Annotated in this window: 57 protein-coding genes, 2 tRNA genes, 1 pseudogene and 1 riboswitch; of the genes and pseudogenes, 39 read left to right on the top strand and 21 right to left on the bottom strand. The window is 71.1% G+C overall.

The features are described from left to right. Positions 1-352: 352 nt before the first annotated feature. The gene (locus I3F58_RS13255) at positions 353-1,642 is read right to left on the bottom strand and encodes a nicotinate phosphoribosyltransferase (RefSeq protein WP_308355005.1); all 1,290 of its coding nucleotides are present in this window, start codon (positions 1,640-1,642) and stop codon (positions 353-355) included. Positions 1,643-1,851: 209 nt separating this feature from the next. Between I3F58_RS13255 and clpS the strand changes: the two genes are divergently transcribed. The 11 genes from clpS (at position 1,852) to I3F58_RS13200 (ending at position 11,317) form a co-directional block, all read left to right on the top strand. Next, a complete protein-coding gene (gene clpS / locus I3F58_RS13250) occupies positions 1,852-2,157 on the top strand; it encodes an ATP-dependent Clp protease adapter ClpS (protein WP_240108557.1) in 306 nt (101 codons plus the stop codon). After that, complete coding sequence (locus I3F58_RS13245) at positions 2,157-2,768, top strand: DUF2017 domain-containing protein (RefSeq protein ID WP_240108556.1); 612 nt, start codon at positions 2,157-2,159, stop codon at positions 2,766-2,768. The genes clpS and I3F58_RS13245 overlap by 1 nt, the downstream gene beginning before the upstream one ends. A gap of 462 nt (positions 2,769-3,230) precedes the next feature. Beyond that, a complete protein-coding gene (locus I3F58_RS13240) occupies positions 3,231-4,748 on the top strand; it encodes a sodium:alanine symporter family protein (protein WP_240108555.1) in 1,518 nt (505 codons plus the stop codon). A 339-nt stretch (positions 4,749-5,087) separates the two neighbouring features. Beyond that, complete coding sequence (locus I3F58_RS13235) at positions 5,088-6,506, top strand: amino acid permease (RefSeq protein WP_240108554.1); 1,419 nt, start codon at positions 5,088-5,090, stop codon at positions 6,504-6,506. 112 nt (positions 6,507-6,618) lie between these two features. Next, entirely contained in the window at positions 6,619-7,041 is a 423-nt protein-coding gene (locus tag I3F58_RS13230; protein ID WP_240108553.1) for a Mov34/MPN/PAD-1 family protein, read from the top strand. Between the two features lie 100 nt (positions 7,042-7,141). Continuing rightward, positions 7,142-7,258 carry a putative leader peptide gene (locus I3F58_RS29800; RefSeq protein ID WP_374207964.1) on the top strand — a complete coding sequence of 39 codons (117 nt, stop codon included), beginning with the start codon at positions 7,142-7,144 and terminating at the stop codon, positions 7,256-7,258. 154 nt (positions 7,259-7,412) lie between these two features. Further along, positions 7,413-7,700: a MoaD/ThiS family protein gene (locus I3F58_RS13220; RefSeq protein ID WP_240108551.1), complete on the top strand. Its 288-nt coding sequence runs from the start codon at positions 7,413-7,415 to the stop codon at positions 7,698-7,700. 5 nt (positions 7,701-7,705) lie between these two features. Next, positions 7,706-8,656 (top strand): PLP-dependent cysteine synthase family protein, encoded by a 951-nt coding sequence (locus I3F58_RS13215; protein WP_240108550.1) that lies wholly within the window; start codon positions 7,706-7,708, stop codon positions 8,654-8,656. Between the two features lie 297 nt (positions 8,657-8,953). Then, positions 8,954-9,586, top strand: coding sequence for a DUF4142 domain-containing protein (locus I3F58_RS13210; RefSeq protein WP_240108549.1), 633 nt, complete (start codon positions 8,954-8,956; stop codon positions 9,584-9,586). Positions 9,587-10,331: 745 nt separating this feature from the next. Then, entirely contained in the window at positions 10,332-10,799 is a 468-nt protein-coding gene (locus I3F58_RS13205; protein WP_240108548.1) for a hypothetical protein, read from the top strand. Positions 10,800-11,233: 434 nt separating this feature from the next. Next, positions 11,234-11,317: transfer RNA gene (locus I3F58_RS13200), tRNA-Leu, on the top strand. Positions 11,318-11,372: 55 nt separating this feature from the next. On the opposite strand, the gene rdgB is transcribed toward I3F58_RS13200, so the two are convergent. The 5 genes from rdgB to I3F58_RS13175 form a co-directional block, all read right to left on the bottom strand. After that, positions 11,373-11,975 (bottom strand): RdgB/HAM1 family non-canonical purine NTP pyrophosphatase, encoded by a 603-nt coding sequence (gene rdgB / locus I3F58_RS13195; protein WP_240108547.1) that lies wholly within the window; start codon positions 11,973-11,975, stop codon positions 11,373-11,375. A gap of 22 nt (positions 11,976-11,997) precedes the next feature. Further along, the gene (locus I3F58_RS13190; protein WP_240108546.1) at positions 11,998-12,381 is read right to left on the bottom strand and encodes a hypothetical protein; all 384 of its coding nucleotides are present in this window, start codon (positions 12,379-12,381) and stop codon (positions 11,998-12,000) included. A gap of 125 nt (positions 12,382-12,506) precedes the next feature. Then, positions 12,507-13,241 (bottom strand): ribonuclease PH, encoded by a 735-nt coding sequence (gene rph, locus I3F58_RS13185; RefSeq protein WP_240108545.1) that lies wholly within the window; start codon positions 13,239-13,241, stop codon positions 12,507-12,509. A 17-nt stretch (positions 13,242-13,258) separates the two neighbouring features. Beyond that, positions 13,259-13,495, bottom strand: a complete 237-nt coding sequence (locus tag I3F58_RS13180) for a hypothetical protein (RefSeq protein ID WP_240108544.1) — start codon at positions 13,493-13,495, stop codon at positions 13,259-13,261. Positions 13,496-13,689: 194 nt separating this feature from the next. Continuing rightward, positions 13,690-13,944: a PTS glucose/sucrose transporter subunit IIB gene (locus tag I3F58_RS13175; RefSeq protein WP_275678473.1), complete on the bottom strand. Its 255-nt coding sequence runs from the start codon at positions 13,942-13,944 to the stop codon at positions 13,690-13,692. Positions 13,945-14,135: 191 nt separating this feature from the next. Here I3F58_RS13175 and I3F58_RS13170 point away from each other — a divergent pair, with 191 nt between their 5' ends. Next, positions 14,136-15,365, top strand: a complete 1,230-nt coding sequence (locus tag I3F58_RS13170) for a PTS transporter subunit EIIC (protein WP_240108542.1) — start codon at positions 14,136-14,138, stop codon at positions 15,363-15,365. 232 nt (positions 15,366-15,597) lie between these two features. Next, positions 15,598-16,866, top strand: a complete 1,269-nt coding sequence (locus I3F58_RS13165) for a PTS transporter subunit EIIC (protein ID WP_240108541.1) — start codon at positions 15,598-15,600, stop codon at positions 16,864-16,866. Positions 16,867-16,943: 77 nt separating this feature from the next. Here I3F58_RS13165 and I3F58_RS13160 read toward each other — a convergent pair whose 3' ends face one another. After that, complete coding sequence (locus I3F58_RS13160; protein ID WP_240108540.1) at positions 16,944-17,696, bottom strand: MBL fold metallo-hydrolase; 753 nt, start codon at positions 17,694-17,696, stop codon at positions 16,944-16,946. Between the two features lie 227 nt (positions 17,697-17,923). On the opposite strand from I3F58_RS13160, the gene I3F58_RS13155 reads away from it, so the two are divergent. Next, entirely contained in the window at positions 17,924-18,481 is a 558-nt protein-coding gene (locus tag I3F58_RS13155; RefSeq protein WP_240108539.1) for a type II toxin-antitoxin system PemK/MazF family toxin, read from the top strand. 92 nt (positions 18,482-18,573) lie between these two features. On the opposite strand, the gene bcp is transcribed toward I3F58_RS13155, so the two are convergent. Next, complete coding sequence (gene bcp, locus I3F58_RS13150; RefSeq protein WP_240108538.1) at positions 18,574-19,041, bottom strand: thioredoxin-dependent thiol peroxidase; 468 nt, start codon at positions 19,039-19,041, stop codon at positions 18,574-18,576. 130 nt (positions 19,042-19,171) lie between these two features. Between bcp and I3F58_RS13145 the strand changes: the two genes are divergently transcribed. From I3F58_RS13145 to I3F58_RS13135, 3 genes are all read left to right on the top strand, one after another. Then, positions 19,172-19,492 carry a DUF3618 domain-containing protein gene (locus I3F58_RS13145; RefSeq protein WP_240108537.1) on the top strand — a complete coding sequence of 107 codons (321 nt, stop codon included), beginning with the start codon at positions 19,172-19,174 and terminating at the stop codon, positions 19,490-19,492. Positions 19,493-19,553: 61 nt separating this feature from the next. Continuing rightward, positions 19,554-19,892 carry a co-chaperone GroES gene (locus I3F58_RS13140; protein WP_240108536.1) on the top strand — a complete coding sequence of 113 codons (339 nt, stop codon included), beginning with the start codon at positions 19,554-19,556 and terminating at the stop codon, positions 19,890-19,892. Then, positions 19,891-19,965, top strand: a riboswitch (guanidine-III (ykkC-III) riboswitch). (Overlaps the previous gene by 2 nt.) Before the next feature lie 33 nt (positions 19,966-19,998). Continuing rightward, on the top strand, positions 19,999-20,319 hold the full coding sequence (locus tag I3F58_RS13135; protein WP_240108535.1) for a multidrug efflux SMR transporter: 321 nt from the start codon (positions 19,999-20,001) through the stop codon (positions 20,317-20,319). Between the two features lie 24 nt (positions 20,320-20,343). Here I3F58_RS13135 and I3F58_RS13130 read toward each other — a convergent pair whose 3' ends face one another. Then, on the bottom strand, positions 20,344-22,575 hold the full coding sequence (locus I3F58_RS13130; protein WP_240108534.1) for a transglycosylase domain-containing protein: 2,232 nt from the start codon (positions 22,573-22,575) through the stop codon (positions 20,344-20,346). 235 nt (positions 22,576-22,810) lie between these two features. Here I3F58_RS13130 and I3F58_RS13125 point away from each other — a divergent pair, with 235 nt between their 5' ends. From I3F58_RS13125 to I3F58_RS13105, 5 genes are read left to right on the top strand one after another with little or no spacing between them, the layout of a single operon-like run. Beyond that, complete coding sequence (locus I3F58_RS13125) at positions 22,811-23,629, top strand: ABC-2 family transporter protein (protein WP_240108533.1); 819 nt, start codon at positions 22,811-22,813, stop codon at positions 23,627-23,629. Further along, positions 23,622-24,488 (top strand): ABC transporter permease, encoded by an 867-nt coding sequence (locus tag I3F58_RS13120; RefSeq protein WP_374207963.1) that lies wholly within the window; start codon positions 23,622-23,624, stop codon positions 24,486-24,488. The genes I3F58_RS13125 and I3F58_RS13120 overlap by 8 nt, the downstream gene beginning before the upstream one ends. 12 nt (positions 24,489-24,500) lie before the next feature. Continuing rightward, positions 24,501-25,466: an ATP-binding cassette domain-containing protein gene (locus tag I3F58_RS13115; protein ID WP_240108532.1), complete on the top strand. Its 966-nt coding sequence runs from the start codon at positions 24,501-24,503 to the stop codon at positions 25,464-25,466. A gap of 9 nt (positions 25,467-25,475) precedes the next feature. Continuing rightward, on the top strand, positions 25,476-26,123 hold the full coding sequence (locus tag I3F58_RS13110; RefSeq protein WP_240108531.1) for a DUF1707 domain-containing protein: 648 nt from the start codon (positions 25,476-25,478) through the stop codon (positions 26,121-26,123). Between the two features lie 10 nt (positions 26,124-26,133). After that, positions 26,134-27,429, top strand: coding sequence for a DUF445 domain-containing protein (locus tag I3F58_RS13105; protein ID WP_240108530.1), 1,296 nt, complete (start codon positions 26,134-26,136; stop codon positions 27,427-27,429). Positions 27,430-27,506: 77 nt separating this feature from the next. On the opposite strand, the gene I3F58_RS13100 is transcribed toward I3F58_RS13105, so the two are convergent. The 3 genes from I3F58_RS13100 to I3F58_RS13090 are packed head-to-tail and all read right to left on the bottom strand — an operon-like array spanning position 27,507 to position 28,578. Continuing rightward, the gene (locus I3F58_RS13100; protein ID WP_240108597.1) at positions 27,507-27,809 is read right to left on the bottom strand and encodes a hypothetical protein; all 303 of its coding nucleotides are present in this window, start codon (positions 27,807-27,809) and stop codon (positions 27,507-27,509) included. A gap of 46 nt (positions 27,810-27,855) precedes the next feature. Beyond that, positions 27,856-28,095, bottom strand: a complete 240-nt coding sequence (locus I3F58_RS13095) for a hypothetical protein (protein ID WP_240108529.1) — start codon at positions 28,093-28,095, stop codon at positions 27,856-27,858. Positions 28,096-28,110: 15 nt separating this feature from the next. After that, positions 28,111-28,578 (bottom strand): hypothetical protein, encoded by a 468-nt coding sequence (locus tag I3F58_RS13090; RefSeq protein WP_240108528.1) that lies wholly within the window; start codon positions 28,576-28,578, stop codon positions 28,111-28,113. A 188-nt stretch (positions 28,579-28,766) separates the two neighbouring features. On the opposite strand from I3F58_RS13090, the gene I3F58_RS13085 reads away from it, so the two are divergent. The 3 genes from I3F58_RS13085 (at position 28,767) to I3F58_RS13075 (ending at position 34,131) form a co-directional block, all read left to right on the top strand. After that, positions 28,767-29,210 (top strand): hypothetical protein, encoded by a 444-nt coding sequence (locus I3F58_RS13085; RefSeq protein WP_240108527.1) that lies wholly within the window; start codon positions 28,767-28,769, stop codon positions 29,208-29,210. 358 nt (positions 29,211-29,568) lie between these two features. Continuing rightward, positions 29,569-31,113: an ATP-binding protein gene (locus tag I3F58_RS13080; RefSeq protein ID WP_240108526.1), complete on the top strand. Its 1,545-nt coding sequence runs from the start codon at positions 29,569-29,571 to the stop codon at positions 31,111-31,113. Between the two features lie 30 nt (positions 31,114-31,143). Beyond that, positions 31,144-34,131 (top strand): Z1 domain-containing protein, encoded by a 2,988-nt coding sequence (locus I3F58_RS13075; protein ID WP_240108525.1) that lies wholly within the window; start codon positions 31,144-31,146, stop codon positions 34,129-34,131. 53 nt (positions 34,132-34,184) lie between these two features. Here I3F58_RS13075 and I3F58_RS13070 read toward each other — a convergent pair whose 3' ends face one another. Together I3F58_RS13070 and I3F58_RS13065 are read right to left on the bottom strand one after the other, a co-directional pair. Then, entirely contained in the window at positions 34,185-34,412 is a 228-nt protein-coding gene (locus I3F58_RS13070; RefSeq protein ID WP_240108524.1) for a DUF397 domain-containing protein, read from the bottom strand. After that, positions 34,412-35,257, bottom strand: a complete 846-nt coding sequence (locus I3F58_RS13065; protein WP_240108523.1) for a helix-turn-helix transcriptional regulator — start codon at positions 35,255-35,257, stop codon at positions 34,412-34,414. Before I3F58_RS13065 ends, I3F58_RS13070 begins: the two co-directional genes overlap by 1 nt. 216 nt (positions 35,258-35,473) lie before the next feature. Between I3F58_RS13065 and I3F58_RS13060 the strand changes: the two genes are divergently transcribed. Continuing rightward, a complete protein-coding gene (locus I3F58_RS13060) occupies positions 35,474-36,106 on the top strand; it encodes an ATP-binding protein (RefSeq protein ID WP_240108522.1) in 633 nt (210 codons plus the stop codon). Here the strand turns inward: I3F58_RS13060 and I3F58_RS13055 are convergent. Then, a complete protein-coding gene (locus I3F58_RS13055; protein ID WP_240108521.1) occupies positions 36,073-36,840 on the bottom strand; it encodes an HNH endonuclease in 768 nt (255 codons plus the stop codon). The two genes, I3F58_RS13060 and I3F58_RS13055, sit on opposite strands and share 34 nt — an antisense overlap. Before the next feature lie 154 nt (positions 36,841-36,994). On the opposite strand from I3F58_RS13055, the gene I3F58_RS13050 reads away from it, so the two are divergent. Beyond that, the gene (locus tag I3F58_RS13050; RefSeq protein WP_240108520.1) at positions 36,995-38,182 is read left to right on the top strand and encodes a DNA cytosine methyltransferase; all 1,188 of its coding nucleotides are present in this window, start codon (positions 36,995-36,997) and stop codon (positions 38,180-38,182) included. Here I3F58_RS13050 and I3F58_RS13045 read toward each other — a convergent pair whose 3' ends face one another. The 3 genes from I3F58_RS13045 to I3F58_RS13035 form a co-directional block, all read right to left on the bottom strand. Continuing rightward, the gene (locus I3F58_RS13045) at positions 38,183-38,683 is read right to left on the bottom strand and encodes a very short patch repair endonuclease (protein ID WP_275678472.1); all 501 of its coding nucleotides are present in this window, start codon (positions 38,681-38,683) and stop codon (positions 38,183-38,185) included. It abuts the gene before it with no gap. Positions 38,684-38,760: 77 nt separating this feature from the next. Beyond that, positions 38,761-39,753: a NaeI family type II restriction endonuclease gene (locus I3F58_RS13040; RefSeq protein ID WP_308355000.1), complete on the bottom strand. Its 993-nt coding sequence runs from the start codon at positions 39,751-39,753 to the stop codon at positions 38,761-38,763. 111 nt (positions 39,754-39,864) lie between these two features. Continuing rightward, complete coding sequence (locus I3F58_RS13035) at positions 39,865-40,884, bottom strand: SEC-C domain-containing protein (protein ID WP_240108519.1); 1,020 nt, start codon at positions 40,882-40,884, stop codon at positions 39,865-39,867. A gap of 103 nt (positions 40,885-40,987) precedes the next feature. Here I3F58_RS13035 and I3F58_RS13030 point away from each other — a divergent pair, with 103 nt between their 5' ends. The 3 genes from I3F58_RS13030 to I3F58_RS13020 all read left to right on the top strand — a co-directional run bounded on the left by I3F58_RS13030 (position 40,988) and on the right by I3F58_RS13020 (position 43,043). Next, entirely contained in the window at positions 40,988-41,326 is a 339-nt protein-coding gene (locus I3F58_RS13030) for a DUF6412 domain-containing protein (RefSeq protein WP_374207962.1), read from the top strand. Positions 41,327-41,414: 88 nt separating this feature from the next. Beyond that, on the top strand, positions 41,415-42,083 hold the full coding sequence (locus tag I3F58_RS13025) for a YidC/Oxa1 family membrane protein insertase (protein ID WP_240108518.1): 669 nt from the start codon (positions 41,415-41,417) through the stop codon (positions 42,081-42,083). A gap of 102 nt (positions 42,084-42,185) precedes the next feature. Continuing rightward, positions 42,186-43,043 carry a fumarylacetoacetate hydrolase family protein gene (locus I3F58_RS13020; RefSeq protein WP_240108517.1) on the top strand — a complete coding sequence of 286 codons (858 nt, stop codon included), beginning with the start codon at positions 42,186-42,188 and terminating at the stop codon, positions 43,041-43,043. 15 nt (positions 43,044-43,058) lie between these two features. Here I3F58_RS13020 and I3F58_RS13015 read toward each other — a convergent pair whose 3' ends face one another. Next, positions 43,059-44,153, bottom strand: a complete 1,095-nt coding sequence (locus I3F58_RS13015; protein ID WP_240108516.1) for a Gfo/Idh/MocA family oxidoreductase — start codon at positions 44,151-44,153, stop codon at positions 43,059-43,061. A gap of 139 nt (positions 44,154-44,292) precedes the next feature. Between I3F58_RS13015 and I3F58_RS13010 the strand changes: the two genes are divergently transcribed. The 5 genes from I3F58_RS13010 to I3F58_RS12990 all read left to right on the top strand — a co-directional run bounded on the left by I3F58_RS13010 (position 44,293) and on the right by I3F58_RS12990 (position 49,692). Then, positions 44,293-45,048 carry a hypothetical protein gene (locus I3F58_RS13010; RefSeq protein ID WP_240108515.1) on the top strand — a complete coding sequence of 252 codons (756 nt, stop codon included), beginning with the start codon at positions 44,293-44,295 and terminating at the stop codon, positions 45,046-45,048. Between the two features lie 76 nt (positions 45,049-45,124). Beyond that, positions 45,125-45,895: a GntR family transcriptional regulator gene (locus I3F58_RS13005; protein WP_240108514.1), complete on the top strand. Its 771-nt coding sequence runs from the start codon at positions 45,125-45,127 to the stop codon at positions 45,893-45,895. Positions 45,896-46,026: 131 nt separating this feature from the next. Beyond that, a complete protein-coding gene (locus I3F58_RS13000; RefSeq protein ID WP_240108513.1) occupies positions 46,027-47,148 on the top strand; it encodes a TIGR03364 family FAD-dependent oxidoreductase in 1,122 nt (373 codons plus the stop codon). A gap of 4 nt (positions 47,149-47,152) precedes the next feature. After that, positions 47,153-47,833, top strand: coding sequence for a phosphonatase-like hydrolase (locus I3F58_RS12995; protein WP_308354999.1), 681 nt, complete (start codon positions 47,153-47,155; stop codon positions 47,831-47,833). Between the two features lie 302 nt (positions 47,834-48,135). After that, positions 48,136-49,692, top strand: a complete 1,557-nt coding sequence (locus I3F58_RS12990; RefSeq protein WP_240108512.1) for an alkaline phosphatase family protein — start codon at positions 48,136-48,138, stop codon at positions 49,690-49,692. Positions 49,693-49,694: 2 nt separating this feature from the next. On the opposite strand, the gene I3F58_RS12985 is transcribed toward I3F58_RS12990, so the two are convergent. Continuing rightward, positions 49,695-50,474, bottom strand: a complete 780-nt coding sequence (locus I3F58_RS12985) for an HAD-IIA family hydrolase (RefSeq protein WP_240108511.1) — start codon at positions 50,472-50,474, stop codon at positions 49,695-49,697. Between the two features lie 243 nt (positions 50,475-50,717). Between I3F58_RS12985 and I3F58_RS12980 the strand changes: the two genes are divergently transcribed. Both I3F58_RS12980 and I3F58_RS12975 read left to right on the top strand, forming a co-directional pair. Further along, positions 50,718-51,365 carry a hypothetical protein gene (locus I3F58_RS12980; RefSeq protein ID WP_240108510.1) on the top strand — a complete coding sequence of 216 codons (648 nt, stop codon included), beginning with the start codon at positions 50,718-50,720 and terminating at the stop codon, positions 51,363-51,365. A 275-nt stretch (positions 51,366-51,640) separates the two neighbouring features. Further along, a complete protein-coding gene (locus tag I3F58_RS12975) occupies positions 51,641-51,841 on the top strand; it encodes a hypothetical protein (RefSeq protein WP_240108509.1) in 201 nt (66 codons plus the stop codon). Positions 51,842-51,900: 59 nt separating this feature from the next. Here I3F58_RS12975 and I3F58_RS12970 read toward each other — a convergent pair. Further along, a tRNA-Lys gene (locus I3F58_RS12970) sits at positions 51,901-51,977 on the bottom strand. Positions 51,978-52,233: 256 nt separating this feature from the next. Between I3F58_RS12970 and I3F58_RS12965 the strand changes: the two genes are divergently transcribed. Together I3F58_RS12965 and I3F58_RS12960 are read left to right on the top strand one after the other, a co-directional pair. After that, entirely contained in the window at positions 52,234-53,550 is a 1,317-nt protein-coding gene (locus tag I3F58_RS12965; protein ID WP_240108589.1) for a peptidoglycan-binding protein, read from the top strand. 941 nt (positions 53,551-54,491) lie between these two features. Then, positions 54,492-54,913, top strand: a pseudogene (locus I3F58_RS12960) (hypothetical protein); the annotation flags it as partial.

Here is a 54,913-nt window from a genome sequence, read left to right as displayed (position 1 = left end):
CCTCGTCTCCCCCGGGCGCTCCGCGCAGAGGGAAGGGAGGGGAGCCGCCCTGACGGGGACCGCCGGGGGCCCCGCGGGACCATCGCGAGCAGGTGAGCCCCCCCCGGCCCACACCCCCTGACGGGGAGGCCGGGCCCCGGCCCGGCACGGCGCGTGTGCCGCGTACCGCGGGAGGGGACGCGGAGGGGGTTGCCCCGGCGGTGACGGGAGCCGTCAGCAGCGTGGCCCCACGGCAGCCGTCGCGCGGGGGTGAGCCCCCCGCGGCGGCCCCGGCCCGCACGGCGGGGAGGCAGGCCCCGCGGCACGGAGGCGCACCCCGCCCGCCCGGCGGCCGGGGCCCACGGGCCCGGCGTCACGACGTCACGTACTCCGTCGGGAGGACCGGCTCGCCGCGGGACAGCTGGACGGCCGACAGCGGCAGCGCCGCACGGGCCGCCGCATGGCGGGACCTCGCCGCCTCCAGGGGCTCGCGCGCCACGACCTCGCCCGCTTTCACCAGCGGGACCAGGAGCTGCCGGTCAGCCAGTGACGGCGGCACCGGCCCGGTGCCCACCACCTCCGCGTCGTCCCGCCGCGCCGCCCACTTCCGCCCGCCGGAGGAGGCCTTGCCGCCCAGGGACTTCTTCGCCACCGGCCGCAGCGGCGCCGAGGGCTCCGCCGAGTCCGCCCGGGCGACCAGCTTGTAGACCATGGAGCACGTGGGGTGCCCGCTCCCGGTCACCAGCTGCGTCCCCACCCCGTACGCGTCCACCGGCGCCGCCGCCAGCGACGCGATCGCGTACTCGTCCAGGTCCGAGGTCACCACGATCCGCGTGTCCCGCGCGCCCAGGGCGTCCAGCTGCTGCCGTACCCGGTGCGCCACCAGCAGCAGGTCACCCGAGTCGATCCGCACCGCGCCCAGCCCGGGACCCGCCACCTCGACCGCCGTACGGACCGCCTCGGCCACGTCGTACGTGTCGACCAGCAGCGTCGTGCCCCGCCCCAGCGCCTCCACCTGGACCCGGAACGCGTCCCGCTCGCTGTCGTGCAGCAGGATGAAGGCGTGCGCGGACGTGCCCACCGTCGGGATCCCGTAACGGAACCCCGCAGCCAGGCAGGAGGTGGAGTCGAAGCCCCCGACGTACGCCGCCCGCGAGGCGGCCACCGCGCCCAGTTCGTGGGTCCGGCGCGCTCCCATCTCGATCAGCCCGCGCCCCCCGGCCGCCGCCGCCATCCGGGACGCCGCCGCGGCGATGGCCGAATCGTGGTTCAGGATCGACAGGACGACCGTCTCCAGCAGTACGCACTCCGCGAACGTGCCCTCCACCCGCAGCACCGGCGAGCCGGGGAAGTACACCTCGCCCTCGGGGTAGCCCCAGATGTCCCCGCCGAACCGGTAGTCCGCCAGCCACGCCAGCGTCGCCTCGTCGACGACACCCCGCTCCCGCAGGAAGTCCAGGACGTCGGCGTCGAAGCGGAAGTTCTCCACCGCGTCCAGCACCCGCCCGGTCCCGGCCACCACCCCGTACCGCCGCCCCTCCGGCAGCCGTCGGGTGAAGACCTCGAAGACCGAGCGCCGCTCGGCGGTACCGCCCCGCAGGGCGGCCTGCAGCATGGTCAGCTCGTAGTGGTCGGTGAACAGCGCGGTGGAGGGGACGTCCACCCGCCGCCCGCCGCCACCCCTCTGCGGATGCCCTCCGGGCGCTTCTTCCTTCGACGGCCGCAGCTCCGCGGCGGCAGCGTTCGCAGCGTTCATGCCGACGATCGTACCCCCACTACTCGTCAGAGTGACGATTTCTCGTTCGGGTCACATCCGCCGCCGCCCGGGCCCCATTTGTGCGGGGAACCACCCTGAGTGGCAGCATTGGGGGAGTGAGTGTTGCTCCCGTAGAGATCGAACGCACCGCCCCTGCAGAAGAGGGCTTCGCCGTCACCGAGCCCGACGTGCCCTGGGTGACGATCGTCCACAACGATCCGGTCAACCTCATGAGCTACGTGACCTACGTCTTCCAGGCGTACTTCGGCTATTCAAAGGACAAGGCGCACAAGCTGATGCTCGACGTGCACCACAAGGGCCGGGCCGTGGTCTCCAGCGGCACCCGCGAGGAGATGGAGCGCGACGTGCAGGCGATGCACGGATACGGGCTCTGGGCGACGCTCTCCCAGGACCGCGGCTGATGAGCGGCAACTTCGAGGCGCTCACCGGCGGAGGCGCGGCCGTGCAGCTGGACGAGGTCGAGGTCTCCATCCTCCGCTCCCTGGCCGTCCAGCTCCTGGAGCTGATCGGACCCGGCGACGAACCGGCCAAGGGTGAGGACCCGCTCGCCGCGCTGTTCCAGGACGGCCCGAGCGAGCCGCCGTCCGACCCGGCCCTCGCCCGGCTCTTCCCCGACGCGTACGGCGACCCCGGGGTCACGGGCGCGAGCCCCGGGCAGGAGGCGGAGCTGCGTGCCCGCTCCTCGGAGTTCCGCCGTTTCACCGAGAACGACCTGCGCGCCCGCAAGCGCGCGGACGCGCTCGCGGTCGTCCACAGCCTCGACACCCTGGCCCGCGGTGGCGGCGGCGGGGCGGGCGGACGGCTGGAGCTGACCACCGACGAGTCGCGTCACTGGCTGGGCGCGCTCAACGATCTGCGGCTCACCATCGGCACCCGTCTGGACGTCACGGACGAGGACGAGTCCGGCGAGCTGTACCGGCTGCCGGATGACGATCCGCGCAAACCGATGGTGATGGCGTACCTCTGGCTGGGCATCCTTCAGGAAACACTCGTCGAGACGCTGATTCCGTAGCCTACGGCTCTGTTTTCCCTGTCATTCCTCAGTCAACATCCATGTCTGCGTACCCAGATGAAACGTAATGGGTGCAGCTCAAGGCCGTCGCCTACACGCAAAACCGCTGATGGGCGGCGTCCGTTCGCCGGACGACGGATTCCGCATAACGATCGCGTCACCGGTCCTGGGGTTCTCCCCTCTCAGGCCGGATTCAGGGTTCGTGATGTGACCCAGGTCACTCAACGATCAGTGAAACGCGTGGTAAAACTTCGCAACTCCTCAGGCGGCCCCCCTTGCCGTCCTGCGGAGGGCCGGAACGTTCCGGCCGCACCGCACAACCTGTGTGATCCCCGTCGTCCGAGTCCGCGGCCGGCGAGGGTGGCACGAGCTTTCGCCGGATCGGACAACGGCGTCGGCTCATCCCGCACCCCTCACTGCCGGGCTCAGCCCAGCAGCCCCCTGCGCCATTGAGGTAGTCAGATGTCTCTCGACTCCATCGCCCAGAACATCGACGAAAAAGTCAGTGACTTCGTCGGCCCCCTCGCCGACAAGGTCGGCGAAGTCGTCTTCTACTCGGTCCCCGTCGGCGGCACCGAGCTCCCGCTCATCGTCGCCTGGCTTGTCGTGGCTGGTCTGGTGTTCACGGGCTGGTTCGGGTTCCTCCAGTTCCGCAAGTTCAAGCTCGCGCTGAACGTCGTACGCGGCAAGTACGACGAGAAGGGCTCGCACGGCGAGGTCAACCACTTCCAGGCCCTGACCGCCGCCGTCTCCGGCACCGTCGGCCTCGGCAACATCGCCGGTGTGGCCGTCGCCGTCTCCATCGGCGGCCCGGGCGCCACGTTCTGGATGATCCTCTGCGGTCTGCTCGGCATGGCCTCCAAGTTCGTCGAGGTCACCCTGGGCGTGAAGTACCGCGAGGTACACGCTGACGGCACCGTCTCCGGTGGCCCGATGCACTACCTCCGCAAGGGCCTCGTCGACCGCTTCGGTCCGCGCGCCAAGACCGCGGGCAAGGTGCTGGCCTTCCTCGCCGCCATCATGGTCCTGTTCTTCGGCCTCTTCGGCGGCAACCTCTTCCAGGTCAACCAGAGCTACTCGCAGCTGTCCAACACCACCGGCGGCGCCTCCTCGACCTACGCGCTGTTCTTCGGCATCCTGATCGCCGCGCTCGTCGGCCTGGTCCTGCTCGGCGGCCTCCGTTCGGTCGCCGCGGTCACCAGCCGCCTGGTCCCGGCCATGGCCGGCATGTACGTCGTCGCCTGCCTCGTGGTCATCCTGGCCAACGTCACCGCGGTGCCGGAGGCCGTCGGCACGATCGTCTCCGAGGCCTTCAGCCCGAAGGGTGTCGCCGGTGGTGTCATCGGTGCCCTGATCGTCGGCTTCAAGCGCGCCGCCTTCTCCAACGAGGCCGGTCTCGGCTCCGCCCCGATCGCGCACTCCGCGGTCAAGACCAAGCACCCCGCGTCCGAGGGTCTGGTCGCCCTGCTGGAGCCGTTCATCGACACGGTCGTCATCTGCACCATGACCGCGCTGACCATCGTCATCGCGAGCCCCGACAGCTGGCTGAAGGCCCGCGAGGGCGAGAGCATCGGCGGCGTCACCATCACGTCGGACGCCTTCACCACCGTGATCCCGGGCTTCAACTGGATCCTGACCCTCGCGGTGCTGCTGTTCGCCTTCTCCACGCTGATCACCTGGGGCTACTACTGCCTCAAGGCCTGGACGCACATGTTCGGCCGCAGCAAGGCGAGCGAGATCACCTTCAAGGTCCTCTACTCCCTGATCGCGATCCTCGGCTCGCTGATGTCGCTGGACGCGCTGATCTCCCTGGCCGACTCGGTCCTCTTCATGCTGGCCGTCGTCAACATCATCGGCCTGTACCTGCTGGCCCCGATCGTCAAGAAGGAGCTGAACTCCTTCCTGGCCTTCGTCCGCCGCCGCGACGCCGGCGAGGAGGAGCCCGAGGAGGCCGAGCAGGAGCCTGCGAAGACCCTCTGAGCCATACGGCGACTGTCCGAGTCGTACGGCTGGACGCCCCCGCACCGGGAACGGTGCGGGGGCGTCCGCTTTGCGGGACGTTCGCTCAGCGGACGCTCAACTCCGTATAACGATCTGTCCATGCCGCCCGTGCCTTTCCTCCTGAAAGGCGCGGGCGCGTCTGTTTTGCCGGTGGCGTGCGTCACAGAACGCTACGGCCGATATGTGTACGAGCGTGATACATCTGCACGACCGCCCGGGAACGCCACCCATGTTCCCGGGGGCGCCGCGCCGACCGATCGTCGGCGGCACTCCAGCCATGTCCGGGGGGATCAGCGTGGAGAAAGGCGCAGTACGACCATGACCTCACTGCAGGTCGAGAAAGAACACGCCGGCGACGGAGCCGGCGAAGGCGAGGGCTACCAGCGCGGTCTGGGCGCCCGCCAGATCCAGATGATCGCGATCGGCGGCGCCATCGGCACCGGCCTCTTCCTCGGCGCGGGCACCGCCATATCCAAGGCGGGCCCCAGCCTGATCCTGGCCTACGCGCTCGCGGGCCTGGTCATCTTCTTCATCATGCGGGCGCTGGGCGAGCTGCTCATGTACCGACCGGTGTCCGGTTCGTTCTCCGAGTACGCCCGCGAGTTCGTCGGCCCCTTCGCGGGCTTCGTCACCGGCTGGACGTACTGGCTCTTCTGGGTCGTCACCGGGATCACCGAGGTCACCGCCGCCGCGACCTACATGACGTACTGGTGGGACATCCCCCAGTGGATCTCGGCGCTCGCCTTCACCGTCGTCCTGTACGCGGCGAACCTGATCTCCGTGAAGCTCTTCGGTGAGCTGGAGTTCTGGTTCTCGATGGTGAAGGTCACGGCCATCATCGGCATGATCCTCATCTGTGCCGGGATCCTGACCCTCGGATTCTCCGACGCCGGCGACACCGCCTCCGTGACCCACCTGTGGGACGAGGGCGGCTTCTTCCCCAACGGCGTCGGCAGCACGCTGATGACCCTCCAGATCGTGATGTTCGCCTTCCTCGCCGTGGAGCTGGTCGGCGTCACCGCGGGCGAGTCCAAGGACCCCGAGACCACCCTCCCCAAGGCGATCAACACCGTGCCGTGGCGGATCGCCGTCTTCTACGTCGGCGCGCTGATCATGATCCTGTCGGTCGTCCCGTGGAGCGAGTTCCAGCCGGGCGTCTCCCCGTTCGTCGCCGCGTTCGAGAAGATGGGCCTGGGGGTGGGCGCCGCGATCGTGAACTTCGTCGTCCTCACCGCCGCACTGTCGTCCTGCAACTCCGGCATGTACTCCACCGGCCGCATGCTGCGCGACCTCGCGCTCAACGGCCAGGGCCCGAAGCTGTTCACCCGGCTCACCGGCTCAGGCACCCCACTGGTCGGCACGACCTTCTCCGCCGCGCTGATGCTGGTCGGCGTGTGGATCAACTACCGGTGGCCCGGCGACGCCTTCGAGAAGGTCGTCTCCTTCGCGACCGTCTCCGGCATGTGGGCCTGGATCATGATCCTCGTCAGCCACATCCGCTACCGGGCCAGGGCGGACCGGGGCGAGCTGCCGCAGTCCTCCTTCCGGGCGCCGGGCGCGCCCTGGACGAGCTGGTTCGCGCTGGTCTTCCTCGGGTTCGTCATCGCGCTGATGGCGGCCGACGAGGGGGCCAGGGTGTCGCTGTACTGTGCGCCCGTGTGGGCCGCGCTGCTGGGCGCCGCGTACCTGGCGCTGCGGTCCCGGAGCCCGGAGGCGGCGGCCTTCAGGAAGCGCTGAGCGGCTTCCCCCGCACCGCGGACCGGCCCCGCAGCCCGATGTCCGTCCGGCATGTGGACCTACCCGTACCACTCTTCGGTACGGGTAGGTCCATCTGCTTATCCTGATGCGCATGCTGACCATCACACGGGCCCTGCACGACCAGATCGTCGCGCACGCCCGCGCCGACCACCCGGACGAGGCCTGCGGCGTGGTCGCGGGCCCGGCCGGCACCGGCCGCCCCGAGCGCTTCGTCCCGATGCTCAATGCCGCCCGCTCGCCCACGTTCTACGAGTTCGACTCGGGTGACCTGCTCAAGCTCTACCGCGAGATGGACGACCGCGACGAGGAGCCGGTCGTGATCTACCACTCACACACCGCGACCGAGGCGTACCCGTCGCGCACCGACGTCTCCTACGCGAACGAGCCCGAGGCGCACTACGTGCTCGTGTCCACGGCTGACGCCGACGGCGCCGGGCCCTTCCAGTTCCGCTCGTTCCGTATCGTGGACGGCGTGATCACGGAGGAAGAGGTCAAGGTCGTGGAAGCCTACTGACCAGGCGTCTCTCCGTGTGTGTCTCGCATGGCGAGTGCGATTCGTCCGGCATGCGAGATCACACTCTTTTTGGGGGCCCGGGAATCGCTACGATGCCCGCATGGTTTCGAACGACGTGAGCGAACAGACGCCGGGCACCCTCCTGCTCGTGGCGCGGCTGCACGTCGACCTGTGCCGCCTCTCCAGCGCCATGTGTCCGCGCGGCGCCGCCGCCTGAGCCGCGGCCGGGCACGTACGAACCCGGCCCGTCCCGTCCCGCGACGCCCCGCGCACCGCGAGGCGCCCTGCGCCGGGCGCCCGGCACAGCCGCGCACGACCGACGTCCCGCACGCCTCCCACCCTCTCCCACGCCTTCCACAGGAGCCCACACCATGGCCATCGAGGTCCGCATCCCGACCATCCTCCGCACCTACACCGACGGCGCCAAGGCCGTCGAGGGCAGCGGGGAGACCCTCGCCGAGCTGTTCGCAGACCTGGAGAGCCGCCACAGCGGCATCCAGGAGCGCATCGTCGACCAGGCCGCCGGGGGCGAGCTGCGCCGCTTCGTGAACGTCTACCTGAACGACGAGGACGTCCGCTTCCTGGACGGCATCTCCACCAGGCTGGCCGACGGCGACAACGTCACGATCCTGCCGGCCGTGGCCGGCGGCATGGTCTGACGGGCATGCGGTACGACAGTCCGCTCGCCGCCGTCGGGAACACCCCGCTGGTCCGGCTCCCGCGCCTGTCCCCGTCGGACGACGTGCGCATCTGGGCCAAGCTGGAGGACCGCAATCCCACGGGCTCCGTCAAGGACCGCCCCGCCCTCTACATGATCGAGCAGGCGGAGAAGGACGGCAGGCTCCAGCCCGGCTGCACGATCCTGGAGCCCACGTCCGGCAACACCGGCATCTCGCTGGCGATGGCCGCGCGGCTCAAGGGCTACCGCATCGTGTGTGTGATGCCCGAGAACACCTCCCAGGAGCGGCGCGACCTGCTCGCCATGTGGGGCGCCGAGATCGTCTCGTCCCCCGCCGCGGGCGGCTCCAACACGGCTGTCCGCGTGGCGAAGGAGCTGGCGGCGCAGAACCCGGACTGGGTGATGCTCTACCAGTACGGCAACCCGGACAACGCGGCGGCACACTACGCCACGACCGGCCCGGAGATCCTCTCGGACCTCCCGTCCCTCACCCACTTCGTGGCGGGCCTCGGCACCACCGGCACCCTCATGGGAGTCGGCCGCTACCTGCGGGAGCACAAGCCGGACGTGAAGATCGTCGCGGCGGAGCCGAGGTACGACGACCTGGTCTACGGCCTGCGCAACCTGGACGAGGGCTTCGTCCCCGAGCTGTACGACGCGAACGTGCTGACCACCCGCTTCTCGGTCGGCTCGGCCGACGCGGTCACCCGCACCCGCGAACTGCTCCAGCAGGAGGGCATCTTCGCGGGCGTCTCGACCGGCGCGGCCCTGCACGCCGCGATCGGCATGGGCCGCAAGGCCCTGAAGGCCGGGGAGTCCGCGGACATCGCGTTCGTCGTCGCCGACGGCGGCTGGAAGTACCTGTCCACGGGTGTCTACACGGCCCCCACGACGGAAGCGGCCATCGAGACCCTGCAGGGACAGCTCTGGGCGTAGGGAGCGTCCGGCGGATCATGTCGGCCCCCGGGCCCGGGCATGATCCGCCTGTCGGGTGTCTCCGCCCCGCGCGTGACGGGTTCCCCTCAGGTGACCGAGCCGGGCCCTCGGTCCGGTCGCGGATCATGCTCGGGCTCTCCGGCCGTTCTGCCCCGGGACCGGCGGTGAACGGCCGCGCGGACCGCTCCGGCAGATGTTCCGGCCGATGCGGTGAACGGTGCGGGGTCCGCATCCGTACGGCACACCATGAACGCACATGCGCGAAGCCTCACGTCCTCGTACCCGCGCAGTCTCGTCGTGACCGTTGTGCTCCTGCTCCTCGCGGCCGTCTCCGCCGCCGCCCTGTGGGTCACTCGGGGCAGTGCCAACGCGAGCGAGCTGGCCAGCTCCGGCTTCCCCAGCGCGTCGCCCGTCGCCCCCGGCGGTGACGTGACCTCGGCCGGAGAACTCAGCGAGCTGGACAAGACCCTGCTGGTGAAGGTGCGGCAGGCCAACCTCTGGGAAGCGCCGGTGGGCCGCCTGGCCCAGACGCACGCCTCCAGCGAGGCGGTCAAACGTGCCGGGGTCCACCTCATGGAAGGACACAGCAAGCTCGACGCGATGGTCCGTGACGCGTCCCAGTCCCTGAACGTGGCCATACCCGACGAGGCCACACCCGAACAGCAGGCCCTGGTACGGAAGATGCAGAACGCCAGCGGCGCGGAGTTCGACCAGATGTTCGCCAACGTCCTGCGCTCGTCACACGGCAAGGTGTTCGTCACGATCGCGCAGGTGCGCGCCACCACCAAGAACTCGGTCGTCCGCACCTTCGCCGACCAGGCCAACCTCACCGTCCTCGACCACCAGAAGGTACTGGACGACACGGGACTGGTCGTCGGGGGAACCTACGACGAGGTCGCCGCAGCGGTGGCCCCGAAGGAGTCGAACTAGCCGAAGGGGCCCGCTCCACGGGGCCGCTTGAAGGGGTGTGCTCCACGGGAGCACACCCCTTCATCCGTGACGGATGACGTCCTCGGCCCGGAGGTGCCCGGCCTTCGTCCCGGTCGTCGCGCCGCCAAGTGACGGCACAGCCCTCCCCCTTGGTGATGACGGTCGGCGCACCCGGTCTTCCGGGCGGCGGGCCGGTGCTGGAGACCGGGGGCGGCACGGCTTCCCGAGGACGCACCGCCGGCCCGCCTCGTGGAGGCGCGGTTCGTCACCGCTCCGTGCGCTCTCCTGGCCCGGGGCACGGCCGGTGAACTCGCGGGTGCGGCAGCGGACATGCCGCCGGGGCCGCACGGGGCCGGGTGCCGCCGCGTGCGGTGTGGCCGAGGGGCGCCGCGGCGCCGCCCGGCCCCGGTGCTCCGACCCTGCCTGAGCCCCGAACCCGCCCCGTGGGGTGTACGCCCGCGTGGACGAGCCCGGTGGCGGCACGGCTCTTCGAGGCACACCCCGAGATGTCGTTCCGGGCCCTGAAGGAGGGCACGGTGCCGCCGCACCGCAGGCCGGTACGGGCAGACGGCGCGGGGCCCGGCTCGCCGAGCGCGACCGGACGGGACGGGAGCCTGCCGTACCGCACCTCTCATACGAACGGCCTTGCCCGACGGGCACAGCACAGGAGCCGAGTGAAGACTCAGGGGCGGAACCCCAACCGTTTCGTTCCTCGTTGACGCGAGGGCGGGAAAGGCAGAACCAGATGCGCAGGATATCCAGGATCGCCGCCGTCACCTTCGCCGCCGCGGCCATGATCGGGGCAACGGCCTCGGTCGCGGCGGCCGACGACGGCGATCTTGTCGTCAGCGGCAGCAACTGCACGTACGCTCAGGGTGAGCTCGTGCTCCTCTATGAGAACGGCTGCTCCGTCCTCACCGGCCCCGGCACAGGCGCTGTCGTGACCGTCTCCGACGGAGCCGAGCAGTCCATGACCCCGAGCACCCTGGGCGCCGACGGTTCCGGTCAGGCTCTCGAAGCCGAGAGGGACCACGAGACCTACCAGAGCGACGAGAACGGCGGTTCGGCCGCGGCCGCCGCGGCTGCGGCAGGCGACGGTGCCGCCGCCGCTGCCGCCGCCGCTTCGGGTGACGGCGCCGCTGCCGCCGCTGCCGCCGCCTCAGGTGACGCCGCTGCCGCCGCTGCCGCTGCCGGAGGCTCCGAGGAGGACTGAGCGCGCGGCGATGACGAGGACGGCGAGGAGCCGGACCCGGCCGGACCGGGCCCGGCTCCTCGCCTGAGGCCGGGCCGCGTCCGGCCGCGCACGGGCCGTGTACCGGCGGAGCGCACCGGTGAGCGGGGTCACGCGGCCCGTACTGTCCGCCCGGTGCGGGCGATTCCCGTCCTGCCGCCTCAGCGGGAAGCGAGGCCGTCGCCCTCGCCGATCGCGGACCGGGTCTCGGCGGTCCTGCCGGACCGGGCCCAACACGCCGACAGGGGCGGCCTCGTCGGGCCCGGCGGAGGACGGCCGCCCTCGTCTGCCGGTGACCCGTGCCCGGATCGCCGCGCACCGACCGGCACCTGCCGCCCGGACAGGGGCGGGCTGGCATACCGGCGCCCACGAGGTACTCGTCCCGGCCGGCAGCCCGCTACCATGGCTGGCGGCAAGCGGCGGTGGCGCAATGGCGACGCAGCAGACTTAGGATCTGTGGCCCTTGATCGGGCTTGAGGGTTCGAATCCCTTCCGCCGCACGCTGAATGGCCTGCGGATCAAAGAATGATGCGCAGGCCATTTCTGTGCCCGGAATCAGCCCAGCAGTTCCCGCAGCACGGGGACGAGCGCGCGGAAGGCCTTGCCCCGGTGGCTGATGCTGTTCTTCTCGTCCGGCGTCAGCTCCGCGCAGGTCCGGGTCTCGCCGGCCGGCTGAAGGATCGGGTCGTAGCCGAAGCCGCCGGTGCCGGAGGGGGCGTGGCGGAGGGTGCCCTCCAGGCGGCCCTCCACGACGTGTTCCGTGCCGTCGGGGAGGGCCAGCGCCGCGGCGCAGGCGAAGTGGGCGGCGCGGTGCGGTTCGTCGATGTCGGACAGCTGGGCCAGGAGCAGGTTCAGGTTGGCCCGGTCGTCTCCGTGGGCGCCGGCCCAGCGGGCCGAGAAGATGCCGGGGGCACCGCCCAGGACGTCGACGCACAGACCGGAGTCGTCCGCGATGGCCGGGTGGCCGGTGGCCCGGGCCAGGGAACGGGCCTTCAGCAGGGCGTTCTCCGCGAAGGTGACGCCCGTCTCCCTGACGTCGGGGACCTCGGGGTAGGCGTCCGCGCCGACCAGGTCGTGCGGAAGGGCGGCGTCCGCGAGGATCGCCCGGAGTTCGGCGACCTTCTTCGTGTTGCGGGTGGCGAGGATCAGGCGGGTCATGGCGTCCAGTATCCCTGCGGCCTCACGGCGTGCAGATCCTGCCCACCTCGGTGGCCGCGCCGGTGACTCCGGACAGGTCCGGGGTCGCGTCGCCGTTCTCGACGGCCGTGCGGACGGACTCCACCGCCGTGGAGAGGTCGTCCACCGCCTTCGACAGGTCGGCGTCTCCGGTGGTGTTCTTGAGGTTGCCGATCTCCTCGTCGATGGTGTCCAGGGACTCCGCGAGCTGCGTGGGGTCGCTGCCGTCCGCCACGGCCCGGCTGAGCTGGTCGACACTGGTCGCTATCGCGTCGGCGGTCCTGACGCAGTCGAAGGCCTTGTCGAGCGCGCCGCAGCCGGTGAGCGCCGCGGCGGCCACGGTGAGGGACAGGAACACGGTTGCTGTGGTGAGGCCTCGGCGGCGCATGTGGTGGGTCCCTCCCCGGGATGTACGGACATGACGGGCTGAGATGTGCCGGACGGGCGCACGGGCCTGGGGGCCAGGCCGTACGCCCGTGTCCGGTGAGACGCCGGGCGGGGGCGCCGGGTTGCTCAGGCCTCGGTGGTGCCGAGTGCCTCGCGCTGCAGGGCGGCGAGGTCGGCGCATCCGCCGGTGGCCAGGTCCAGCAGGGCGTTCAGCTCCTTGCGGTCGAAGGGCGCGCCTTCCGCCGTGCCCTGCACCTCCACGAAGCGGCCGTCTCCGGTGCAGACGACGTTCATGTCGGTCTCGGCGCGCACGTCCTCCTCGTAGCGGAGGTCGAGCAGCGGCGTGCCGTCGACGATGCCGACGGAGACGGCGGAGACGGTGCCGGTGAGCGGTCGGCGCCCGGCCTTGACGATCTTCTTCTGCTGGGCCCAGGCCACCGCGTCCGCGAGGGCGACGTACGCGCCGGTGACGGCGGTGGTGCGGGTGCCGCCGTCGGCCTGGAGGACGTCGCAGTCCAGGACGATCGTGTTCTCGCCCAGCGCCTTGTAGTCGATGACGGCACGCAGGGATCGCCCGATGAGGCGGGAGATCTCGTGGGTGCGGCCGCCGATCTTGCCGCGGACGGACTCACGGTCGCCGCGGGTGTTGGTGGAGCGGGGGAGCATCGAGTACTCGGCGGTGACCCAGCCCTCGCCGCTGCCCTTGCGCCAGCGCGGGACGCCTTCGGTGACGGAGGCGGTGCACAGGACACGGGTGTCACCGCAGGAGATGAGGACGGAGCCCTCGGCGTGCTTGCTCCAGCCGCGCTCGATGGTGACCGGGCGGAGCTGTTCGGGGGTACGGCCGTCGATTCGAGACATGGGTAGAGCCTAGGCGGTCAGGACGGCGCGGAGGGATGCGCGGTGCAGCCGTCCCGGCAGGGGGTGCAGACGGGGGTGGTCTCGGGGGGTACGTAGGGGCTGCACCAGCCGCAGAAGGTGCAGGCGTAGCGGCCGTTGACGCCGACGACGGTGGCCTGGCAGCGCGGGCACGGGGTGGTGGTGATCTCCGCCGTGTACGGGGTGGTGTCCTGGGCCGCCGCCGTGTTCGGGGCGGCCTGGTCGTCGCCGGTCATCGCGTGGCTCCTCTCAGCGCCGTACCAGGACATCCGTACCAGGACATCCGTACCGGGGTGTCCTCCGCGCCGAGACACCCTCCGTACCGCGGACACCTGCCGCACCGGGATCGTACCCAGGTACGCGCCGGGCCCGTTCCCGTCGCCTCGGACCGAGGCGACGGGAACGGGCCCGTGAAGCGCGTGCGCGCGGGTCACATGAGGTCTTCGATCTCCGCGGCGATGGGGTCGGCGTCGGTGCCGATCACGACCTGGATGGCGCTGCCCATCTTGACGACACCGTGGGCCCCCGCGGCCTTCAGCGCGGCCTCGTCGACCAGGCTCGGGTCGCTGACCTCGGTGCGCAGGCGGGTGATGCAGCCCTCGACCTCTTCGATGTTGTCGATCCCGCCGAGCCCGGCGACGATCTTCTCAGCCTTGCTGGCCATGTGTTTCTCCCTGTGTTCCAAGAGCGCAGTCTCGGCGCGCCGTAGGCCCGCGTTTGTCACGGTAACTCACGGTTGGCCCATCTACGCGGGCGAGCTGTCGTCCTGTCGACGATCCTGACGATCACCGGCCCGCGCGCCCGCGTGGCCGGGCCTCGGGAGCCTATCGCACTGGTCTACACCAGTCTCGTCTTCGAGCGAATCCGGGAGGGCACGTGAGCTGGAGCGGGCTGTTCAAGGGGCTCCAGAAGGTGGGCCGGAGCCTTCAGCTGCCGGTCGCGGTGCTCCCGGCGGCGGGACTGCTGGTCAGCCTGGGCAATCTGTTCTCCGCCTATCTGCACGGCACCTTCTGGGACAAGACGTCGGATGTGCTGCTCCAGGGGGGCACGGCGATCTTGGACGGCTCGTTCGGGCTGCCGCTGCTGTTCTGCATCGGCGTGGCGATCGGGTTCGCGAAGAAGGCGGACGGCTCGACCGCGCTGGCGGCGGTGGTCGGGTTCCTCGTGTACTTCAACGTCCTGAAGGCCTTCCCCAGGGCGGGGACGGTCACGCCGGACGTCCCGGAGGGCGTGGCGCAGAACCCGGGGGTGCTGGGCGGCATCCTGATCGGGCTGCTGACGGCGGTGGTGTGGCAGCGGTTCCACCGGACGAAGCTGGTGGACTGGCTCGGCTTCTTCAACGGACGGCGGCTGGTGCCGATCCAGATGGCGTTCCTGTGCGTGCTGCTCGGCGTCGCCTTCGGGTTGCTGTGGGAGCCGGTGGGGGACGCCCTGGAGTGGTTCGCGCGGCAGCTCATCGGGCTGGGCGCGTGGGGCGCGGCGATCTTCGGCATCGCGAACCGGCTGCTGATCCCGGTGGGGATGCACCAGTTCATCAACACGTTCTTCTGGTTCCAGGCGGGTTCGTACACCGAGCCGGACGGGACGGTGGTGCAGGGCGACCTGACCCGGTTCTTCGCGGAGGACCCGACGGCGGGGCAGTTCATGTCGGGGTTCTTCCCCATCATGATGTTCGGCCTCCCGGCGGCGGCGCTCGCGATCGCACACACCGCGCGCCCGGAGCGGCGGCACGAGGTGGCGGGGCTGATGGTGTCGGTGGCGCTGACCTCGTTCGTGACCGGGGTGACCGAGCCGATCGAGTTCTCCTTCATGTTCGCGGCGCCGCTGCTGTACGCGCTGCACGCGTTGCTGACAGGGGCCTCGATGGCGGTGACGTGGGCGCTGGGGGTGCACGCCGGGTTCAGCTTCTCGGCGGGGCTGATCGACTACATCGTGAACTGGCACCTGGACACCAAGCCGTGGCTGATCATCCCGATCGGGCTCGTGTTCGCGGTCGTGTACTACGTGGTGTTCCGGTTCGCGATCACGGTCTTCGATCTGCCGACTCCTGGGCGGGAGCCGGAGGAGATCGAGGCGGAGATCGAGCGGGACGTCACCAAGCCGTAACCCCGGGCCGCGGCCGTGACCGGCGCCTTCGGGGGCCTTCCGCGGGCGGGTGCGAACCGTAGATGTTGCAGCACGGTTTCACAGGTTCCTTAACTATCCCCTGCCGTGCTACAACAGGTCTACACCACCAATTGGTGTAGACCACGCGGCCTTCCCCCGTGCCGCGTTGCCCCCCGAGACGCCGCCGTCCCCCTTTTCTTCTGGGCGGCGCCTTGCCCACTGGAGGAAGTCTATGTCCACGGCCAGCGCCGCCCCGGCGGCGGAGCAGAAGAAGAAGGGCGCGGGCGTGATGGCGGTCATGCAGCGCATCGGCCGCAGCCTGATGCTGCCGGTCGCGGTGCTGCCCGCCGCCGCGCTGCTGACGCGGTTCGGCCAGGGCGACATGCTCGGCAGCGAGTCGCTCCCGGCCTTCGTCAACAAGATCGCAGGCTACATGGCCGCCGGCGGCGGCGCCCTGCTCGACAACATGGCGCTGCTGTTCGCCGTCGGTATCGCGATCGGCTTCGCCAAGAAGTCCGACGGCTCCACCGCGCTCGCCGCCGTGGTCGGGTACCTGGTGTTCAAGAACGTCCTGGGCACCTTCACGGACAGCAGCCTGCCCCAGAAGGAAGCCATCGTCGACGGCAAGATCGTCATGGTGGACCAGGCGGTCGACGCCAAGGTCCTCGGCGGCGTCGTCATGGGCATCATCGTGGCCCTGCTCTACCAGCGGTTCTACCGCACCAAGCTGCCGGACTGGGCCGGGTTCTTCGGCGGCCGCCGCCTGGTCCCGATCCTGTCCGCCTTCGCCGGTCTGGTCGCGGGCATCTTCTTCGGTCTGATCTGGCCCTGGCTCGGTGCGGGTCTGCACTGGTTCGGTGAGAGCCTGGTCGGCTCCGGCGCCGTCGGCGCGGGCATCTTCGGTGTCGCCAACCGTGCGCTCATCCCGGTCGGCATGCACCACCTGCTGAACTCCTTCCCGTGGCTCCAGGCCGGCGAGTTCGACGGCAAGACCGGTGACATCGCCCGCTTCCTGGCCGGTGACCCGACGGCCGGACAGTTCATGACCGGCTTCTTCCCGATCATGATGTTCGCCCTCCCGGCGGCCTGCCTCGCGATCGTCCACTGCGCCCGCCCGGAGCGCCGCAAGGTCGTCGGCGGCATGATGTTCTCGCTGGCGCTGACCTCGTTCGTCACCGGTGTCACCGAGCCGATCGAGTTCACCTTTATGTTCATCGCGCCGGTGCTGTACGCGATCCACGCGCTGCTGACCGGTGTCTCCATGGCGCTGACCTGGGCCCTGGGCATGCGGGACGGCTTCGGCTTCTCGGCCGGCGCGATCGACTTCGTGCTCAACCTGGGCATCGCGTCCAACCCGTGGGGCCTCGCCCTGGTCGGCCTGTGCTTCGCGGCCGTCTACTACGTGGTCTTCCGGTTCGCGATCACCAAGTTCAACCTGCCGACGCCGGGCCGCGAGTCCGACGAGGAGCTGGCCGAGCTGCAGAAGGCGGAGGCCAAGTAGGCCGCTCGCCGCACAGGGAAGGCCCCGGAACCCAAGGAAGGGTCCCGGGGCCTTCCCCGTTCCGTACGGTTTCGGGCCTACAGCTCGTACACCGCGCCCGCCCGGGCCAGCTCCGCCGGGCCGTCGTACACCGCGCGGGCGTCCGCCAGATTCCGCTGGCCGTCCGTCCAGGGCGGGATGTGCGTCATCACCAGCCGCTTCACCCCGGCCCTGGCCGCGTGCGCCCCCGCCTCACGGCCGTTGAGGTGCAGCTCCGGGATGTCCTCCCTGCCGTAGGTGAAGGACGCCTCGCACAGGAACAGGTCCGCGTCCGCCGCCAGGTCGTCCAGCGCGTCGCACACCCCCGTGTCACCGGAGTAGGCGAGGACCTTGCCGCCGTGCTCGATCCGGATCCCGTACGCCTCCACCGGGTGCGACACCCGTTCCGTACGGACCTGGAACGGGCCGATGTCGAAGCTGCCGGACTTCAGGGTGTGGAACGCGAACACCTCGCTCATCGAGGTGGCCGAGGGGGTGTCCGCGTACGCGGTGGTCAGCCGCTGCTCGGCGCCCTCCGGCGCGTACACCGGGAGCGCGTCGCAGCGCCCGCCCTCGTAGCGGTAGTAGCGGGCGACGAAGTAGCCGCACATGTCGATGCAGTGGTCGGCGTGCAGATGACTGAGGAAGATCGCGTCCAGGTCGTACAGACCGCAGTGGCGCTGCAGCTCGCCCAGGGCGCCGTTGCCCAGGTCGAGGAGCAGCCGGAAGCCGTCGGCCTCCACGAGGTAGCTCGAACAGGCCGAGTCCGCGGACGGGAACGACCCGGAGCAGCCGACGACGGTGAGCTTCATGGAGCGGGAACCTCCGTGAACGACGCGGACGGGAGCGGGGACGCGCTGAGAGGAAGCGCTACTGGGAGGTCGTGCGGTCCGTCGAGCGTACGGCGCGGGGGCGTGGGGCGCTGCTCCGTGACGGCCCGTTGTGGGGGAACTCACCTGCGCTGTCACCGGTTCGGCGGGGTGCGGGGCGGGCCGGGCGGCCGGGCGGGGTGAGGGACGGGGCGGTAACGTCCGTGGGTATGGACACGTCCTGGTGGCTGGCGCTCGGCGCCGTGGTGGTGATCGCCCTGGTGGCGGCGGTGGCCGACGGGTGGGCGCGGGCCGGGCGGCGGCCCCGGGTCCGTCCGGCCGGACGGACCCGGCCCCCGGGACGGCCGGGCGGTCCGCACAGCCGGCCGACGCGGCGCCCGGAGCCGGGGGACATCTGGTGGGCGGAGGTCCCCTATGAGGACGGGCCGCCGTCAGGAGGGGCCGCGCGAGGGGGGTCCCCCCGGTCCTCCCGCACGGGGGGAGTGCCGGACCGGGCGGCGGTGGGGGGCGGGCGGTCCAAGGACCGGCCCTGTCTGGTGCTGTCGGTACGGGGCGAGGCCGCGCTCGTCGCGAAGATCACCAGCAAGTACCGCGCGGAGCGGGCCGGGGTGATCGCGTTGCCGCCGGGGTCCGTGGGGGACGCGCGGGGGCGGGCGAGCTTTCTGGAGACGGACGAGTTGCGGGATGTGCCGCTGTGGGGCTTCCGGCGGCGGGTGGGGGCGGTGGACCCGCTGGTGTGGGACCAGGTGCGGCACCTGGCGGCGTGACGGCGGCCGCGTGCGGCTGCGTGAGGCTGATCAGGCGGCACGGTCCGTACCGGGCGCGGGCGCGGTACGGGCCGTGCCGGGAGAGATCCCCGTCAGATCCCCAGATCCTTGATGATCTTGGCGACGTGGCCGGTGGCCTTCACGTTGTAGAGGGCGCGTTCGACCTTGCCGTCCTCGTCGACGACGACCGTCGAGCGGATGACACCGGTCACGACCTTCCCGTACAGCTTCTTCTCGCCGTAGGCGCCGTACGCCTCCAGGACCGTCTTCTCCGGGTCACCGACCAGCGTGACCTTCAGGTTCTCCTTCTCGCGGAACTTCGCCAGCTTCTCCGGCTTGTCCGGGGACACGCCGATCACGTCGTAACCGGCGTCGGCCAGCAGCCCCAGGTTGTCGGTGAAGTCGCACGCCTGCTTGGTGCAGCCGGGGGTGAGTGCCGCCGGGTAGAAGTAGACGATGACCTTGCGGCCCTTGTGGTCCGCGAGGGAGACCTCGTTGCCGTCCGCGTCCGGCAGGGTGAAGGCGGGGGCGGTGTCGCCGGGCTGGAGTCGCTCGCTCATGGCTCTGGTCTCCTCGGAGGGGGTGGTCCTTGTCCGACCGAGCCTAACGGGGGTGTGGGACAGCCCCTGGCCGGTCGAGCTGACAGACTGTCCCCCTACACAGTCCACGGACCGGATCGGAGGCAGCGCGGTGTCGGACGACAGGACCCCGGCGCAGATCGAGGCGGACATCGTCCGCCGGCGCGAGCAGCTCGCCGTCACGCTCGACGAGATCGGCGTAAGGGTGCACCCGAAGACGATCATCGGTGACGCGAAGGCCAGGGTGGCGTCCACGGTGGACGAGACCGCCGGCCGTGTCTTCGTGGCCGCGAACCGGGTGGTCACGGACGTCAAGGCACGGTTCGTCGACGAGGACGGCGCCCCGCGCGTGGACCGGATCCTGCCTGTCGCGCTCCTCGCGGCCGGTGTGATCGGCCTGATCGCCGTGTCCTCGCGCAAGCACAGGGACTGAGCGCCGCGGGCAGACGGGCCCTTCGGCCCTCCGGGGCCTCCCGGGCAGGTAGGTTCATGGGGTGAGCGAGAACACCCACGACAAGTTGCCCATCCGGATGCTGCACGACCGGGTGCTGGTCCGGTCCGACTCTCCCGAGGGCGAGCGGAAGTCCGGAGGCGGCATCCTCATCCCCGCGACCGCCGCCGTAGGTCGCAGGCTGGCCTGGGCCGAGGTGGTCGCCGTCGGCCAGAACGTACGGACCGTGGAGGCCGGCGACCGGGTCCTGTACGACCCCGAGGACCGTGCCGAGGTGGAGGTGCGCGGTATGACGTACGTCCTCATGCGCGAACGCGATCTGCACGCGGTCGCCGCCGACCGCTTCGAGGGCTCCGAGGACTCCACAGGTCTGTACCTCTGAGCCCCGTTTTGCTACCTTCGATCGGACCCGACGAGACGCGCCGTACCGGGACATAAGGCAAAGACGACGCACCACGGAAAGCTCCCTCTCCGAAAGGTGTGTCGTCATGGCCTGGGTTCTGCTGATCGTCGCCGGTGTGCTGGAGGTCGGCTGGTCGATCGGGATGAAGTTCACGGACGGGTTCACCCGCTTCTGGCCGAGCCTGCTGACCGGTCTCGGCATCGTCGCCAGCATGGCCCTGCTGGCCCAGGCCACCAGGACGCTCCCGATCGGCACGGCGTACGGGGTCTGGGTCGGCATCGGCGCGGCCGGTGCGGCGGTCATGGGCATGGCCGTGCTGAACGAGCCGGTGACCGCCGCCCGGGTCTTCTTCGTCTGTCTGCTGCTGGTGGCCGTGGTGGGCCTCAAGGCCACGAGCGGCCACTGACCCGCCCCCGCCGCGTTCCCGCGCTCAGGGCCGCCCCCGCCGCGGCCCGCCCCATCCGTCATGGCCCCGCTGCCACGGCTCCCGCCACCCGAACGGGTCCTCCTCCCACCGCTCCGGCCGCCGGGGGTCGCCGTCCCCGTACAGCGCATGGTCCGGCACCTGCAGCTCGAAGTCCCGTACCGGCGCTCCCTCCAGGGCCGTGCCCGTGTAGTGCGCCCACACCTCGGCGGGCGGGCCGCCGCCGTTGATCCGGGCCAGCCCCATCGCCCCGTACAGCGGCTCCTGCGCGCCCGTCTCGGGGTCCTGGCCCATCAGCGCGACCACCGTCGCCAGCTCCGGGGTGTAGCCCGCGAACCACGCGGCCTTGTCGTCCTCCGCCGTCCCGGTCTTCCCGGCCGCAGGGCGCCCCGCCGCCCGCGCGGCCGTGCCCGTGCCCCCGTCGACGACCCCGCGCAGCAGGGCCGTCGTCGTGTCGGCGGCCTCGCGGCTGATGACCTGCCGGGCGGTGCCGCCGTTGGCGGGGGAGGCGAGTGTCGCGGGCAGCGTCAGCGGCTCCGGCCCGCCGGGACCGATCCGCTCGGCCTTCTCGACGAGCGTGTACGCGGGGGCCCGCTGCCCGTGGTTGGCGAGCGTCGCGTACGCCCCGGCCATGTCGAGCACGCTCGCGGTGGCCGGTCCCAGCGCGATGGACGGCGACGGGGTGAGGTCCGGGGTGTCGGCCGGCAGCCCGAGCGCGACCGCCGTCCGCTCCACCGCCGACGGCCCGACGTCCACGGCCAGTTGCGCGTACACGGCGTTCACGGACCGGTCGGTGGCGTCCCGCAGGGTGATGCCGCCGTAGCTGACGTCGTCCTCGTTGCCGGGTGCGTACGCGGCGCCGCTCCAGCCCTCGACGGGCCGCTTGTTCGTGCCGTCGTACACCGTGTCCGGAGTGACCGGTTCGCCGTACTGGGTGGTCGCGCCCCGGTCGACGGCGGCGGCGAACACGAACGGCTTGAAGGTGGAGCCGACCTGGTAGTCCCGGCGGGTCGCGTTGTTGACGTACTGCCGGGTGTAGCCGATGCCGCCGTAGAGGGCGACCACCTTGCCGGTGGCCGGTTCGACGGACGCGCCCCCGACCCGTACGTACCGGTCGGCCTCGCGGCGCTGCGGGTCCAGCCTGGCCAGCACCTGCTCGCCCACCGCGTCCTCGAACGCGTCGACCTTGTCCTTCTGGAGGGTGGTGGTGATGCGGTAGCCCCCGGCGGCGAGCGCTCCGCGGCCGATGATGCCGTGCCGCACGAGATAGGCGTTCACCGCCTGGACGACGTACCCGCGCTGCCCGGCGAGCCCGGCGGCGGGGCGTGCCGGGACGACGGCGGGGAACGTCAGCTTCGCCCGGTCGGCGGCGCTCAGCCAGCCCTCCGCGACCATCCCGTTCAGCACCCACTTCCAGCGGGCCAGTGCCCGCACCTGGTTGCCGGAGCGGGACCCGACGTCGTACGCGCTGGGCGCGTTGAGGAGGGAGGCCAGGTACGCGCCCTCGGCGACGTCCAGTTCGTCGACGTCCTTGTCGTAGTAGGCGCGCGCCGCCGCCTGCACGCCGTACGCGTTGCGCCCGTAGTAGCTGGTGTTCAGATAACCCTCCAGGATCCTGTCCTTGGGCTTCTGGCGGCTCAGCTTGACGGCGATGAAGAACTCCTTGACCTTGCGGGTGACGGTCCGCTCCTGCCCCAGGTAGTAGTTCTTGACGTACTGCTGGGTGATCGTCGAACCGCCCTGGGTCCCACGGCCGCTGACGGTGAACCAGCCGGCCCGCAGCAGCGCCTCCGGGTCGACGCCCGGCTCGGAGTAGAAGTCCCGGTCCTCGGCCGCGAGCACCGCCCGCTGGAGCGGCTCCGGCACCCGCGACAGCGGCACGTTCTCCCGGTTGACCTTCCCGGCCCGGGCCAGGGCGGCGCCGTCCGCGTACAGGTAGACGTTGGCCTGCGCGGTGGCGGAGGCGTTGGCGGGCGGGATCTCGATCAGCAGGTATCCGGCGAGGAACCCGCCGCCGAGCAGCAGGACGACGAACAGCAGGCCGCCGAGCACCATGCGCCAGGTGGGTACGAGCCTGCGCCACCCGGTACGGCGGGCCCGGCGGGCGGCCCGCTTCTCCGCCCGCACGGCCCTGCGCCGGGCACGTCGGCCGACGCCGGGAGGCCGGGGCGTCGACGCGGTGACGGTGGGGTCGCGCGGCTCCCAGCCTCCTGGCGGCTGCGAGGGGTGGTCGCTCATGTGCCTCCGGCCCTGTTCGCTGTGTCGGGACGCTGTCCGAGTATGTGTCGGTTTGCCTGGTATGCGTCCGGTCCTCATAGTGCACCGGGACCCCCGCCATCCCGCGCATTGCGCCGCGCCGGACATGCGGCCGGTGTGCGCGTGTGGCGTGAACCGGAAAAGGGCTCGCACCCCGGAGCCGTACGTCAGTAGAGTCACGGGCTTTGACGTGACGGCCCGTCCGACGGGAGGCGACGTGCGGCTGACGACGGAGGCCCGGCTCTACGCGACCGTCCTGACCGGGGCGTTCCGCCGCCACGCCACCTACCGCGTGGCCACGGCGGCCGGAGTGTTCACGAACACGGTCTTCGGCTTCATCCTCGCGTTCACCTACATGGCCCTGTGGGACGAGCGACCGCGCCTCGGCGGCTACGACATGGCCGAGGCACTCGCGTACGTGTGGATCGGCCAGGCGCTGCTGGCGGTCTGCTCGCTCATGGGCGGCGGCTTCGCGGACGAACTGATCGAGCGGATCAAGTCGGGCGACATCGCGGTGGACCTGTACCGCCCGGCGGACCTCCAGCTGTGGTGGCTGGCGGGCGCGCTGGGCCGGGCGGCCTTCCAGCTGCTGGGCCGGGGCGTCGTCCCGCTGCTGGTCGGCGCCCTGGCCTTCGACCTCGCGCTGCCGGAGGACTGGCTGACCTGGCCGGCGTTCCTGCTGTCCGTCCTGCTGGGCACGGTGGTCAGCTTCGGGATCTGGTTCCTGGTGGGGCTGTCGGCGTTCTGGCTGATGGACGGGACGGGGGTGGTGCAGGTGGCCTGGCTGGCGGGGACGTTCTTCTCGGGAATGCTGCTGCCGCTGCACGTCTTCCCGGGTGCGCTGGGAGAGGTGGCACGGGCACTGCCGTGGGCGTCGATGCTCCAGATCCCGGCCGACGTGTTCCTGGAGAAGCGGACCGGCTGGGCCCTGTGGGAGGCGTACGGATTCCAGACGGCGTGGGCGCTGGTGCTGCTGGCCGCGGGCCGGGCGCTCCAGGCGGCGGCGACGCGGAGGGTGGTGGTGCAGGGTGGCTGAGGCTTCGGCACCGCGGGCCGGGTTCCGGCCGCGGGAGGACCTCTGGCGGCTGAGGGAGGGCCTGCGGGCGTACGGCCTGATCGCCCACATGTGGATCCGCTCGACGATGACGTACCGCTTCTCGTTCGCGATGACCCTGCTGGCGAACGGGGTCGCCAACTTCTTCGACTTCGTCGTGATCCTGCTGATGTTCACTCACGTCCGCGGCCTGGGCGGCTTCTCCTTCGCGGAGGTGGCCTTCCTGTACGGGACGACGTGCGTGGCGTTCGGACTCGCGGACCTGGCGCTCGGTCAGGTGGCCCGGCTGGGGCGCCGGGTGCGGGACGGCACGATGGACACGCTGCTGGTGCGCCCGGTGCCGGTGCTGGCCCTGGTGGCGGCGGACCGGTTCGCGCTGCGGCGGCTGGGGCGGGTGTTCCAGGGGCTGGTGGTCCTGGTGTGGTCCGTGGTGGTGCTGGACGGGACGGTCGCCTGGACGCCGCTGAAGGTGGCGATGGTGCCGCTGATGGTGGTGACCGGCGGCCTGATCTTCGGCTCGGTGATGGTGGCGGGGGCGGCGTTCCAGTTCTGGGCGCAGGACGGCACGGAGGTCGTGAACTCCTTCACGTACGGCGGGAACACCCTCCTGCAGTACCCGCCGACGATCTTCGCGGGGGAACTGGTGCGGGGCGTGGTGTACGTCGTCCCGCTGGCGTTCGTGAACTGGGTTCCGGCGCTGTACGTGCTGGGACGTCAGCCCCCGGCGGGCCTGCCGGGCTGGGCTGTGTTCGTGTCGCCGCTGGTGGCGGTGGTGTTCGGGGGGCTGGCGGGGCTGGCTTGGCGGGTGGGGCTGCGTTCGTACCGGAGCACGGGAAGCTGAGGGCCGTACGTGATGGACGAGGACTTCATCGAGCTGGAGAACGTGGAGAAGGTCTTCGACGTACGCCGCAGGGTGGGCGTGCTGCGCCGGGAGCGCCGCAGGGTGCGGGCGGTCGACGGCCTGACGTTCCAGGTGGCACGCGGCGAGATGGTCGGCTACATCGGCCCGAACGGCGCGGGCAAGTCGACGACGATCAAGATGCTGACCGGCATCCTGACCCCGAGCGGCGGGCACCTGCGGGTGGCGGGCACCGACCCGTCGCGGGACCGGACCCGGCTGGCCCGCCGCATCGGCGTGGTGTTCGGCCAGCGCACGATGCTGTGGTGGGACCTGCCGCTGCGGGACTCGTACCGGCTGATGCACCGCATGTACAGGATCCCCGACGCCCGCTACCGGGAGAACCTGGACCGCTGCGTGGAGCTGCTGGACCTGGGCGCGCTGCTGGACGTCCCGGTGCGGCAGCTGTCGCTGGGCCAGCGGATGCGCGGCGACATCGCGGCGGCGCTGCTGCACGACCCGGAGGTGCTGTACCTGGACGAGCCGACGATCGGCCTGGACATCGTGTCGAAGGCGAAGGTCAGGGAGTTCCTGCGGGACCTCAACGCGTCACAGGGCACGACGGTCCTGCTGACCACCCACGACCTCACCGACATCGAGCAGCTCTGCAAACGGGTCATGGTCATCGACCACGGCCGTCTGATGTACGACGGCGCCCTCGGCGGCCTGCACGAGGACGGCGCCGGTGAGCGGACCCTCGTGGTGGACCTGGAGCGCGAGCTGCCCCCGATCGAGCTGCCGGGCGCGCGGACGGTCCGGGTGGAGGGCCCGCGCCAGTGGCTGGCGTTCCCGGTGACGCAGTCGGCGGCGCCTCTGGTGGCTGAGGTGGCCGCCTCGTACCCCCTGATGGACCTCTCGGTCCGGGAGCCCGACATCGAGAGTCTGATCGCGAAGATGTACGAGGACCGGCGGGCGCCCTAGGCTGAGGAGATGGCAGACGACCGGCTTCCGGAGCGGCTTCCGGAGATGCGCGCCTCGGACACGGACCGCGAGCAGGTGGCGGAGCGGCTGCGGGAGGCGGTCGCGGAGGGCCGCCTGGAGATGCCGGAGTTCGAGGAACGGCTGGACGCGGCGTACAAGGCCCGGACGTACGGGGAGCTGGAGCCCCTCACGCGGGACCTGCCGCAGGCAGGTGCGGCACCCGGGGCCGCGCCGGCGGCGGCCCCGGATGCCGGCGCCTGGACCGCGCGGATCGGCAGACCGGCGACCTCGCGCGGTGCGGGGGCGATGTTCGGGGGATTCTCGCGGCGCGGCAAGTGGAGCATCGGGCGGGCGTTCACGGCGTTCGCGCTGATGGGCGGCGGGGACATCGACCTGCGGGACGCGGACTTCGAGGACCGCGAGATCGTGATCCGCTGCTTCACGGTCATGGGCGGCATCGATGTGATCGTGCCGCCCGAGCTGGACGTCGAGGTCACGGGCTTCGCCCTGATGGGCGGCTTCGACGACCGGGGCGCGGGGGAGGGCTCGCCGGGCTCCCCGAAGGTGCGGGTGACGGGTTTCGCGCTCATGGGCGGGGTGGACGTGAAGCGGAAGCCCAAAAAGCCCGACAAACGGCGGAAGTCGCTGGAAAAGTAAAGTACGGTCCGTGACCGAACAGCCCACGAAGACGGCCTCCACGGCTTTCAGCTACACGGCGGAGGACGAGGAGCGCCGCAGAGGTGTCCGCCGCATGAAGGTGACGGCGACGGCCCTCCTCGTACTCGTCGCCGTGATCTACTCCCTGGCCACCTGGGCGAAGTCCTCGGGTGTCACGGGCTGGCCCGGCTACGTGGCGGCGGCGGCCGAGGCGGGCATGGTGGGCGCGCTGGCGGACTGGTTCGCGGTGACGGCACTGTTCCGGCGCCCGATGGGCCTGCCGATCCCGCACACGGCGATCATCCCCACGAAGAAGGACCAGCTCGGTGAGTCGCTGGGCCGCTTCGTGGGCGAGAACTTCCTCTCCGGGGAGGTGGTGAGAACCCGCCTGCACGCCCTGAACGTGGCATCCCGCCTGGGGGACTGGCTCTCCTCGCCCGCCCACGTGGACCGGGTGACGCAGGAGCTGTCGACAGCCCTCAGAGGCGCCCTGACGGTCCTGCGCGACGCCGACGTGCAAGCGGTGGTGGGCGAGGCGATCACCCGACGCGCGGAGTCGGCGGAGGTGTCGGGGCCCCTGGGCAAGACCCTGACCCGCGTCGTGGAGGACGGCGCCCACCACCGCGCGGTCGACCTGGTCTGCGCGCGGGCCCACGACTGGCTGGTCCTGCACGCGGACTCGGTGATGGACGCGGTCCAGGGCGGCGCACCGGGCTGGACGCCCCGCTTCGTGGACCGCAAGGTGGGTGATCGCGTCTACAGGGAGCTCCTCCGCTTCGTCACGGAGATGCGGGACATGCCGACGCACCCGGCCAGGGGCGCGCTGGACAGGTTCCTGAGGGACTTCGCCCAGGACCTCCAGTCGGACACGGACACACGCACCCGCGTGGAGACGCTGAAGACGACACTCCTCCACCGCCCGGAGATCCAGGACATCATCGCGTCGGCGTGGTCGTCGGTCCGCGCCATGATCATGTCGGCGGCGGAGGACGAGCGAAGCGAACTCCGCGTGAGGGCGCGGGCGTCACTGCTGTCGCTGGGCGCCCGCCTGTCGACGGACAGGGAACTGCAACGCAAGACCGAGGGCTGGCTGGAAGACGCGGCGGCGTACCTGGTGACGACCTACCGGAAGGAACTCACCTCCCTGATCACGGAGACGGTGGCGAGCTGGGACGCGATGGAGACCAGCCGCAAGATCGAGGCCCACATCGGCCGGGACCTCCAGTTCATCCGCATCAACGGCACGGTGGTAGGAGCCCTGGCCGGCTTGGCGATCTACACGATCTCCCACTCCCTGAGCGGATGACCGGCCCCTGCCGACCGGCCACCCGCCCAGTTACTACGGGGAGGTGCCGTTACATACGTACGCCCCCGAGCCCGCGTTCAACCCTCCCGCCGCGTCACCACGAGAGAAGCCACGGCCATCCCGCCCGCCACGGCGAAAACGGCAGGCCAGGCGCCCATCTTCCGGGCCAGGGGGTGCGCCCCCGCGAAGGCGGCGAGATAGGCCGCGCTCAGCCCGGCGGCGGCCGCGCCCCCACTGCTCCGCCGCCACTCCCTGGCGGCCACCGCCCCGGCAGCGGCCAGCGCCACCCCGCCAAGCGGCCGCTTCCCGGTCCACCGGGCCACCCCGTACCCCCCGACCAGCCCCCCGGCCGCCACCACAGCCCCCGGCACGTTCCCCATCCCCATCACAGCCACCTCCGGCATCGTCAAGCCCTGCCGCCTGAGGCTAGCGCGGGGGGCGGGGGGGCTTGCGGCGGGTCAGCAGGTGGACGCCGACGGAGAGGGCCGCGGTGACGGCGACGACGATGCCCATGTACGTGCTGTCACTCATGGCCACCACGACGTCGTCCGGCAGGAGCAGCGTCACGCCCATCACAAGGAGTGCCGCAAGGATCGAGCACAGGGCGGCGATGAACAGCCAGCGCAGCAGCCGCGCCTGGAGCGAGGTGAGGAGACGCTCGTTCACGATCAGATCCATCCGTCATTTGGTGATGTAGTGGCACTGCGACGCGTGCTTCGATCCGTTCACGTAGAAGTCGGCACAGGCTTTGCCGTAGTGCTTCAACGTGCGCTTGGCCTTGTCGATACGGCCGATTGCGTTCCAGCCGTCACAGCCGTGATGAATCGCGCCACGGCTGACTTGGTACGTGCGTCCATCGGTGTCTGAGTACCGCCAGTCGATGCGCCAGTTGCACCAACTCCGGCCAGCGCTGTCCAGGCCGACGCTGTCCTGGATGGAGGCTTCCTGGCGAGTGATCCTCTTCCCGGCCCCCTGGATGAAGTGACCCAGCGTCGTCCAGGGGACGCAGAGGTCATGGCTCTGAACCGTGTAGCAGAAGCCGCTGACCTTCGCATAACCCACCGCACTCGCCGCCGCAGGCTCCGCGACGGTCACGGCCATCCCGGCAGCAGCGAGAAGGACCTGGACGTGCCTGACAACTCCACGCATGGGGTGCTCCGTTCATCGGGTCGATTACGTGACCAGCAACCCCGCATCCGCCCGCACAGATGCGTGTCGTAACCGACTGGTGACGACAGGTAATCACCCCGAGTGACGCAGGATCCTTCCTGCCACCACCACGTAACATCCGTACCGCATCAGGTAGTTGTCCAGGCGGTCAGGGCAGATACAGCCCCATGCCCCACCTGATCACCGCCGACCGCTACGCCACCGACCCCCTGGTCCTCGCCCAGGACGGCCTCGCGACAGTCCACCAACTCCGCGATATCGGCTGCGCGTCCTACGTCGTCGCGAACCGCTGCCGCCCGGGAGGCCCCTGGCAGCGCGTGCTCCCGCGCGTAGTCCTCCTCGCTGCCCCCACGCCGCCCACCCCCCGTCAACGCCTACGAGCCGCCCTCCTCTATGCCGGGCCGGACGCCCTACTCACGGGCCAGGCAGCCCTCACCCTGTACGGCGAAGCCATCACGGCCCCTGAGGAGGTCGACGTCCTGGTCCCCCACCCCGTCCACCCCCGCAGCCACGCCTACGTCCGCATCCACCGTACCCACCGCCCCACCCCCCGAGTCCCCGTCCAGGGCCTGCCCTGCGCCCCTCTGGCCCGCGCCTTGGAGGACGCGTGAGCGGCACACGCGGGGCCCGGAGACCCGCACATGGGGCAACGAACAGCCTCGACCGCCCGGCCGCCACCAGTGATGCCGACTGGTGACGGACGAGCGCGCCCACCCTGTCGCCCTGGGGCGCGCTCCGTGCCGAAGGGCTCACGCGGGGCGCAGACCGCTTGGCAGGTGCCTGACCTAGCGCCAGGAGGGTGACTGCGGGAGGGATCTGCGCGCGGGCACGAAGGCTTGCTACCTTCCCGAAGCGCCGCATTTTTCTTGCGGACCCTGTTCAATATCTTCATCTGTTGATGTCGGAACCAACGGGCCGCCGCTTCACTGCGGTGGCCCGGCCGCTGTGCGTGCAAGGAGCTGCGAACGCATGTCCTCACCTGCTTCCCTCCGTGATAACTGGCAGTACGACGTGCCAACCAGTGGAAGCACACACCTACCGCCCGATGCCGGCTATGCGAAAGCGCTGACGAACCAGGGGTACAGCTTCGAGGCGGCCGTTGCTGACCTCGTGGACAACTCGATCGACGCGGGTGCGGACTCCGTCGTCGTGCACTTCCTCCGGGACACCGACCGCATTGTGTCGCTGCTCGTCCTGGACAACGGGCGGGGCATGGATGCCGCCGGGCTTGATCACGCCATGACTGTGGGCCGTCGGCGCGAGTACACCGGTCAGGCTCTGGGCATGTACGGGACCGGCCTGAAGGCCGCGTCGCTGTCGCATGCACGATCGCTCACCGTGATCAGCCGTACGAAACGCAGCTCTCCGGCGGGCCGCAAGCTCACCGCGGAGGGCATCGAGGACGGGTTCCGCTGCGATACCGTCGATCCGCACTTCGCCCAGCAGCAGATCGACGTGTATGACGGGCTCATCGAGTGGCAGGGCACCATCGTGCGCTGGGACAAGGTGCGTGCCTTCGAGACGGTCGCTGCCGGGCAGAGTGAGCAGTTCCTGTCGAAGGCGATATCCCAGCTTGAAACCCACCTCGGCCTTTACCTGCACCGCTTCCTTGCCCGCGGGCTCAAGCTGGACATCGCAGTGTGGGACGTGTCGACGGGTGAGGAGACGGACCACATCGCCGTCGACCCGTTGGACCCCTTTGGGTACAAGGTGCCCGGCAGGTCCGGCTACCCCAAGAAGTTCCTGGCACCGGTGGAGCGGGCTGGCGAGGTGGCGCTGGAGGCGCACATCTGGCCGGCGAAGTCCAACCTGGCGGGCTTTCGCCAGATCGGGCCTCTTCAGGAGCGTCAGGGTTTCTACTTCTACCGGAATGACCGGCTGGTCCAGGCCGGCGGCTGGAACAATCTGCGGGTGTCCGAGGGACACATGGTGCTGGCCCGCATCGCGGTGGACCTGCCCGATGACGGGGCGGGGGTGTTCAGCCTCACGGTCAAGAAGGACGGTGTGGAGGTGACGCCGGCCTTCACCATCGGCGTGGAGCAGGCGACTGATGCCGACGGGACTTCCTTCAGGACCTTCCTTGATGAGGCCGAGGCAGCATACCGAGAAGGCGCTTCACGGTCCGTCATCGAACGGCCGTCCGTGATCGAACCGGGCAAGGGATTCGACCCCAAGGTCAAACGAGCCGTTCGTGAGGAACTTCCGCTCAAGGCCGGGGAGGAACCCATCCGCATCGAGTGGGTTTCCCTTCCTGAGGACAGGTTCTTCGAACTGGACCGCGATTCCTACGGCATCCTTCTCAACAAGGACTTCAGGGACGACTTCAACGACGGCCGCCGCGGTGGCGCCAACGACGCACCCGTCTCCAAGACCCTGCTCTACCTGCTGCTCCAGGACTGCTTCGGGCTCGGCCGCTGGGAGAAGAAGCGAGCGGACCGCATCGACTACTGGAACAGCATTCTGCTGGCCTCGGTACAAGCCCAGCGCGACCGCCGCAATCGCACCGGTTCGTGACCTGCCGTCGCCGAGATAAGGAACACCCCTGTGACTGACATACTCCTGGAAATTCACACCGACGTCCTGAACGGCATGAGTGCGAGCCCGCGTCACTTCGCGAAGTCCGCCACGCTCGCAGCTGAGGAGGACTTTCCCGGTGCCGACGTAACCGAAGAGGCATTCCGTGCACGCCTGGCCGAGGATGTCGTGCACAGCGGGCCGATCACGGCCCTGTGGGCCAGGGCTCTGACCGCCTGGGACTTCGCGGAGAACCCCCGCTGGTCACCCGGGACCGCGCCCCGCACGGACGAGAGGCGGGCGGCCGCGTACGACCGGCTCCAGTTCGGAGACGACCTGCGCAAGATCCTCGACGCCGCCGTACCTGTCTCGCACATCGCAGACACCACCGTCATCGCACGGGACCATGTTCCCTGGTACACGCCTGAGCGCGCTGCGGCCCGTTCCTTCTACTGGAAGGCGTACGCGGAGAAGCTGCGGCGGAAGGGCTGGACTGAAGCCGCCATCGCCAGCCTCGACGAGGCAAGCCGTGCGGTCGTGGAGCGGCTAGCTGACCCCGAGCAGAGCGCAGTCCGACAGGCCAAGGGACTGGTGGTCGGCTATGTCCAGTCCGGAAAGACGGCGAACTTCACGGGTGTCACGGCGAAGGCGATCGACGCAGGCTACCGCCTTGTCATCGTGCTCGGCGGAACACTCAATCTGCTGCGAGCGCAGACCCAGCGCCGCCTCGACATGGAGCTGATAGGCCAGGAGAACATCCTGCGTGGTGCTGACCCGGACGACACGGACACCCTCGTTGGCATCGACTATGTGGGCGACGACGCCGACTGGCCGGATTTCGTGAGCCACGGTGGTCGGCCCTCGGCCCTGGGATCCTTCGACATCGAGCGCCTCACCACAAGGGACAACGACTACAAGAGCCTCGCGCAGGGGATCCGTGCCCTTGAGTTCGAGAAGCGCGAACACACTCTCCCGCTCCACGACCCGGCCAACCTGCATCACGCAGCTGCCCGGATCATGGTCGTCAAGAAGAACAAGTCGGTCCTGACCAAGCTGGTCAAGGACCTCAAGCAAATCCACGGCATCCTCGGTGAACTACCCGCGATCATCATCGATGACGAGTCCGACCAGGCTTCGGTGAACACGACCGACCCCCAGAAGTGGGACAAGGACTCCGTCGAGCGGACCGCGATCAACGGTCTCATCTCGCAGCTTCTGGGCCTGCTCCCACGTGCCCAGTACATTGGCTACACCGCCACTCCCTTCGCCAACGTCTTCGTCGACCCCAGCGACTCCGAGGACATCTTCCCCAGCGACTTCCTGATCTCGCTGCCCCGCCCGCACGGGTACATGGGGGTGCAGGACTTCCACGACCTTGACTCGCCCCTGGCAGGATCAGAGCGCACGATCGCCAACTCGCAGGAGAAGGCCCACGTCCGCGGAATCCAGGACAGCACCGGTGATCGTCTGCAAGAAGCCCTGGACAGCTTCCTTCTCACCGGCGCGCTGAAGTTGTTCCGAGCGGAGCACGGCGTTTCCGAAGGGCTGTTCCGTCACCACACCATGCTCGTCCACCAGTCGGTCCGCATGGCCGACCACGCGGCCCTCGCCTTGCGCATCAACACGATGTGGCATGAGGCCGGCTACATGTCCTCGGAAGGACATGCCCGCCTGGCCGCCCTGTGGGCTGCCGACTTCAGACCTGTGTCCGTCCAGAGGGCCGGAGACCTCCCCAACCCGGCGGGTTACGAAGAGCTGCGCCCGTTCGTCAGCAAGGCGCGACAACTCATCGGCAGGGGCGGCAACCCCGTCGTTGTCGTGAACGGTGACTCGGACCGTTCCTTCGAGCAGATGGATCTGGACTTCGACCGTACGCCCCACGTCTGGAAGATCCTCGTGGGCGGGACCAAACTCTCGCGGGGGTTCACGGTCGAGGGGCTCACCGTCACGTACTACCGCCGGACGACCCGGCAGGCGGACACGCTGATGCAGATGGGACGCTGGTTCGGATTCCGGAAGGGCTACCAGGATCTGGTGCGTCTCTACATCGGGCGTGAAGAGCCACTGACGAAGAGGCTGTCGGCGGACCTCTACGAGGGCTTCGAGGCGATCTGCCGGGATGAGGAACTGTTCCGCGAGCAGCTTGCCCAGTACGCCCAGCTCGTCGACGGCAAGCCTCAGCTCACCCCGGCCCAGGTTCCCCCGCTTGTCGCCCAGCATCTGCCGTGGATCAGGCCCTCAGCCCGCAACAAGATGTTCAACGCGGAGCTGGTTGAAGTGCGTTCGCCAGGCAAGCTCATCGAGCCTGCGGCGTACCCGCTGGACCCGGTTGCCCTGCGCAGGAACACTGAGCGATGGAGTCCCCTGCTCAACGCCCTCGCTCAGCACCCCGATCCGTTCGCGGTGCCTACGGGCGGTATGTCCGGTTCGGGAACGTCCTTTGCAGCCCATACAGCCCGTGTCAGCCACCCTCAGCTCCTCGCGGTTCTGAGCGGCCTGGAGTGGGAACGTGAAGGGCACTTCCAGCCGCACCTGCGCTATCTGGCACAGCTGGACGGGCGCCTGGCAACAGTGGACGACTGGCTGCTGATCGCCCCGCAGCTCATGAAGGGGAACAGCACCGAAGCCCGGCTGCTCGGCTCTGTGCCGCTGACGCTCGTACGCCGGCGCAGGCAGGACGGCAAGCCTTCCTTCAGCCGCATCGCCGGTGTTGACCACCAGCTGGCAGCGAAGTATCTGATCGACGAAGCGGCTGCCGCTGGCGGCGCGGACCGTGCGCACACGGCCGTTGGTCCGCGCACTGGTGTGGCGCTGGTCTATCCGGTCGTGGAGGGACGCGCAGACGAGGCTGTTCGGGCAGCGGTCAGCCGTGGAGAGGCAGATCCTTCCAAGGTGGTAATGGCGTTCACGCTCATCCCGCCGAAGTCCGCCATCGACTCGACGCGGCGGCTGGTCCGCTTCCAGGCCAAGGACTCAACCCGTGCGGACAAGGCGGTCGTCGAGGCGAACATGAACTGACCGCAGGTGAGTCACGGCCGGGTTGCCTCGCTGCTCAGCCGTGACCGTACGTCTCAGGACATCTGGCGGTGGGGCGGGAACCGGCGCATGGCGAGCCCTTCAACGAAGGCTCGCCATGCCTCTGCCTGCATGGTCACTACAGGCCCATCCGGCCTCTTGGAATCCCTGACCAGGGTTCCTGTCGGGGTTGGCGCACACTCCACGCATTCGGTGGCGTTGCCGCCGCTGTAAGAGGACTTGAACCAGGTGACCGCCGGGTCGGAGGGGTGCGGAGAGGACATCAGAGCTCCTTGCAGATGTGGTGGATCAGGGAGGACGAGGCTTCCATGTCCAACGCTTGTGCCCTCAGGTACTCGAACGCAAGTCTGTATCGGCTGAGTTCCTCTTCGGTCTCCATGAAGAGTGAGCCGGCGTGCAGGTCAACGTAGACGACGTCCAGGGACGGCTCGGCGCCGCCCATGATGACGAAGCTGCCCAGTGCTGCTGCGTGTGCGCCCTTCGCGAAGGGCAGCACTTGCAGGGTTACGTGTGGGGACTCGTTCTCCGTGAGCAACCGCTGGAGCTGGGCCTTCATGATCTCGGGTGACCCGACGGCCCTGCGGAGGACAGATTCGTCAAGGATCGCCCACAGGTGGGGAGGCTGCGCGCGGGTCAGGATGGCCTGCCTCTTCATGCGAATGTCGACCAGCCGATCGATCTCCTTTTGCCCCAGGCGGAGTTCGTTGGCCTGCTGGAGCGCCGTGCTGTATTCGCGTGTCTGAAGGAGCCCTGGGACGTAGACGCAGCAGAAATGGTCTTCCCTTACAGCTTCGTCTTCCAGTGTGAGCAGCAGGTTCATGCTCTCCGGAATGCTGTCGGCCAGGGAGTTCCACCATCCCTGCTGCCGGGCGCCCTTGGCGAGGCCCACCATGGCCTTCCGTTCGGCGTCGCTGGCCCCGTACTGTCGGCACAGGGCGTCCACGACGAGCCACTTCACCGGGCCGGCCTGGGTTTCGTAACGGCTGACGGTCGCCTTGGACACCCCGACGAGGCGCCCGGCCTCTTCGAGGGTCATGCCCGACCGGGCGCGGAGCTTCCGCATGGTCGCCCCGAGCTGGCGGCGCCGGGTGGTTGTCCTTGACTGCACGGCACGGTCCTTCGGAATCGCTGCTTCGCCCGCCTTCCGGGCGCCAATCAGGCTATGCAGCCCATCTGTTGAGGTTGGTCGATTCACCCGATCGTGTCTCGTGAGAAGTTACATGGAGAGACTTCTCACTGTCATACTCGCATCATGGAATGACACAACGTGTCCGTGTGGATGCGTTCGGTGCGGCACTGTGCCGGTCAGGGAGGAAGTCTCGCAATGACCTTCAGCGGAGACAGCGAGTCCAGGCTTCGCTGCGTTCTGCCCTTCGAAGCGGTGCCCGGTGAGGTTCGGCTGCTGCGCAGGGCTGTCCGTTCTGCCCTGGGGCGGTGGGGTGTGCTGTGCGCGGTGGACGAGGCGGAGCTGGTCGTGACCGAGCTGGCGACAAACGTCATCAAGCATGTCGGGGAGGGCGTCCCGGCGACGCTTGTCCTGGAGGTGAACGGTGACCGGCTCCGCGTCGAGTTGCATGACCTGAGCCCCCTGATGCCAGATCCTGGCGGGCCGGGCACGTGTAACGCCGAGTGCGGACGCGGGCTGCACCTCCTGGCGTCTGTCTCGACTGGCTGGGGCACGCTCGCGGCGGAGCCCGGGAAGGCCGTGTGGTGCGAGCTGTCGCTGGTGGCTGACGCCATGCGCTCCCGAGCCCGCCGTGCTGCCACGGTTGTGGAGGGTTATCGCGGCCTCTTGGGGTTCCGGGGCTCCATCGTGCCGACGGGGTCCAGGGTGGACCAGGAGGCTGCCGCCACGCTGATTGCGGATCTGCTGGTGTGGCTGGCTCTGCAGGGGGGTGACCCGGATATGGTTCTGGACCGCGCTCAGCAGCTCTTTGAGGGTGACGAGGCTGCGTGACCGGCGGCAGTGCGCAACTCCTGGCGCAGGGCGTCAGGGGTGCGCCAGGATTCGCCCGCGTAGCTTCTGTGGCACATGCGGTGGCAGTTCGCGCAGAGGAATGCGAGGTCTTCGAGTCTGGTTTCGCGCGGCCCGGAGACGTGCAGAGGGAGCCGGTGGTGTACCTCGACGTAGTCGGCGCCCAGCGGGCCGTAGGCCTGGCCGAAGTCGAAGGAGCAGACTTCGCACCGCAGGGGCTGTTTCAGCTTCCGGGCCTGCCGGATCTTGCGGTCCCGCAGACCGCGGTCCCTCTCGCGGTGCAGTGCCCACCGGGCCAGCAGCCGTCCCTCGCGTGCACTGACGCAGTCGTCCTCGTCGATCTCGTCCGGCTGGGCAGGGATGTAGTGCAGCTCGCCGCATGCGAGGCCGGCACGGAGAGCTGCGGCGGCTGCCAGCATCTCGGTCTCGTGCTTGAGGAAGTCGGCCACGATCTGCTGGGTCGGGCGACCGCCCTTGGTCGCTTCACCTGCGTAGCCGGGGTGCGCCGTGGCGATATCCGTTGTCTTGCGGCTGACGCTGTTCGGGGAGCGGAAGCGCGGGTCGGCGGCTGCGTCTCCGTGGAGGGGGAGGGAGCGAAGCAGGTCAGACAGCTCCTGTACGCGTGGATCGGCCTGACGCAGCTCATGCCAGTCGTTCTGGACGACGAGCGCGCAAGCAAGCAGCAGTTCGTCCCTCACCCAGGAGATTTGCGCCATGCCGAACATCGTATAAGTGTTCGGTTGGTGTGTGGAGTGTCAGGAGCTGTCCAGGGATGCCGCACACTGGTGGGGCGTTGTCAGTGGGGTCTGTCACTCTCTGTGATGACTGGTGGGCAAGGCGCCAGCGAGGTACGTGTTCGAAGGAGGGTGCATGACCAGCACTGAGGCGGAGTTCACTTCAATCGAGATCTGCGCTGGAGCCGGCGGACAGGCCATCGGGCTGCATGCGGCCGGGTTCAGGCATCTCGCGCTCGTGGAGATCGACAAGCACGCGGCGGAAACGCTGCGTCTGAACATCGAATCACGGGAGAAGTGGGCGTGGGAGAAGGAGAACTGCGCCCTCCTGGGCAAGGACGTCAATCTCTTCGACCCGGAGAAGGACGTCAGGAAGGAAGGTCAGCAGCTTCTGCGCGGGGAGCTCGACCTGCTGGCCGGCGGCGTGCCCTGCCCGCCTTTCTCCCATGCGGGCAAGCAGCTCGGGAAGGACGACGAACGTGACCTCTTCCCCAAGATGCTCGACCTGGTCACCGAACTCAGGCCCCGGGCTGTCATGATCGAGAACGTACGCGGGGTCCTGGACCCGAAGTTCTCCGACTACCGGGACTGGATCCAGGCGACGCTTCAGGGGGGTTCGTACCGTGAGGAGGACGGCACAGTCGTCGAACTGTGCGGGATCGGGTACACCGTGTGCAAGTGGGGCCTTCTGGAGGCCAGTGACTTCGGCGTACCGCAGCTTCGCCCGCGGGCGATCCTTGTTGCGATTCGCGACGACGTCCTCAAGGACGTGAAGTACGAGTGGCCGACACCCACGCATGAGGAGCCGGTGAGCGTGGCCGAGGCGCTCAAGGAGACGATGCGGGCCCGGTACGCCGCGTTCTTCGAGGGACCGCGGGGCCAGGAGGCGCGCGCGGCCTACGAGCGCTGGTACAAGAAGGCGACAGAGCGGGACCAGGAGCTGAAGGGCAAGGGCGGCGGTATCGCCCCGACTCTCGTGGGCGGCTCGAAGAAGCACGGCGGGGCGGACCTGGGCCCGAGCCGGGCCAAGGCGGCGTGGAAGCAGCTGGGCGTCTCCGGGATGGGCGTGGCCAACGACATCGCGACGTGCGAGAGGAAGGGCTCCGAGGGCCGCGACCTCTTCGGCCCCGACGGCCCGATGCTCACCGTTGAGCAGGCGGCGATCATCCAGGGCTTCCCGGAGGACTGGATCTTCGACGGCGGGAAGACGGCACAGTACCGTCAGGTGGGCAATGCCTTCCCGCCTCCGGTCGCTGAGGCAGTCGGCATCTCGATCATGGAAGTGCTGAAGGCTGCCCGGGAGCGGGACGCTCAGCAGTCCTGATCATGCTCGCGCCCGTCGCGTCGTGCCCGTGCTCTCTGCACGGGCACGACGCTTTCTGACTTCTGCTGCGATGCGCGCAGCGCATTCCGCAGACGGTTCGTGCTCCCAGAACCGGAGCACAGTCCACCCGGCATCCTTCAGCCGCTCGTCGGTGTCCCTGTCGCGGGCCATGTTCCGGGCGACTTTGTCCGACCAGTACGCCGGATTCGTTTTCGGGGGTACGTAGTGCTCGGGGCAGCCGTGCCAGTAACAGCCGTCGATGAAAACCGCCAGCTTCACCGGCCGGAAGACGATGTCCGCGGTCCGTCGCAGGCCAGGGAGCGGCTTGGCTGCCACCCGGTACCGCAGCCCCTGCGCATGGAGCAACCGCCGGACCAGTTGCTCCGGCTTGGTGTCCCGGCTGCGGATCGCCTGCATGTTCCGCCGCCGGGCTGCTGACGAGGCCCAGGAGCCCTCTGGCGGTGACCAGGCGGCTGCGGGGGCTTCGTCTTCCTGGGGCATCACGGCGCCGTCCTCCAACTACCAGACTGCCAGGGCGTAGGACACCCTTTCACGCAGCACGACCCCGGCTCCACGCTCTACTTCTTGTAGGAGGGGAGAGCCGGGGCGGGAACCGTCGGATCGTCTGGCGAGGCGCACGTCCACGTCGCGCCGTCCAGGATGACTGCGTTGCGAGCTCCCTCCTGCGAAGGCAGCTGCACAACCCGCGTACTGACGAACTCGCCTTCCCGGGGCACGGGGATGCCCAGAGCGGCGGCGATGCGCCGGTCGCTCTCGTAGTCACCCAGGATGATGATGCCTTCAGGCCTGAGTGCTGACCGGGAGCCGCCGTTGTTACGGACGCGCTTCATGTAGTCCTTCTGCTGGGCCACCGTACGCACCACATTGCGCCCGATGCGGCGGTTCTGCACACGACGGAAGAGTTCGTTGAGGCGGGCCTGACCTGACGTGTACGAGAAGACGGCCTCGCGGTCGTGGGCAGACATGTGCAGGAGCACGTTCTCGGGCAGCTCCGCATCGTGCCAGAGCCAGGCGATCCTGTTGCGGTGCTCGGCCTTTATCGTTGTCTTGAGGTCACGGTTGTTTCCGCCGTTCAGGTACTCGCTGGAAACGCGGAAGAGGCCGGCCCGCCACCGCGTCTTCTCGTCGCTGGCCCAGACCAGCAGGCACACGTGCCCCCGGGCCTCGGGCGGAATCATCCAGCTCCCGAACTGCTGCGAGTACTTGCAGTCGACGTCGATCCCGGAGATCAGGTAATCCATGTCGATTCCGTCATCGAACCTGAACTCGCGCTGCAGATTGATCTCGACGAGAGTGCCCGCGTGGGTCCTCTCGGTCTTGAGGAGCGTGTTCCAGTCGTACCTTCCGGTCACTTCACCGTTGAGGAGCTGGTCGATGGTGTCCCGCAGCACCCGGGCGAACCGCTCGCCTGTGGGGTCCAGCTGCCGGAGGCGTGCATAGACCGCAGCCATGTCCTGATCCTCTTCAAGCAGCTTCTCGGTCTGCACGATCAGGGCCTGGGGAAGCGGGGCATGGATGTTCCCCGCAGCGGTGATGTCGAAAGGGAGCAACAGGTGATCCTCTCCATCAGATGCTCGCGTGGCAGGCCTGCCAGGCACGCTTAAGTAAACGATCATCGCGTCCGGACGGTTCCAGGCGAGCGGGCGCCACGGGGCCAGGCCCTACGTCCGGGCCTCCCCGTGACACTCCCCATAAGCCGCCCCCGAGCCGCACCAGCAGGGGGAGGTCCGGGCCGGGGGCCAGGGGGTGGCGTGGCCTCGGGCGGCGAGGGTGGTGGCGTACTGGGGGAGGAGGGCCGGGTTGGCGGGGGGCGTGGATTCGGAGGCGGCGAAGGCCTCGTAGGAGGGGACCGTGCCGCGGACGATGCCGAGGTTGGGGGTGCCGGCGGCGGCCAGTTCGCGGAGGGAGGCCTCCAGGTCGGTGAGGTGGGCCTGGTAGGTGGGGTACTCGCGTTCCAGCTCGGGGTAGGACGCGACCAGTTCGGTCAGCTCCGCCTCCGGCCAGTGCAGGACCGCGACCGGGAACGGGCGGCTCAGCGCCGTGCGGTACGTGCCCAGTTCGCTGCGGAGGCGGGTGATCTCCTCCTGGAGTTCCGCCGGGTCCGACGAGCCCAGGGCCCAGGTGCGTTTCGGGTCGTGGAGGTCGTCCAGGGGGACGTCGCCACGGTGGAGGCGGTCCGCCAGCATGTCCCAGTCGTCGTGGGGGAGCGCCAGCATGCGGCGGACCCGGTGGCGGCCGGTGAGGAGGGACTGGGTGGGGTAGGAGACCTCGTCGTCGGACAGGGGGTGGGGGGCCAGGGCTTCCGCCGCTGTGGTGAAGGCGGCCTCGGAGTCCGCCAGCTCGTCGTGGGCCTCCAGGGTCTCCGCGATGATCTCCCAGGCCGCCGCGTCCGTGGGGGCCAGCACGCGCAGGCCCTCGATGATCGCCTTCGCCTCCGCCTCGTGGCCGTACTCCCACAGGTTCGCCGCCTTCAGGGCCCGGATCAGAGCCGGGTTCTCCGGGGCGGGGGGAACCGACAGCAGCGTGTCGTAGAGCGTGGTCGCCCGGGCGCGGTCGCCCGCCAGTTCCAGGTGTGCGGCGGCCCGGAGGAACAGTGGCTCGCGGTCCTCGGGGTACTGCTCCGCGGTGCGCAGCAGGCGCTCGGCTTCGTTCGTGTGGTCGGCAGGCGTGTCGAGGCGCATGGGGAACACCGTACTGCCGTACGGCTCGGCGCAGGTCGTGCGGTGTACGGTGGGGGCGGCTCTGTGAGGGTGGGATGACAGAGGTGGATCGAGAGGGGGACTCGTGCGTTACCTGTTCGAGGCGCTGAGTGAGCGTGTCGCGGGTGTGCTGCCGGGTGTCCTGTCCGTTCTCCTCCTCCTCGGTGTCCTGGGGTTCTCCGGGGCTGACGGGGTCTCCCCGCTCTCCTCCGTCCTCGCGGTGGGCGCCGCCGCCGCCGGGCTTCTCGCCTGTGCCGTGGCCAGCGTCCTCGCCGCGCCCGCCGTGCCGCCCGCCTGGGTGCGCACCGCCCTGCGCGACCGCGCCCGGCGCACCGCCTTCCTGCCCCAACGCGACCCGGATGCGCGCGGGCGCCGTCGTCCCCGCGCCCCCGGCCGGCCGTCGCCGGCGGCCGTCGTGGCGTAGGGCTCTTCCCGCCTGCCCCTTCTGCGGTGTCTCCGTCGGCTCTGGGTTCTTCTGTGACCTTTTGCGGCTGGAATGTTGAGGGCTTGTCTTGTCTGTTTTCGTTGCGTTCTTCGGGTGGGCCGCGCAGGGTGTTCCCGCCGGTCTCGTCGTCGTACTTCTGACCGCCGCCGTGCGGGGGCTTCTGCTACCGCTCTCGGTGGCCTCCGCCCGCGGGCAGCGGGAGCGTGCCCGGCTCGCTCCCCGGATCGCCGAGCTGCGGAGGAAGCACGCGCGTGATCCCGAGCGGCTGCAGCGTGCCGTTCTCGACCTGCACACGCGGGAGAAGGTCTCGCCGCTGGCCGGGTGTCTCCCGGGACTTCTCCAGATTCCTGTCTTCTTCGTCCTGTATCAGGCCTTCTCGGAGGAGGGGATCGCTGAGGGGTACTCCGTCTTCGGGGTCTCCCTCGGTGCCCGGTGGGCGGATGTTCTGGGCGCGGGCGGGTTCTTCGGGGGCGGCGGGGTCTTCTACCTGGCCCTGTTCGCCGTCGTCGCCGCCGTCGCCACCTGTACGTACCGGAGCACCCGGGTCCGGATGGGCGCCGTTCCGGCGGATGGCGACGTGCCCGGCATGGGGGCGATGGTGAAGGTGATGCCCCTGCTGTCGTTCGCGACGCTGGTGACCGTCGCCGTCGTGCCGCTCGCCGCCGCGCTGTACGTCGTGACCAGCACGACGTGGACCGCGGCGGAGCGGGCCGTGCTCTACCGGTCCAGTACGTGAACAGGGTCTTGCGGGCCGTTTCCCGCTCTTGGAGGATCAACCAAACCTTCCGATGGCCGCACTCCATCGGCCGGGGCTCACCTCGACCACTGGGAGAAGACCATGAAGCTGCTGCGTGTCGGTCCGGCGGGTGCCGAACGTCCCGCCCTGCTGGATCAGGGCGGGGTCCTGCGGGACCTGTCCGCCCTCGTCGACGACGTCGACGGGCGGCTGCTGTCGGACGCCTCCGCCCTCGCGCGCGTACGGGCGGCTGCCGCGGCCGGTGTGCTGCCCGCGCTCGACGCCACCGGGATGCGGGTCGGCGCGCCTGTCGGGCGGATCGGCAAGGTCGTCTGCATCGGGCTCAACTATCACGATCACGCCCGGGAGGCCGGCGCCCGGACGCCTGCCGAGCCGGTCGTGTTCCTGAAAGCCGCCGACACCGTGGTCGGGCCGCACGACACCGTGCTCGTGCCGCGCGGCAGCCGCAAGACCGACTGGGAGGTCGAGCTGGCCGTCGTCATCGGGCGCACGGCCCGGTACGTCGGCTCGGCGGAGGAGGGGATCGCCCATGTCGCCGGGTACGCCGTCGCCCACGACGTGTCCGAGCGCGAGTTCCAGATCGAGCGCGGCGGCACCTGGGACAAGGGCAAGAACTGCGAGACCTTCAACCCGCTGGGGCCCTGGCTGGTCACCGCCGACGAGGTCGGGGATCCGCAGGCGCTCGGCTTGCGGCTGTGGGTCAACGGGGAGCTGAAGCAGGACGGCAACACGGGCGAGCAGATCTTCCCCGTCGGCGAGGTCGTCCGTTATGTCAGCCAGTTCATGACGCTCCACCCGGGCGACGTCATCAACACCGGCACGCCCGCCGGGGTCGCCATGGGGCGGCCCGAGCCCAGGCCGTACCTCCGCGCCGGTGACGTCGTGGAGCTGGAGGTCGACGGGCTCGGGCGCCAGCGGCAGGAACTGAAGGACGCCTGAGCGGGCGACCCGGACTCAGATGAGCGACACCGTCACGCCCTCGTGGGACGAGCGGCGTGCGGCCTCCAGGATCTCCAGGGCCGCCGCCGCCTCCCCGGCCGTCACCGGCGGAGGCGTGCCGTCCCGCAGCGCCGCGGCGATCGAGGCGTAGTACGAGGGGTACGCGCCCGGCAGTGTCGGCACCGGGCGGCTCCACGCGTCCTCCGACGGCTCCACGCCCGCGCCGAGCGTGCCCCACAGGGCCTCCGGCTCCACACCCCACGCCCCGCCGTCGCCGCCCGGGCGCAGCCCGCTCCGCAGCGCGGCCTCCTGCGGGTCCAGGCCGTACTTCACGTACCCCGCCTCGGAGCCCAGCACCCTGAAACGCGGGCCCAGCCGGGAGGCCGTCGCGCTCACGTACAGGTGGGAGCGCACCCCGCTCGCGTGCGTCAGCGCGATGAACGTGTCGTCGTCCGCCGCCGCGCCGGGGCGCCGTACGTCCGCCTCCGCGTACACCCGTACCGCCGGGCCGAACAGCACCAGCGCCTGGTCCACGAGATGGCTGCCCAGGTCGTACAGCAGGCCGCCGATCTCCTCGGGCGCGCCCGACTCCCGCCAGCCGCCCTTCGGCCGCGGACGCCAGCGCTCGAAGCGGGACTCGAAGCGCCGGACCTCGCCCAGCTCCCCGGCCTCCAGCAGCGCCCGCAGGGTCAGGAAGTCGTTGTCCCAGCGGCGGTTCTGGAAGACCGAGAGGAGGAGGTTCCGCTTCGCCGCCAGGTCCGCCAGGTCGCGCGCCTCCGCCGCCGTGCCCGCCACCGGCTTGTCCACCACCACCGGCAGGCCCGCCTCCAGTGCCGCCTTCGCCAGCGGGACGTGCGTCCTGTTCGGGGATGCCACCACGATCAGGTCCAGCTCGGCGGCGCGGGACCACAGCTCGTCGGGCGTCGCGGCCAGACGGACACCCGGGTGCTCCTCGGCCGCCCGCGCGCGGCGCTCCTCGTTCGACGTGACGACCGTGTCCAGGGCCAGGCCCTCGGTCGTGGCGATCAGCGGCGCGTGGAAGACCGAACCGGCCAGGCCGTAGCCGATCAGGCCGACCCGGAGGGCGGGGGAGGAGGTGGGTGCGCTCATGGGAGTACTCAATCAACGCGTCCGCGGATGCGGCAAGCCGGTGACGGCGGCCGCGGAGCGTTGCCCGATCGGGGGGTGGCTGCGGGCCGTCTGGGCGTTCCGGCAGGCGGGCCCGGGGCCGTACCTGTGGAGTGGAGACATGCGTACGGGAGTGGGGACGCGGCTTGTCCGGTGCGGCGCGGTGCTCGCCGGGGGCGCCCTTCTGGTGCTCGCGGGTGCCCCGGCGGGCCAGGGGAGAGAGCCGCGGTGCGGTGGGGACGGGGGCGGTGGCACCGGGTTCCCGATCCGCACGCGGATCGTGGGCGGGCCCGCCGTGTACCTGCCCGGGGAGGGGGCCCGGGAGTGGTACGTCGAGTTGAGCAACACCACCGGGGCGGAGTGCCGCAGCGTGCACCCCGTCATCGTGTTGAGCGATCGGGCGGGGGTGCTGGGCGCGGACCAGGTGCGGCTGGAGTTCGCGGAGCCGGGTGCCGGGCGGGGCGGGCCGTGGCCCGTGCGGGTCGAGGAGACGGAGGCGTACGAGGTGGTGGGGGTTCTCGATCACGACGGGTTCGCCGGGTTCACCGTGCCGCCGGGCGGAACCGTCCGGGTGCCTGTGCGGCTGGGTTTCGCGGCCGGTGCCGAGCCGGGGGCGGTGACCGCGAACGCCGCCGTCGTGCAGCGGCGGGGGGACGACGGGGACTGGGTGGGGGAGTCCGGTGACTACCGGTTCGCGGTGGGGGCGGAGGCGGAGTCGGCGCCCTCGGCTCCGGCGACGGCCGAGCCCGGCCGGCTGGCCCGGACCGGGGGCGGAGGTTCCGCGGCCGGGCCGCTGGCGGTGGCGGCGGCTGTGGCCGCGGGGGCCGGGGCGGGTGCGGTGGCGGTGGGGCGGTGGACGCGGCGCAGGTGGGGGTAGGGTCCCCGCTCCCGCCTCTTCCCGGCTCGCGGCCCTCGGCGGCGGTCGAGCCGCCGCGTCTGCCAGGATCCTCACCGTGGACCCGCGCGACCGACCTCCGTACGACTCCGACCCCGGCGCCCCCGTCCGCGCCGGAATCCCCGAGCACGGGCGTGTGCCCAAGTACTACGCCGTCAAGGCGCAGCTCGTCGCGCTGATCGACGAGCTGAGCGAAGGCGCCGCGCTGCCCACCGAGCGTGATCTCGCCATCCGCTGCCGGGTGTCCCGCGAGACCGTCCGCCAGGCCCTGCGCGAGCTGCTGCTGGAGGGGCGGCTGCGCCGCCGGGGCAGGGGCACCGTCGTCGCCGGGCCCAAGCTGGAGCAGCCGTTGTCGCTCGCCAGCTACACCGAAGGGGTGCGCCTGCAGGGGAGGCGGCCCGGCCGCAGCCTCATCGGGCTGGACCGGCTGGCCGCCTCCGGGGCGCTCGCGGCCGGACTGGACGTCCCGGAAGGCGCATCCGTCTGGCACATGGAGCGCGTGCTGCTCGCGGACGACGAGCGCGTCGGGCTGGAGAGCACGTACATCGCCGTCGCCCGCGCCCCGCGCCTCGACGCCGAGTTCGACCCGGACTCGTCCTTCTACGGGTACCTCCGCGAGCGCCTCGGCCTCGCGCTCGGGGACGCCGAGGAGCGCGTCGAGACCGTCCTCGCCACACCCCGCGAGGCCCTGCTCATCGGCACCCCGCCCGCGCTGCCCATGCTGCTGCTCCACCGGCTCTCCCGGGACACCGGCCGCCGGCCGCTCGAACGGGTCCGCACCCTCTACCGCGGCGACCGCTTCAGCTTCACCACGCGGCTCGACGGCTGAATCGCGCGCGTGCACCCCGACCCCGGACATCACGAGAACATAACGGGTCTAGGCCAGGTTTGGCGGCGCGTTCACCGCCCCGTCGTCCACCCGATCCGGCCGGGACACCCCGCCCCCGGACCGTCTACGGCGTGGAGAACACGCGAGTCGTCATCGTCGGCGCCGGAGTCCTCGGCACCCTGCACGCCTGGCACGCCCTGGAGCGTGGTCACGAGGTCGTGCACATCGAGCGGGAGCGCGAGGCCCGGGGTGCCTCCCTCCGGAACTTCGGCCAGGTCTGGGTCAGCGGCCGTGCGCGGGGCGCCGAACTGGAAACCGCCCTGCGGTCCCGGGAGCTGTGGGAGGAGATCGGCGCCCGTGTCCCCGCCCTGGGCTTCCGGGCCAACGGGTCCCTCACCCTCCTCCGTACGGATCCGGAGGTCTCCGTCGCGGAGAGCGCCGCCGCCCGGCCCGACGCCGCCGCCCGCGGTCTCACGCTGCTCACCGCCGCCGAGGCCCGCGCCCTCAACCCCGCCCTGCGCGGCGAGTTCACCGCCGCCCTGCACTGCGCCAGGGACGCCGCCGTCGAACCCCGCACCGCCCAGCTCGCCCTGCGCGAGGCCCTCCTCGCCACCGGGCGCTACACCTTCCTCCCCGGGCGGGAGGTGCGGGACCTCGTGGGCGAGCACGGCGTCCGCGACGACCACGGCGACACCCACACCGGCGACGCCGTCGTCCTGTGCACCGGCGCCTGGCTCGGCGGGCTCGTCCGCGAGATCGCCGGGGAGATCCCCGTCCGGCGCGTCCGCCTCCAGATGATGCAGACCGCCCCGCTCGGTGAGCCGCTCACCACCTCCGTGGCCGACGCCGACTCCTTCCGCTACTACCCCGCGTACGACTCCGCGCCGCTCGACGCCGGACAGCCGCAGGAACCCGTCGCCGCCGCCCACCACATGCAGCTCCTCATGGTCCAGCGGCTCGACGGCGGGCTCACCGTCGGGGACACCCACGAGTACGGACAGCCGTTCCCGTTCGACACGGGCGAGGAGCCGTACGAGTACCTCGTCCGGGTCGTCGAGCGGCTCCTCGGGCGGCCCGCCCCGCCCGTCCGCCGCCGCTGGGCCGGGGTGTACGCGCAGTGCGTCGACCCCGCCCGTGTCGTCCACCGCCAGCGCGTCCGCGACGGGGTATGGCTGGTGACCGGGCCCGGCGGGCGGGGAATGACCTGCGCGCCCGCCGTCGCCGAAGCCACCGCGAACGAACTGGGCTGGTGAACCCGTGCGTCACAGGAACCTCGTCGTGCTCGACATGGCCGGGACCACCGTCTCCGACGGAGGGCTCGTCGAGAGCGCCTTCGCCGCCGCCGCGCGCCGCCTCGGGGCGGACCCCGAGCCGATGCTCCCGCATGTCCGCGCCACCATGGGCGAGTCCAAGATCTCTGTCTTCCGGCACCTCTTCGGCGGTGACGAGACGCTCGCCCGGCGGGCCACCGCCGCCTTCGAGGCGGCGTACGGAGAGCTGGTCACCACCGGGGCCGTCGCGCCCGTCCCCGGTGCCGCCGACACCATCCGGGCCCTCCAGGAGCAGGGCCGTACCGTCGCCCTCACCACCGGGTTCGCCCGTGTCACCCAGGACGCCCTGCTGGACGCCCTCGGCTGGCGCGGCCTGCCCGACCTCACCCTCTGCCCGGCCGACGCGGGCGGGCGCGGCCGCCCGTACCCCGACATGGTCCTCGCGGCCCTGCTCCGCACCGGCGCCGTCGACGACGTCCGGCACATCACGGTCGCCGGGGACACCGCCTACGACATGCTCAGCGGCGTGCGCGCGGGCGCCGGGCTCGTCGCGGGCGTCCTCACCGGCGCCCACGACCGGGAGCGGCTCGCCGCGCACGGAGCCACGCACATCCTCGGATCGGTCACCGAACTGCCCGACGCCGTGGACGAGGCCGAGGCGCGGTGAGCGGCATCCGCTTCGACGGCGCGTCCGTCACGTACGGCGGCGCCGCCGCCCTCGGCGCCTCCGGCCCGACGGCCGGGCACGGCCAGGCCCGGCCGGACACGCCGAGCGGCACCGGGCGGACGCCGACGAGAACCCGACCGTGCGCGTCGGGACCCGGATCCGTCACCGGCAGTTGAACGGAACGCAGCCGCAGCATCTCTGATGCACCGTCAGAAATTCACCCCACGTCCCTGGCATCCGCCGCCCCCCGCCGCGACCATGACGCCTGGCCCCGGCCACCCGACCCCCTCCAGGAGGAACCCGTGCCGCATCCGAACGGAACCGGCCCGTCCCGCCGCACCGTCCTCACGACGGCCACCGCCGCCGCCCTCGCCGCCACCGGCACCCTCGCCACCGGCACAGCCGCCCAGGCCGCCACCGCCGCCGTCCCGTCCCTCCCCGAAGGCGTCAGCCGGGACAAGGTCCTGGTCGTCGGCATGGACGGCCTCCGGCACGACCTCGTCGACACCGCCGACGCCCCCCGCCTCAAGGGCATGCGCGCGAGCGGCACGTACGGCACGTCCCTCCTCTACGCCAAGCCGATGGCCGCCACCTCCTCCGGCCCCGGCTGGTCGACGGTCTCGACGGGTGTCTGGCCCGACAAGCACGGCGTGCGGGACAACTCCTTCTCCGGCCGGGACTACGGCCGCTACCCCGGCTTCCTGGCCCGCCTCCACCAGGTGCGCCCCGAGCTCTCCCTCTTCGCCGCCGTCGACTGGAAGCCCCTGGACACCTACGGCACGGTCACCGCGGGCGCCGACGCCAAGCTGGTCCTGGACGGCGACCGCGACGGATACGTGGGGCACGACGAGACGATCACCGCCACGACGGTCGCGGTCCTCCGCGACCAGAACCCGGACGTGGCCTTCGTCTACCTCGGCAACACCGATGTCGTCGCCCACTCCCACGGCACCGGCAGCCGCTACCTGGACGCGCTGGCCGTCCAGGACCGGCAGCTCGGCCGCATGCTCGACGCCATCGAGGCGCGTCCCGCCCGCGCCGCCGAACGCTGGACCGTCATCGTCTGCACCGACCACGGCCATGTGGACCGGGGCGGTCACGGCGGCAGCAGCATCCAGGAGCGCATGACCTTCGTCCTGGCCACCGGCCCCGGCATCGCGGCGGGCGCCCGCCCGCACGACACCCGCCTCGTCGACGTCGCCGCCACGGTCTTCCACCAGCTCGGCGTGACGCCCGAGCCGTCATGGGAACTGGACGGCCGGCCCGTCCAGCAGCGCACCACGGACCCGTTCGACACCCTGCACGGCTCCCTCACCGGCCGGGCCGACGAGACGGGCATCCCCACCGGGGTCCTCGGCTGGACGCACACCCCGCCCTCCGGCTGGTCCGTCGTCAACAGCGCCATGGGCACGGGCGGGGTCGCCGAGTGGCGCGGCTGGTCGTTCACGACCGACGACTTCTGGAGCCGCACCCACCGCGACCAGTGGCGGGAGCTCAACGTCCGGTCGCGGGGCGTCTTCGCGGTCGCGGACTCCGACGAGTGGGACGACCGGTCCAACTCGGGCTTCTTCGACTCGACGCTGGTGACCCCCGCGTACCGCGTCTCCGGCAGTTCGAGGGTCACCCTCGACTACACCACCCACTACCGCCAGGAGCCCGGCCAGACGGCGAGGATCCTCGCCTCCTTCAACGGCGGCACCCCCGTCGTCGTACGGGAGTACACCTCCGACGTGGTGGCGCAGGCGCAGTCGCTGACGCTCGACGTGCCGCCCGGCGCGTCCTCGGTGAGCTTCCGCTTCCACTACACCGGTCGGAACAACTGGTACTGGGTGGTGGACGGAGTCCGCGTCAGGACCTGACCTCAGATGTAGTCCACCAGGTCGGCGATGGAGTCCTTCACGTGCGTCGGGCGGTACGGGAAGCGGTCGATGTCCGCGGTGGCGGTCAGGCCGGTCAGCACCAGGAACGTCTCCATGCCCGCCTCCAGACCGGCGAGGATGTCGGTGTCCATCCGGTCACCGATCATGGCGCTGGTCTCGGAGTGGGCGCCGATGGCGTTCAGGCCGGTGCGCATCATCAGCGGGTTCGGCTTGCCGACGAAGTACGGCTCCTTGCCGGTCGCCTTGGTGATGAGCGCGGCGACGGCGCCGGTCGCGGGCAGGGCGCCCTCGGCGGAGGGGCCGGTCTCGTCGGGGTTCGTGGCGATGAAACGGGCGCCGTTGTTGATCAGGCGGACCGCCTTCGTCATGGCCTCGAAGGAGTACGTGCGGGTCTCGCCCAGGATCACGAAGTCGGGCTCGGTGTCCGTCAGCACGTACCCGACGTCGTGCAGGGCGGTCGTCAGCCCGGCCTCCCCGATGACGTACGCGGACCCGCCGGGGTGCTGGTCGTCGAGGAACTTGGCGGTGGCCAGCGCCGAGGTCCAGATGTTCTCGACGGGCACGTCGAGCCCGATCCGGCTGAGCCGCGCGTGCAGGTCGCGCGCGGTGTAGATCGAGTTGTTGGTGAGCACGAGGAAGGGGCGCCCAGAGGACTGGAGCTTGTGGATGAACGTGTCCGCGCCCGGCACGGGCACGCCCTCGTGCATCAGGACGCCGTCCATGTCGGTCAGCCAGGACTCGATGGGCTTGCGCTCTGCCATGTGACGGTCTCCTGTACGCAGATGCCTGCTGGGTTCGTCCGCCGGAACGACACTGTGCCGCGACGCGCCCAGCGTATCGAGTGCCCCGCCCCGGGGAGCCGGGGCGGTCGGCCGTACCTCGTTTCTCCGGCCCCCGCCCGCTCTTCCCGTGGGCGCCGGGTCGCTGGTCTGGTGGAACCGGAGCGGGCTCCGGATGCGCCGCCTACCCGCAGGGACGAGGCTTCCTGTACGAGGAGGTTCACCATGCGCTCAGGACTGCTCGCGCTCCGCGTCGGCGCCGTCGCCGCCACCGTCGCCGCAGCCGTCCCGGTCGCGGTCGCCGCCGAGGGCGGCACCGGGGCGCGGGTCACCGCCGCGGTCACCCCCGCGACCGTCGCGCCCGGCGGTGACGTGGACCTCCGGGTGGAGGGGTGCGGAGCAGGCGCGGGAACCGTGCGCTCCCCGGTCTTCGTCGCGGAGGCGGGGCTCTCCGGCAGCACGGACGGCGGCACCCTGCGCGGCGGCACGGCCGTACGGTCCACCGCCGCCCCCGGCGCCTATCCCCTCGCCGTCGACTGCGCCGGCCGGCGGTACGAGGCGGTCGGCACCCTCCGCGTCGGTCTGAGCCCGCCGTCCGGCCCGAGCGCCCCCGCCGACGGCCTCGCCCCCCGGTCGGCCGGGCTTCAGGTCGCCGTGCCGAGCGTCGCCGGGCCGGACGTCGCAGGCCCGAGCGTCGCCGGCCCGGCCGTGCCCGCCGAGCAGGGCCCCGGCACCCGGCACACCGTCATCGGCCTGGTCCTCGCCGCCGTCGCCGCCGTGGCGGTGGCTCTCCGCGGCTCCCGCCGCAAGGGCCCCGACGACAGCGGTGCGGGGACCCCCGCCGGCCGCCGTACGGGCGGCGGCGAGGGCTGAGCCTCCCGGCCGGACGGTCCGTCCGAGGCCTGTACGGGCCGTCGCCCTTGCCCCGCTGAGGCGCGCCGTGGGGCCGGTGCCCACCAGGCGTACGGCCCCCGTGGCGCCGGACGGGCCGAACGGCGGCACCCTCGACCGGGTCCCCCGCACCCGTACAACGAACGTCGTGGTGCCCGCGTACCGACCGCCGTACGCTGACCCCGGCGCCCGTGCGGGGAGGGGTGTCACGACGGCGGTCCACGACGGGGTGGGCCCCCGCAGCCGAGGGGGCGCGGATGTACGGCGGTCGCGGCGCGCGGATGCGTGCGGGAGTCGTCGCGGTGGCGGTGACGGCGGCGCTGCTCGCGGTCGGCTGCACCTCCGGTCCGGGGGGCCCGGACCCCGAGGGCGGGGGGCCGCGCACGGATGTGTCCCCCAGGCACACGGGCACCGGACCGGACGTGTGGGACGGGCGGGCCGTTCCGGAGCCCGAGTGAGGGCGACCTGGATGACAAGACCGAAGGCCCCTCACCTGAGTGAGGGGCCTTCGGTCTCATGGTGCGCCGCCAGGGACTCGAACCCCGGACCCGCTGATTAAGAGTCAGCTGCTCTAACCAACTGAGCTAGCGGCGCGCGCTGACCTGCACAACTCTACCTGACACCGAGGGGTGCTCCTGACCGCCCGGGGTCTCCGGGACTGCTGTCGGCGGTCAGATTTTCGGTTTCTTTTCCGGCGTGGCCCGCCTGTCGGATGGTCGTTTTTTCCCTTTGAACCGTCAAAATGCGTTATGTCAGGACAGTTGAGAGACTGGCGCTCGTGTACCAGTACGGACAGAGCGTGATGAATGTGGAGGGGAACCGTATGGCAACCGTCCAGGTCCCGGCCCAGATCCCAGTCCCGGCTTTCGAGGAGTACGAGCCGGCTGTCGACTGTCCCTGCCCCGGCTGCGCCCGGCAGCGGCGGGAACTCGCCCACCGCCCCGCGGTACGGCTCGGCGGGCCACCGGCGGCGCACGGCGCGCGCCGTGCCCTCGTGCTCGTCACCGCGGCGGGCGTGGTCCTGGGCGGCGGAACCGGCGCGGTGGGCGCGGCGCAGTCGGGCGGCGGCCTGGCGGGCGCCGCTCCCGCCGCCGACACGGGGCCCTCGGTGACCCCGCAGGGCGGCACCTCGGGGCTGCACGGGCGCCCGCACCCGGGGCCCGCCGCCAGCCCGGTGTCCCGGGCCGACCTGCCCCGGACCACCCGCGCGGACATCATCCAGCGGGCGAAGCTCTGGGCCGCGGAAGGCATCCCGTACTCGATGCAGAAGTTCTGGTCGGACGGCTACCGGCAGGACTGCTCCGGCTACATCTCGATGGTCTGGGGCCTCGCGAGCAACGAGTGGACGGGCAGCCTCCAGCGCTTCGCCACCCGGATCGACCGGAAGGACCTCCAGCCCGGAGACATCCTCCTCTTCCACAACGCGGCCAATCCGATCAAGGGCTCACACGTCACGATCTTCGCCGGGTGGACCGACTACCGGCGCACTCACTACGTGGCCTACGAGCAGACCAAGCCCCGGACCCGCAGACAGGTCACGCCGCTGGCCTACTGGAACAACTCCGACAGCTACGTGGCTTACCGCTACAACGGGCTGATCCCCGGCGACGACGGCACCTCCGGCTCCCCGGGCGGCGCGGCCGAGGGGGTGTTCCCCGGGGCGGGGATGTTCGGCCCGGGCAGGTCGAACCAACACGTCACCGAGCTGGGGCGGATGCTGGTCGCCCGGGGGGCCTCGCGCTTCTACCGGGTGGGCCCGGGCCCCCGGTGGGGCGAGGCGGACCGGCGGGCCACGCAGGCGTTCCAGCTGGCGCAGGGCTGGCGCGGCGCGGAGGCGGACGGGCTGCCCGGGGCGCACACCTGGCGCCTGCTGGCGCAAGACCGGGGCCGCGACGTCCCGGCGGAGCCCGGGGCGCCCCGGGCAGCCGTCCCCCCGTTTCCCGGCGCGGGGCATTTCCGGCCCGGCCAGTCGAACCGGCATGTCGAGCAGTTGGGCCGTCAGCTGGTGAAGCACGGCTACGGCAAGCACTACCGGAAGGGCCCCACCCCGCGCTGGGGTGAGGCCGACCGGCGCAACGTCCAGGACTTCCAGCGGGCCCAGGGCTGGCGCGGCGCCGCCGCCGACGGCTACCCGGGCCCGGAGACATGGAGGCGGCTCTTTCGATGACCGACCACGACGACGAGCGTAAGGCCCACACGATGCCCCCGACCCCGCCGACGGACGACACCTCGGCCATCCCGATGGAGGACCTGCCCTTCCCCCCGACCCTGGGGCCGCTGCCGTCGGCGGCGGGCCGCGCGTCGGCGGGCGCCTCGGCGCGCAGGCGCGCTTCCCATGACCCGGCACGGACACCCGCGGGACCTGCGGGGGCGCGTGCCGGGGCAGAGCCTGCCGGTGCCGTGCCGTCCGGGGCGGCGCCCGCGGGCGGGCCGGCTGCCGGAGGCCGGCCGGAGGCGCCGGCCGTACGGGGTGATGTGCCTGGAGGCGTGACGGACGTGCGCGAGCCGGTGCCGGGGGCGCCTGCCGGGGGTGGTGCGGTGCCCGGCGGGCCGGTGAACGGGGGGAGCTCCGGGCGCGGGGCCGTCATGGACTCGCTCGCCGCGGCCGCCTCCGGGGGAGGGGCCGAGCCAGGTACCGCGGCTGCGGCAGAACCCGTACGCGGGGCCGCGCCGGTGCCGTTCGCCGTGGCCGAGCCCGGACGGGAGGCCGGGCCTGGGCCCGCTGCGGAGACACCCGCGGGTTCGGCGGAGGGGCGGGTGCCTGTACGCGGAGATGCGGCGGCGCCGTTCGCCGTGGCCGGGCCGTCCGGTCCGGCCACGGATACACGGGAGGCCGCGTCCCCGGCCGGGTCACCCGCCGGGGACCCGGGTGACCATGGCGCCCCGCGTGCCGGAGACGTCACGTCGGCGGGCGGGTCCGGAGGCGTACGCGGGGCCGGTGCCGAGCCGCCCGCTGCGGGAGGCCCGGGGCGGGAGTCCGGGCGGGTCCCGCGCGAGACGGGCGGGGCCGCGCGGAGTGCTGGGGCCGCGCCCCTGCCTCGGTATCCGTCCTCGGCGGCGGAGGCCGCACCCGGAGGATCCGCCGCGTCGGCGGGCTTGTCCGGAGCCGTGCCCGGGACCGCGGGCCCCGCAGGGCCGGCCACGGTGGAGGCCCCGGGCGGCGGGCGCGAGGTGATCTCGGTGGCCGTGGCCGGGGGGCGGGCGGAGACGCTCGTGCCGCTGGGCGGGCCGCTGACGGAGACCGTCCCGGACTCCGTGCCCCGGCGGCGGGTGACCGCCCTCGCCCGGGTCCCCGCCGAGCTGGCCGACGCCGTGCCCCCGAAAGCGCCCACCACGCCGTCCGCCGAGCGCGGCACCGTCGAGCCCCGGACCGCGCGCCTCAGGCGAACCGAGGCCCGGTCCGCCGGAGCCGTGGCCGCCGGGCCCGTGAACTCCGGGCCCGAGCCCACGGATTCAGGGCCCTCGGCGCCTCGGTCCGCCGGAGCGAGGACCCTCGGTCCCACGCCCGCCGGGCCGCAGCCCGCCCGGAC

It is taken from the genome of Streptomyces sp. MUM 203J (assembly GCF_022414595.1).
Taxonomy (GTDB): Bacteria; Actinomycetota; Actinomycetes; order Streptomycetales; family Streptomycetaceae; genus Streptomyces.
The sequence above is the reverse complement of the archived record's forward strand: the minus strand, read 5'-3'. Positions and strand labels throughout refer to the sequence as shown.

Coding starts and splice junctions, on each gene's coding strand:
- bcp (WP_240108538.1), bottom strand. CDS start 19,041: ATGAGCGAGCGACTCCAGCCCGGCGACACCGCCCCCGCCTTCACCCTG.
- I3F58_RS13235 (WP_240108554.1), top strand. CDS start 5,088: ATGACCTCACTGCAGGTCGAGAAAGAACACGCCGGCGACGGAGCCGGC.
- I3F58_RS13245 (WP_240108556.1), top strand. CDS start 2,157: ATGAGCGGCAACTTCGAGGCGCTCACCGGCGGAGGCGCGGCCGTGCAG.
- I3F58_RS13010 (WP_240108515.1), top strand. CDS start 44,293: ATGCGTACGGGAGTGGGGACGCGGCTTGTCCGGTGCGGCGCGGTGCTC.
- I3F58_RS13110 (WP_240108531.1), top strand. CDS start 25,476: ATGGCAGACGACCGGCTTCCGGAGCGGCTTCCGGAGATGCGCGCCTCG.
- I3F58_RS13085 (WP_240108527.1), top strand. CDS start 28,767: ATGCCCCACCTGATCACCGCCGACCGCTACGCCACCGACCCCCTGGTC.
- I3F58_RS13070 (WP_240108524.1), bottom strand. CDS start 34,412: ATGTCCTCTCCGCACCCCTCCGACCCGGCGGTCACCTGGTTCAAGTCC.
- I3F58_RS13055 (WP_240108521.1), bottom strand. CDS start 36,840: ATGGCGCAAATCTCCTGGGTGAGGGACGAACTGCTGCTTGCTTGCGCG.
- rph (WP_240108545.1), bottom strand. CDS start 13,241: ATGTCTCGAATCGACGGCCGTACCCCCGAACAGCTCCGCCCGGTCACC.
- I3F58_RS13130 (WP_240108534.1), bottom strand. CDS start 22,575: ATGAGCGACCACCCCTCGCAGCCGCCAGGAGGCTGGGAGCCGCGCGAC.
- I3F58_RS13165 (WP_240108541.1), top strand. CDS start 15,598: ATGTCCACGGCCAGCGCCGCCCCGGCGGCGGAGCAGAAGAAGAAGGGC.
- I3F58_RS13060 (WP_240108522.1), top strand. CDS start 35,474: ATGACCTTCAGCGGAGACAGCGAGTCCAGGCTTCGCTGCGTTCTGCCC.
- rdgB (WP_240108547.1), bottom strand. CDS start 11,975: ATGACCCGCCTGATCCTCGCCACCCGCAACACGAAGAAGGTCGCCGAA.
- I3F58_RS13100 (WP_240108597.1), bottom strand. CDS start 27,809: ATGGGGAACGTGCCGGGGGCTGTGGTGGCGGCCGGGGGGCTGGTCGGG.
- I3F58_RS13050 (WP_240108520.1), top strand. CDS start 36,995: ATGACCAGCACTGAGGCGGAGTTCACTTCAATCGAGATCTGCGCTGGA.
- I3F58_RS13115 (WP_240108532.1), top strand. CDS start 24,501: ATGGACGAGGACTTCATCGAGCTGGAGAACGTGGAGAAGGTCTTCGAC.
- I3F58_RS13205 (WP_240108548.1), top strand. CDS start 10,332: ATGCGCAGGATATCCAGGATCGCCGCCGTCACCTTCGCCGCCGCGGCC.
- I3F58_RS29800 (WP_374207964.1), top strand. CDS start 7,142: ATGGTTTCGAACGACGTGAGCGAACAGACGCCGGGCACCCTCCTGCTC.
- I3F58_RS13160 (WP_240108540.1), bottom strand. CDS start 17,696: ATGAAGCTCACCGTCGTCGGCTGCTCCGGGTCGTTCCCGTCCGCGGAC.
- I3F58_RS13015 (WP_240108516.1), bottom strand. CDS start 44,153: ATGAGCGCACCCACCTCCTCCCCCGCCCTCCGGGTCGGCCTGATCGGC.
- I3F58_RS13155 (WP_240108539.1), top strand. CDS start 17,924: ATGGACACGTCCTGGTGGCTGGCGCTCGGCGCCGTGGTGGTGATCGCC.
- I3F58_RS13180 (WP_240108544.1), bottom strand. CDS start 13,495: ATGACCGGCGACGACCAGGCCGCCCCGAACACGGCGGCGGCCCAGGAC.
- I3F58_RS13035 (WP_240108519.1), bottom strand. CDS start 40,884: ATGCGCCTCGACACGCCTGCCGACCACACGAACGAAGCCGAGCGCCTG.
- I3F58_RS13215 (WP_240108550.1), top strand. CDS start 7,706: ATGCGGTACGACAGTCCGCTCGCCGCCGTCGGGAACACCCCGCTGGTC.
- I3F58_RS13240 (WP_240108555.1), top strand. CDS start 3,231: ATGTCTCTCGACTCCATCGCCCAGAACATCGACGAAAAAGTCAGTGAC.
- I3F58_RS13020 (WP_240108517.1), top strand. CDS start 42,186: ATGAAGCTGCTGCGTGTCGGTCCGGCGGGTGCCGAACGTCCCGCCCTG.
- I3F58_RS13090 (WP_240108528.1), bottom strand. CDS start 28,578: ATGCGTGGAGTTGTCAGGCACGTCCAGGTCCTTCTCGCTGCTGCCGGG.
- I3F58_RS13190 (WP_240108546.1), bottom strand. CDS start 12,381: ATGCGCCGCCGAGGCCTCACCACAGCAACCGTGTTCCTGTCCCTCACC.
- I3F58_RS13135 (WP_240108535.1), top strand. CDS start 19,999: ATGGCCTGGGTTCTGCTGATCGTCGCCGGTGTGCTGGAGGTCGGCTGG.
- I3F58_RS12975 (WP_240108509.1), top strand. CDS start 51,641: ATGTACGGCGGTCGCGGCGCGCGGATGCGTGCGGGAGTCGTCGCGGTG.
- I3F58_RS13220 (WP_240108551.1), top strand. CDS start 7,413: ATGGCCATCGAGGTCCGCATCCCGACCATCCTCCGCACCTACACCGAC.
- I3F58_RS13230 (WP_240108553.1), top strand. CDS start 6,619: ATGCTGACCATCACACGGGCCCTGCACGACCAGATCGTCGCGCACGCC.
- I3F58_RS12980 (WP_240108510.1), top strand. CDS start 50,718: ATGCGCTCAGGACTGCTCGCGCTCCGCGTCGGCGCCGTCGCCGCCACC.
- I3F58_RS13080 (WP_240108526.1), top strand. CDS start 29,569: ATGTCCTCACCTGCTTCCCTCCGTGATAACTGGCAGTACGACGTGCCA.
- I3F58_RS12985 (WP_240108511.1), bottom strand. CDS start 50,474: ATGGCAGAGCGCAAGCCCATCGAGTCCTGGCTGACCGACATGGACGGC.
- I3F58_RS13045 (WP_275678472.1), bottom strand. CDS start 38,683: ATGCCCCAGGAAGACGAAGCCCCCGCAGCCGCCTGGTCACCGCCAGAG.